This window comes from Psychrobacter sp. ER1 (assembly GCF_048631835.1).
Lineage (GTDB): Bacteria > Pseudomonadota > Gammaproteobacteria > Pseudomonadales > Moraxellaceae > Psychrobacter.
On sequence record NZ_CP184640.1, the window covers coordinates 403,700 to 461,370 of the forward strand.

General features: G+C 44.1%; 33 protein-coding genes and 12 pseudogenes (2 of these 45 running past the window's edge). 29 read left to right on the forward strand and 16 right to left on the reverse strand.

Going from position 1 to position 57,671, the window contains the following annotated elements:
- The 4 genes and pseudogenes from ACOBWA_RS01880 to ACOBWA_RS01895 all read right to left on the reverse strand — a co-directional run.
- Positions 1 to 1,182 carry the 5' portion of a 5-(carboxyamino)imidazole ribonucleotide synthase gene (locus ACOBWA_RS01880; RefSeq protein ID WP_420230071.1) on the reverse strand. 195 nt of this gene lie to the left of the window's left edge, so 1,182 of the gene's 1,377 nt are visible here — the first part of the coding sequence; it begins with the start codon at positions 1,180 to 1,182; the stop codon falls past the left edge of the window.
- A 197-nt stretch (positions 1,183 to 1,379) separates the two neighbouring features.
- Entirely contained in the window at positions 1,380 to 1,931 is a 552-nt protein-coding gene (purE, locus tag ACOBWA_RS01885; protein WP_082624535.1) for a 5-(carboxyamino)imidazole ribonucleotide mutase, read from the reverse strand.
- 107 nt (positions 1,932 to 2,038) lie between these two features.
- On the reverse strand, positions 2,039 to 2,995 hold the full coding sequence (locus tag ACOBWA_RS01890) for a metallophosphoesterase (RefSeq protein WP_420230072.1): 957 nt from the start codon (positions 2,993 to 2,995) through the stop codon (positions 2,039 to 2,041).
- A gap of 103 nt (positions 2,996 to 3,098) precedes the next feature.
- Positions 3,099 to 3,544: pseudogene (locus ACOBWA_RS01895) on the reverse strand (rhomboid family intramembrane serine protease).
- A gap of 562 nt (positions 3,545 to 4,106) precedes the next feature.
- On the opposite strand from ACOBWA_RS01895, the gene ACOBWA_RS01900 reads away from it, so the two are divergent.
- Positions 4,107 to 5,753 (forward strand): hypothetical protein, encoded by a 1,647-nt coding sequence (locus ACOBWA_RS01900; protein WP_420230073.1) that lies wholly within the window; start codon positions 4,107 to 4,109, stop codon positions 5,751 to 5,753.
- A 294-nt stretch (positions 5,754 to 6,047) separates the two neighbouring features.
- Entirely contained in the window at positions 6,048 to 7,643 is a 1,596-nt protein-coding gene (locus tag ACOBWA_RS01905; protein WP_420230074.1) for an OmpA family protein, read from the forward strand.
- Here ACOBWA_RS01905 and nagZ read toward each other — a convergent pair.
- The gene (gene nagZ, locus ACOBWA_RS01910) at positions 7,590 to 8,831 is read right to left on the reverse strand and encodes a beta-N-acetylhexosaminidase (protein WP_420230075.1); all 1,242 of its coding nucleotides are present in this window, start codon (positions 8,829 to 8,831) and stop codon (positions 7,590 to 7,592) included. The genes ACOBWA_RS01905 and nagZ overlap by 54 nt on opposite strands.
- Positions 8,832 to 9,293: 462 nt before the next feature.
- Between nagZ and ACOBWA_RS01915 the strand changes: the two are divergent.
- Positions 9,294 to 11,502: pseudogene (locus ACOBWA_RS01915) on the forward strand (carboxy terminal-processing peptidase).
- 505 nt (positions 11,503 to 12,007) lie between these two features.
- Here ACOBWA_RS01915 and ACOBWA_RS01920 read toward each other — a convergent pair.
- Entirely contained in the window at positions 12,008 to 12,493 is a 486-nt protein-coding gene (locus ACOBWA_RS01920) for an FKBP-type peptidyl-prolyl cis-trans isomerase (RefSeq protein WP_057758283.1), read from the reverse strand.
- 323 nt (positions 12,494 to 12,816) lie between these two features.
- Between ACOBWA_RS01920 and ACOBWA_RS01925 the strand changes: the two genes are divergently transcribed.
- Positions 12,817 to 14,847 carry a M61 family metallopeptidase gene (locus tag ACOBWA_RS01925; RefSeq protein ID WP_420230076.1) on the forward strand — a complete coding sequence of 677 codons (2,031 nt, stop codon included), beginning with the start codon at positions 12,817 to 12,819 and terminating at the stop codon, positions 14,845 to 14,847.
- A 167-nt stretch (positions 14,848 to 15,014) separates the two neighbouring features.
- Here the strand turns inward: ACOBWA_RS01925 and ACOBWA_RS01930 are convergent, their stop codons facing one another.
- Both ACOBWA_RS01930 and ACOBWA_RS01935 read right to left on the reverse strand, forming a co-directional pair.
- The gene (locus tag ACOBWA_RS01930; RefSeq protein ID WP_420230077.1) at positions 15,015 to 15,878 is read right to left on the reverse strand and encodes a DUF305 domain-containing protein; all 864 of its coding nucleotides are present in this window, start codon (positions 15,876 to 15,878) and stop codon (positions 15,015 to 15,017) included.
- Positions 15,879 to 16,099: 221 nt separating this feature from the next.
- Complete coding sequence (locus ACOBWA_RS01935) at positions 16,100 to 16,714, reverse strand: pseudouridine synthase (protein ID WP_101205551.1); 615 nt, start codon at positions 16,712 to 16,714, stop codon at positions 16,100 to 16,102.
- Between the two features lie 437 nt (positions 16,715 to 17,151).
- On the opposite strand from ACOBWA_RS01935, the gene icd reads away from it, so the two are divergent.
- Positions 17,152 to 18,411: an NADP-dependent isocitrate dehydrogenase gene (gene icd / locus ACOBWA_RS01940; RefSeq protein ID WP_420230078.1), complete on the forward strand. Its 1,260-nt coding sequence runs from the start codon at positions 17,152 to 17,154 to the stop codon at positions 18,409 to 18,411.
- Positions 18,412 to 18,644: 233 nt separating this feature from the next.
- On the opposite strand, the pseudogene ACOBWA_RS01945 reads toward icd, so the two are convergent.
- Positions 18,645 to 20,863: pseudogene (locus tag ACOBWA_RS01945) on the reverse strand (NADP-dependent isocitrate dehydrogenase).
- Between the two features lie 607 nt (positions 20,864 to 21,470).
- Between ACOBWA_RS01945 and ACOBWA_RS01950 the strand changes: the two are divergent.
- The 3 genes and pseudogenes from ACOBWA_RS01950 to glyA form a co-directional block, all read left to right on the forward strand.
- Positions 21,471 to 22,847 (forward strand): GNAT family N-acetyltransferase, encoded by a 1,377-nt coding sequence (locus ACOBWA_RS01950; protein WP_420230079.1) that lies wholly within the window; start codon positions 21,471 to 21,473, stop codon positions 22,845 to 22,847.
- A gap of 99 nt (positions 22,848 to 22,946) precedes the next feature.
- A pseudogene (locus ACOBWA_RS01955) lies at positions 22,947 to 23,446 on the forward strand (chorismate--pyruvate lyase family protein).
- Positions 23,447 to 23,995: 549 nt separating this feature from the next.
- Positions 23,996 to 25,240: pseudogene (glyA, locus tag ACOBWA_RS01960) on the forward strand (serine hydroxymethyltransferase); the annotation flags it as partial.
- A 739-nt stretch (positions 25,241 to 25,979) separates the two neighbouring features.
- Here glyA and ACOBWA_RS01965 read toward each other — a convergent pair.
- The 6 genes and pseudogenes from ACOBWA_RS01965 to ACOBWA_RS01990 all read right to left on the reverse strand — a co-directional run bounded on the left by ACOBWA_RS01965 (position 25,980) and on the right by ACOBWA_RS01990 (position 30,882).
- The gene (locus ACOBWA_RS01965; RefSeq protein WP_420230080.1) at positions 25,980 to 26,219 is read right to left on the reverse strand and encodes a hypothetical protein; all 240 of its coding nucleotides are present in this window, start codon (positions 26,217 to 26,219) and stop codon (positions 25,980 to 25,982) included.
- Positions 26,183 to 26,677 carry a ZIP family metal transporter gene (locus ACOBWA_RS01970; RefSeq protein ID WP_420230081.1) on the reverse strand — a complete coding sequence of 165 codons (495 nt, stop codon included), beginning with the start codon at positions 26,675 to 26,677 and terminating at the stop codon, positions 26,183 to 26,185. Before ACOBWA_RS01970 ends, ACOBWA_RS01965 begins: the two co-directional genes overlap by 37 nt.
- Before the next feature lie 166 nt (positions 26,678 to 26,843).
- Positions 26,844 to 28,118: a sodium/glutamate symporter gene (gltS, locus tag ACOBWA_RS01975; protein ID WP_420230082.1), complete on the reverse strand. Its 1,275-nt coding sequence runs from the start codon at positions 28,116 to 28,118 to the stop codon at positions 26,844 to 26,846.
- A gap of 138 nt (positions 28,119 to 28,256) precedes the next feature.
- A complete protein-coding gene (locus ACOBWA_RS01980; protein WP_228707088.1) occupies positions 28,257 to 28,691 on the reverse strand; it encodes a barstar family protein in 435 nt (144 codons plus the stop codon).
- A gap of 16 nt (positions 28,692 to 28,707) precedes the next feature.
- Positions 28,708 to 29,460 (reverse strand): ribonuclease domain-containing protein, encoded by a 753-nt coding sequence (locus ACOBWA_RS01985; RefSeq protein WP_420230083.1) that lies wholly within the window; start codon positions 29,458 to 29,460, stop codon positions 28,708 to 28,710.
- A gap of 121 nt (positions 29,461 to 29,581) precedes the next feature.
- A pseudogene (locus ACOBWA_RS01990) lies at positions 29,582 to 30,882 on the reverse strand (glutamate-5-semialdehyde dehydrogenase).
- 428 nt (positions 30,883 to 31,310) lie between these two features.
- Between ACOBWA_RS01990 and ACOBWA_RS01995 the strand changes: the two are divergent.
- From ACOBWA_RS01995 to ACOBWA_RS02040, 10 genes and pseudogenes are all read left to right on the forward strand, one after another.
- Positions 31,311 to 31,616, forward strand: a complete 306-nt coding sequence (locus tag ACOBWA_RS01995; protein ID WP_420230084.1) for a hypothetical protein — start codon at positions 31,311 to 31,313, stop codon at positions 31,614 to 31,616.
- Positions 31,617 to 31,963: 347 nt separating this feature from the next.
- Positions 31,964 to 32,760: pseudogene (locus tag ACOBWA_RS02000) on the forward strand (ABC transporter ATP-binding protein).
- Positions 32,761 to 33,090: 330 nt separating this feature from the next.
- On the forward strand, positions 33,091 to 33,891 hold the full coding sequence (locus ACOBWA_RS02005) for a transporter substrate-binding domain-containing protein (RefSeq protein ID WP_179799075.1): 801 nt from the start codon (positions 33,091 to 33,093) through the stop codon (positions 33,889 to 33,891).
- Between the two features lie 151 nt (positions 33,892 to 34,042).
- Entirely contained in the window at positions 34,043 to 34,939 is an 897-nt protein-coding gene (locus tag ACOBWA_RS02010; protein WP_420230085.1) for a transporter substrate-binding domain-containing protein, read from the forward strand.
- 72 nt (positions 34,940 to 35,011) lie between these two features.
- Positions 35,012 to 35,959, forward strand: coding sequence for an ABC transporter substrate-binding protein (locus ACOBWA_RS02015; protein WP_420230086.1), 948 nt, complete (start codon positions 35,012 to 35,014; stop codon positions 35,957 to 35,959).
- 442 nt (positions 35,960 to 36,401) lie between these two features.
- Positions 36,402 to 37,136 carry an ABC transporter permease gene (locus ACOBWA_RS02020; RefSeq protein ID WP_057758316.1) on the forward strand — a complete coding sequence of 245 codons (735 nt, stop codon included), beginning with the start codon at positions 36,402 to 36,404 and terminating at the stop codon, positions 37,134 to 37,136.
- A gap of 12 nt (positions 37,137 to 37,148) precedes the next feature.
- Positions 37,149 to 37,874 carry an ABC transporter permease gene (locus ACOBWA_RS02025; RefSeq protein WP_101205569.1) on the forward strand — a complete coding sequence of 242 codons (726 nt, stop codon included), beginning with the start codon at positions 37,149 to 37,151 and terminating at the stop codon, positions 37,872 to 37,874.
- A 181-nt stretch (positions 37,875 to 38,055) separates the two neighbouring features.
- Positions 38,056 to 38,685 carry a fumarylacetoacetate hydrolase family protein gene (locus tag ACOBWA_RS02030; protein ID WP_420230699.1) on the forward strand — a complete coding sequence of 210 codons (630 nt, stop codon included), beginning with the start codon at positions 38,056 to 38,058 and terminating at the stop codon, positions 38,683 to 38,685.
- A gap of 297 nt (positions 38,686 to 38,982) precedes the next feature.
- A pseudogene (locus ACOBWA_RS02035) lies at positions 38,983 to 41,198 on the forward strand (PhoX family protein).
- A 221-nt stretch (positions 41,199 to 41,419) separates the two neighbouring features.
- The gene (locus tag ACOBWA_RS02040; protein ID WP_420230087.1) at positions 41,420 to 42,913 is read left to right on the forward strand and encodes an alpha/beta fold hydrolase; all 1,494 of its coding nucleotides are present in this window, start codon (positions 41,420 to 41,422) and stop codon (positions 42,911 to 42,913) included.
- Positions 42,914 to 42,997: 84 nt separating this feature from the next.
- On the opposite strand, the gene ACOBWA_RS02045 is transcribed toward ACOBWA_RS02040, so the two are convergent.
- Positions 42,998 to 43,978, reverse strand: coding sequence for an Hsp33 family molecular chaperone HslO (locus ACOBWA_RS02045; protein ID WP_420230088.1), 981 nt, complete (start codon positions 43,976 to 43,978; stop codon positions 42,998 to 43,000).
- 375 nt (positions 43,979 to 44,353) lie between these two features.
- Here ACOBWA_RS02045 and ACOBWA_RS02050 point away from each other — a divergent pair.
- The 11 genes and pseudogenes from ACOBWA_RS02050 to ACOBWA_RS02100 all read left to right on the forward strand — a co-directional run.
- Positions 44,354 to 45,327, forward strand: a pseudogene (locus tag ACOBWA_RS02050) (glutamate/aspartate ABC transporter substrate-binding protein).
- Between the two features lie 96 nt (positions 45,328 to 45,423).
- Positions 45,424 to 46,170, forward strand: coding sequence for an amino acid ABC transporter permease (locus ACOBWA_RS02055; RefSeq protein ID WP_057758328.1), 747 nt, complete (start codon positions 45,424 to 45,426; stop codon positions 46,168 to 46,170).
- Positions 46,167 to 46,835, forward strand: a complete 669-nt coding sequence (locus tag ACOBWA_RS02060; RefSeq protein ID WP_101205580.1) for an ABC transporter permease subunit — start codon at positions 46,167 to 46,169, stop codon at positions 46,833 to 46,835. The genes ACOBWA_RS02055 and ACOBWA_RS02060 overlap by 4 nt, the downstream gene beginning before the upstream one ends.
- Before the next feature lie 185 nt (positions 46,836 to 47,020).
- Positions 47,021 to 47,751: pseudogene (locus ACOBWA_RS02065) on the forward strand (amino acid ABC transporter ATP-binding protein).
- Positions 47,752 to 48,147: 396 nt separating this feature from the next.
- Positions 48,148 to 48,756, forward strand: coding sequence for a DJ-1/PfpI family protein (locus tag ACOBWA_RS02070; protein WP_420230089.1), 609 nt, complete (start codon positions 48,148 to 48,150; stop codon positions 48,754 to 48,756).
- A gap of 99 nt (positions 48,757 to 48,855) precedes the next feature.
- Complete coding sequence (locus ACOBWA_RS02075; protein WP_420230090.1) at positions 48,856 to 50,112, forward strand: FAD-dependent oxidoreductase; 1,257 nt, start codon at positions 48,856 to 48,858, stop codon at positions 50,110 to 50,112.
- A 370-nt stretch (positions 50,113 to 50,482) separates the two neighbouring features.
- Positions 50,483 to 52,258 (forward strand): AMP-binding protein, encoded by a 1,776-nt coding sequence (locus ACOBWA_RS02080; RefSeq protein ID WP_420230091.1) that lies wholly within the window; start codon positions 50,483 to 50,485, stop codon positions 52,256 to 52,258.
- A gap of 239 nt (positions 52,259 to 52,497) precedes the next feature.
- Positions 52,498 to 54,108 (forward strand): carboxyl transferase domain-containing protein, encoded by a 1,611-nt coding sequence (locus tag ACOBWA_RS02085; protein ID WP_420230092.1) that lies wholly within the window; start codon positions 52,498 to 52,500, stop codon positions 54,106 to 54,108.
- Between the two features lie 77 nt (positions 54,109 to 54,185).
- The gene (locus ACOBWA_RS02090) at positions 54,186 to 54,992 is read left to right on the forward strand and encodes an enoyl-CoA hydratase/isomerase family protein (protein ID WP_420230093.1); all 807 of its coding nucleotides are present in this window, start codon (positions 54,186 to 54,188) and stop codon (positions 54,990 to 54,992) included.
- Positions 54,993 to 55,069: 77 nt separating this feature from the next.
- Positions 55,070 to 57,166: pseudogene (locus tag ACOBWA_RS02095) on the forward strand (acetyl/propionyl/methylcrotonyl-CoA carboxylase subunit alpha).
- Positions 57,167 to 57,224: 58 nt separating this feature from the next.
- Positions 57,225 to 57,671: pseudogene (locus ACOBWA_RS02100) on the forward strand (hydroxymethylglutaryl-CoA lyase); it runs 470 nt beyond the window's last position.

Here is a 57,671-nt window from a genome sequence, read left to right on the forward strand (position 1 = left end):
CTTGTTTGGCAAGATAGCAACCAGTTTTGCCATAGCAGGCTCTAAATCAGTCACGTCATTAGGCATCAAAGTGATATGAGCAATCTTACGATCATCACGCTCAGCCTTATGATAGCTATGATAATGAGCACCATCGATGTTTAACACTGCACTGATATCAGGATATTGACCCAACACATTCACCATAATTGCAGGATGCACATTATCTGTATCGCCTAATGGCAAGTTAACCACGGCACGGATATGATTCTCAAACTGACTGGTGATAGCGCCTTCGATACTCCAGTGTCCAGAATTGTGTACACGTGGTGCGATCTCATTAGCCAATATCGCGTTATGACCGCGAGCATCTTTGGTGACGAACAATTCAAGCGCCATAACGCCGACATAATCTAAATGGTTCATGACTTTGGTGATGGCGTCTGTTGCTTGCTGAAACAGGTGACTCGTACCAACAGCAGGTGCTTGAGTTTTGGCCAAAATACCATGGTGATGGTGATTTTCGACCAAATCGTAACAGCGTACCTGACCGTTTTGGGCTCTTGCTGCAATGATAGACACTTCACGGCTAAAGTTAATAAAGCCTTCGGCAATTAACGGCGCAGGTGTTGGCGTGAGTGACCCTTTACCGCTGACAGCGTCTTTTAGGTCTAGCCAAGCAGCTTTAATATCACTGTCTTGCTTGATAACGAACTGTCCCTTACCATCGTAACCACCTCGACTGGTTTTCAGAACGATGGGCAGTCCTAATTCTTTACAAGCGTGCTTGAGCTCAGCTTCAGAATTGACTTCCATAAATGGCACGGTTGCAATATCAAGCGTGTTGAACATCTGCTTTTCTTTGAGACGATCTTGAGCGATATCAAGCGCAATCAATGGTGGAAACATGCCTTGCTTGCTGCCACTTTTTGACAAGCTAACCAGTTGCTCAACAATAGACGTCGGCGTGTTCTCAAACTCTAGTGTAAAGACATCCGCTGCTGCGATAAAGTCTTCTAATTGATCGCTATGAAAGACACGACCGTATAAGCTGGCAGGGCATTCTGGATTGTCTTCTAAGAATACACATTGGTAACCCAATGGCATAGCGGCTTCGGCAAGCATCATACCAAGCTGACCACCGCCTAAAATACCGATGGTACGAATGGTTTGGGTAACAGGATAAGCGTTTGCTGTAGTCATGGCAGGCTCTTTGAATAAAAGTGAATAAGGTGTTTGGTATATTAAAATCTAAAACTCAACGGGTGAAAATAGGAAAAGGTGCACTGTATGCACCTTATCTCTAATCGGAATTGCTTAAAAGTATACAGTGATAGCTTCAATCGTTAAGCTATAAATATAAAAGACTCTGCTATAAAAGCTGATCGATTTATATTTACCTAAGGATTGATAATACCTGGTGTTGGGCTAGCAAGAATAGTCTCAGTCTGAGACTGGCGCATCTGATCGAGCTTAGTAGCAATCGTATCATCATGCAATGCCAATACTTGAATTGCAAGTAGGGCAGCGTTATAAGCACCAGCAGCACCAATTGCCAAAGTACCAACAGCTACGCCTTTTGGCATTTGTACGATAGACAGCAGACTATCCCAACCGCTCAGCATAGATGATTTTACGGGGACACCAAAAACAGGTAGCGGCGTTTGACTGGCACACATACCCGGCAGATGAGCGGCACCGCCTGCACCAGCGATGATCACTTGTAGACCATTATCTTTTGCGCTTTTGGCATAATCAAATAATCTATCAGGCGTACGGTGTGCAGAGACAACTTCACAATCAAAAGCAATGTCAAAGTCTGCAAGCAATTGCGCAGCAGCACTCATAGTTGCCCAGTCAGACTGCGAACCCATGATAATGCCGACTTTTGGCTGACCAGCAGGGGAGGTGATTGGACCGTTCTGGTTAGCAGCAGTATTCGTGGTGCTCATGATTGGATATCCTCAAAAAGACCATCATACAAAAATTTTGCTACAGTCGTAAAGCCAAGTTTGACTTTTAATACTTGTATGGCGCTAATTGCATTGATATCACGATTTTATATTTGTTTTTCATCGTGATAATGCTGAACAAAGTGATTGACCGTCAATGGTAATGGTTGTTCGGTATCCAGTTGATAGCACGTTAGATAGCCGCTATCTACTGCAGCAGAGTAGTCAGTACAGGCAACTTGTGGACTGAGTGGCTCAGGTGTGCCAGTGAGCCAATAGTGCCCGACAAACACAGGTTTATGAGTTTTTAGCGCAAAGTCAATATTTTCAGCCAGCGCATCAGGCGGTATTTGTGCCAATGCGGACGATGGAGCACGAGACACTTCACGAAGTGTGCGTGTATTTAGCTCATCTAGCCACCAGCGTACTCGCACTCGCGTACGCTCGGTACCTTCTTTGTCTACCATCACAATGCCATCAGGCAGGCCTGTTTCAACTCCTTTTAACACTCGCTCTAAAGCGTCAAAGGCGACGGTATCTTCTTTAGCCGTTTCGATTAGACCTGCCGGAGTCAGACAGTTATCGTCAGTCAGAAGGGGTTTTAGTATCGCCATGCTATCTGTATCCCAGCAAGCATGTACAAAACACGCATAGTCGGTCTCGATCCATAATGGGATTTCATATAAACGCTGCAACCAATATTCATGTTGCTCTGAGCCAAATGGTATCTCTGCCAAAAACGCCTCGTGTTGGCGTCTATGGATATCATTGTGCGAGCGTAAATACTGGCTAGTATTATCAGGATCGCGCGTGGCATATGCCAACGCATTATATTCATGGTTGCCCATTACTGCATCGGCCACATCGGCATCTAGCATTGCAAAGACAATCTCTAATGTGGCTAATTGCTGCGAACCACGATCGATCAAATCGCCGATGAACAATGCCCTGTGACCTGTTGGTGGCACGAAATGCTGACCGTTATGCTCATATTCCAACTGATGCAGCAGACCGACCAGTTTGTCTGCATAACCATGTATATCACCGATAATATCTATAATCATAATGTATTACTAAATCTCAAATGTAGAAATATACCCTGCGCAAAATAGAGTTCATAGAATATTGCCGTCTTTAAAGTGCTAGCTTTATTATACGTAAAAATGTCTAAAATCCTGGTGATAGCAAGGCATTGATAAAGTGCGGTAGTACTTTTGGTTCCAAAACAATCGTGGCGATAACGCCAAATGCGCCGCCCCACATATGAGCCATGTGATTGATATTTGAGCCACCGCGTCGATCCGCATAGATACTATAAAATATATAGGCCACGGCAAATAGTATCGCAGGAATAGGAACTACGGCAAAGAGATAAATTCTTTCCCATGGTGCTAGCAAAATAAAAGCAAATAGCACAGCCGATACACCGCCTGATGCGCCTAGACTCAAATAACTGGCGTTGTTCTTATTTTTCACGTAACTTGGAATCATGGCAACGATAATTGCCAACACATAAAAAACCACAAAACCGTAGCCGAATAAAAACGGCTGATATAGTCCTTCGATAGCACGCCCAAAAAATACAAAGTAAACATATTAAAGAGCAAATGCATACTATCAGCATGAATAAAGCCGTGGGTCACAAAGCGATCCCATTGCCCATTGTTGACTGCTGGCGGGTAAAAAATCAATCGATTAAATAGCGTCTTGTTTTGCCAAGCCAATAAGCTGACAATAACGGTAATTATGATAATAAGCGTCGTATGGTTTAACAAAGGAAAATCCTTAGGCCGTGCCTGATATGTGACAATGTTACAAATGACAATATTCAAAGCCTAAGCGTTACGGCTGAGTAAAAAATAAGTTTGACGTCTGATCCGTATTAAGTACTAACCATTAGCAATAGACTAATACTAACAGCAGTTGCGATAACGCGAATACCTATTGTGTGACAAAACGATGCTTTTTTATGCGGTTATAGTGAATAATGTAGCAGTGTACCATGCAACATAAGTGAAACTTTTAAAGCAAGGTTAAAGACGAGAGTAGTGTTCATTCATCCGCGCTGCAATGAATCTTTTAGACAAAGAAGCAAAATACACAAGTGACATGGACAAAAATAAAATAAGTGCTCAATTTTGCACATTCAAATAAGGCTGATAGAGGCAGTGAAATATGAACATTATTGACCAGCTAGAACAAACGGTAACCCCAGCTGTAATGGGTAATGATGACAGCAATAATGTCGCCTATGTCAGTTTACTTGAGCAGTTTTATGCTGTTTTGGCTGCGCGCCTAGCTGTGCCACAGGTTTACTCACAACTGCTGCGTACTGATCAAGTGATTACTAGCATCAATAATGACAGCCCTTTATTTGAACAAATATGGCAAGATAAAAGTCTGCAAAAAACGATCGTCCAAGAGTTGTCAGCCACCCATCATATTGATGAACAGACAACTGAGCAACTACTGATTAGTGCTACCCCGTTGGCGTATCATGAGCTAAAAGTATTGGCCAATGGGCAGTTTTTGCCAGCATTTTTACAAGACAAACAGGCTGCTTTACGTCCATATTTACCTATCTGGTCAGCAGCTGTGATTACGGCTACTCAAGGCGTTAGTCAGCAAATACAAACAAGTTTCAATTCAGATGATGACTATGTGCCAGTACATATGCCAGTAAGTGACGACATATCGAATAGAATTGAGGACGCTACTTTAGCTACTGGCATAGCTGGCATAGACACACCAACAACGAATAATGATGCAGAAAGTATAGAGCAAATATCAACTGCTGAGCGTGCAAACACTGAAGCGTTAGATAACGATACGATGGCCAATAGCGATGCTATTCATGCCAATCCAGCAGCCTACCATTTGGCAGAAAATAGTAATTTAAAGCATGCACAAGTACGCACTCGCAATCAACGAAACGATCTACTAATACGTGTATTTTTATTAATAGTAGCTCTAGCTGCGCTTGCACTAGCAGCATGGGCATTATTAGTGAAACCCAATAATGAAATACCAGTAGAGCCTGTGGCCACGGCACCTGTTGAACCACAGCCAGCACCCGTGCCTCCTGTACCAACAACGACTCCTGTTGAGCTTATTGTCGGTGTAGACAACGGCGGTAACTTGTACACTTGTAGCGCGACCGTTGGCGATGCTGCACTGCAAAGCACGTTGCAACAGGCACTCAATACAAGCTTTGGTGAGCAGGCAAGTATTTGTGAATTAAACATACAGGATGGGGTAGCAACCACAATCGCTAATATGCCTGCCGAAATACTGTCCAATGTCTTGACGATGCTTAGATCAACACCATTTGCACGTTTGCATGTGCAAAATGATCGTCTCACACTGGAGGCGCCAGACAATATGCTGCTGCAAAAACTGGTTACAGAAGTACGCAACTTCGCACCAGCGATGGTGGTCGAGAGTACAGCACCATTACCGTTGCCTGATAATAGCAATATTGGTGATGCTACGAACAACATGGCAAACGCAAATAACCAGTTTGTAGATGATGGGGCGGGGATTAATAATCAACTCAATAATAATGGGGTAAATAGTAACTCTGGCGAATACCAAGCATCAGATGATGATACTGGAGATCGTGTGATACCAACTCCTTTGCCTAACAATAATAACAGTTTTAATAATGCGCCCAACAATCTGCCTACCAATGGCGCGAGTAATATTCCCAACAACTTTCCTTCAAATAATCAAACGACCAGACCGCCAGGCCCTTTTTCACCTTCAGAAGTGGATGAGATGGCAAACACGATTATCGTTGCTGAACCAGCTCAAGTTAGGTAGTTTTTATAAGGCACGCTGTTTTATAGGGCGTGTCTTTTTATATGGCCTATCTTTTCATGTAGCTTGGCTATAGTTACGTGTGCCATCCGAAACATTACTTACTGTATCATTTGCACAACAACGTACAGACTGTGAATAGCAGCTTAAGAATTTTATAATAATCAAAACCAAATAAAGTAGTTTGATGGATTTATCGCCACCATGACTACTATGACGATTGAATACAAAAGAATGAAATAGCTGCTTTTTGAGCAAATGAATCATATAAATAAAAATTAAGGGGAGAGCCATATTATGGATATTATTAGCCACTTGACACGCACCGTCAGCCCAGCCGTATTGGAAGATGACCGTAGCCCAGCTAAGAAAAATCTACTAGAACAGTTTTATGCCATTTTTGCTGCTCGTCTTGCAGACAATGATACTTTTAGCCGCTTTGCCAATGAAAACATTGCCCGTGATGACAATGCTTTTTATGACCGTGTATGGACAGAAGGGGCACACCGCGACCAAATCTCTCGCGAATTAGCAGGCAAACATAATGTCGATGCAACGGCCTCACGTGGTATGATTGCGATGGCAGCGCCATTGGCTTTTCATGAGATCAAAATCTTGGCTGGTACCACGCCCGTTCCGCAATTTTTGAATGACAACCTGAACAGTTATCAGCATCATATCCCTGCATGGGCGGGTACTGTTTTGCCTGCTAGTGCAGTCGCTGCTACTTCTACGGCTGGTGCACCGATTTCTGATACCACCAGTACAGCACCATTGCAAAAAGAAGAAGAGCAAAAAGAGAGCTTTATGAAAGCGCTGCTACCTATTATTGGTTTGATTATCTTGGGTGCATTGGCTTGGGCACTACTCAGAGGCTGCCAAGAAAACCCTGAGCCTGTAGCAACGCCAGCGGCTACAGTACAGCAAGGGGCACAAGGTAATGAGGCATTAGCGGTTGCAGGCGCAATTGAGCCTGCATCACTCAGTATCGCAACTGGTGAAAATAGCGAGCTGTATGCTTGTCGTATGAGCGTGGGTGATGAGACATTACAAACCAATGTTATGAATGCTTTGACTGGTGCATTTGGTGATGAAGCCAATAAATGCCGTGCTGATGTTGATGATAACTTTGCAGTAGATATGCCAGCATCTGCTCAGTTGGCAACGATATTACCAATTATTAAAAATGTACCGAACGCGAGTATGATTATTAAAGGTGATAACATCACTGTCAATGCTCCTGATAAAGCTGCATTGGATAAGTTGGTTGCTGACTTACAAGCAGCTGCTCCTGCCATGACCGTGCAAGCTGAAGGTCCATTAGACTTGCAAGGTGAGATTGATGATAGTCTGGCTGCTGCAGATGTGGCGATGACCAATCTTGGTGAAAACCCAGATCCACGTGATGTTGCCCGCGCTTTGAGTATTCAGGTGATTAACTTCCAAGTAGATGAAGCGGTTATACCTGAAGTCAATAAAGCGCTGTTAGACCGTGCTGCAGAAATCATCAATAACGTACCTGATATGAAGCTGATGATTGTCGGTCATACAGATAGTCAAGCCTCTGATACCTATAATATGGAGCTGTCTCAGGAGCGTGCTGAGTCAGTGAAAGCATATCTAGTGTCTAAGGGAGTTGATACCAGTAAATTAGCTACCAAAGGCATGGGCGAATCAGAGCCAATCGCGGACAATTCAACCGAACAAGGTCGCTTTCGCAATCGCCGTATTGAATTTATGGTCAATGACGAAGTGGTCAGCGCAAACGATGGCATGATGATAAACAGTGATTCGCTAGATCCAGATATGAACCCATTAGATAGTAACAACGATGATTTGTTACCAGATGGCGATGATGCTACCCAAGGTACTGCGGTAGACCCAAGCAATTAATCTATTTGTTCTTATTTTGATTATAGCTACGCAGTAGTAGTTAACCAATAAAAACCGCATCTTATAAAGGTGCGGTTTTTTGTATGCTGCTCGATGACAATTGAACAAGCTATTATTTATATAGAGTAGGATCTGTCGATTTTTTAGTAGTCTGAGTATCTGTTTGACTACCAAAAAAGTCTGAGTAACATTTTGCTTGGCTTGCTGCCAGTATTCAAACTGCTGGCAGGTAGACACAAGATCGCCTTGCCATGTTGGGATGTTGCCGCGCATGGTTTTGATACGTTGCTGGTTAGGGTAAGGCAGATCTTGCGCAGCTTTAGCAGCCTCATGAGCAGCCACACGGTCGTTGCAAACGAGAGCAATATCACAACCAGCATCAATGGCCGCTTTTACGCGAGCACTGACATCACCAGCCGCCTTTGCACCTGCCATCGATAAATCATCAGAGAATAATACCCCATCAAATTTAAGCTCATCTCGAATGATATCTTGTAGCCAAATTTTGGAGAATCCTGCTGGCTTATCGTCTACTTGCGAAAATATCACATGTGCTGGCATAAGAGCGTCCAGACTATGTAGTGTTTGAGCAAAAGGTTGCATATCGCTATTGACGATTTCATCTAAACTACGTGTATCGATGGCTTCTGATACGTGCGAGTCAGGAGCGATGGCACCATGACCAGGAAAGTGTTTACCAGTGGTTGCCATACCAGCCGCTTTCATTCCGCGCATAAACTGTGTTGCAAGCGCAGTGATGGCTTGTGGCTCATGATGAAAGCTGCGATCACCGATGACTTGGCTAATACCATCTCTATCCAGTACGGGTGCAAAGCTCAAATCGATTCCTACAGCCAGTACTTCAGCTGCCATTAGATAACCGCAATCGTAGGCGCAGCTAAGTGCTTTACTTGGGTCTTGATTGAATAGCTCACCCAATCGACCCATAGCAGGTAGGGGCGTGAAACCTTCACGTAGCCTCGCGACTCGTCCACCTTCTTGGTCCACACCGATAAGTATGTCTTGATTGTGATAACGTATATCGTCGCATAGTGCTCTGATTTGGGCCGCATCTGTGACGTTACGACCAAACAGTATTACTCCGCCAACCTGTGCTTGTTTAATCAAGCTGACATCTTCAGCGGTCAAAGCGGTACTATCGATATCTATCATTAAAACGCCGTACATCGCGTATTCCTTATTATTTTATATATGGTTATATTATGTGGGTGACTGATTATCTATCTATGCCTGTCTTATCACTTATCAGTCATTGTTCAGATATCTTATTATGACAGCTATTATTAACTGAGCATAATGTGGCAGATTATTGGGGTCAAATCAATTTGCTAATAGCCAGTAGATTCAGTCATCAAATCGTTGTTGATAGCCCTCAATTGCTATGTATGATAAAAGTGATAGAAAGTTTGGTATGTACAGGTGTAGCGTGTAAGATTGCTTATACAGTTTGAGACAGTTCAGTATTTATGCGCGTGATAATATTGATTGATTTTTGACTATATATCAGTATTTAATGATGCATAAAATATAAGAATAAAACACAGCATTTATAGGTCATAACAGATTCGAGCATTTCTAATTCTGATGAATTACCCAATACTATTAACTTCAAATAACTAGGTACATATGATGAAAAAACAACCAGCACAGTGGTTACTCAGTGCAGCGTCAGTGGGCATCGCCGGTATTATCTTAACCCAAAGCTACGGTACTGCAGTCGCCGAGACCAATACGGGAAGTTTCGTTCAGACCCCTGAGCAAAAGGTCACCACCCGTCAAGTAGCCGCCTTGCTGGATCGCAGTCATTATCTCAATCAGCCTTTAGATAGTAAAACTGGTAGCGAAATCCTATCAATGTATATTGATAGCCTTGACCCAAACCATACGTTGTTTTTGCAATCTGATGTCGATGAGCTGAAGAAAAAACATGCTGAAGATTTTGGCGCTCGCCTAAAACAAGGTGATCTGTCTGCAGGGGTAGAGGTGTTTGATCGTTACCGCAAACGCTCAAATGAGTACTTTGCGATGGCCACCAAGATGCTCAAAACAGACATTGATTTGACAGGTAACGACACAATCATTCTTGATCGCGAAAAACTCGGCCATTTTAAAACCAAAAAGAGCAGCGCGATTACTGGGAACGTCAGCTAAAGTTCCAGTTGATGAGCATTACCCTCGGTCAAGAAGACGAAAAAGCCAAAGAGAAAGTATTTTTAAGCAATCCAGATATCACACGTGGGCAAGACTTGGTACGTAACGATGAGCGTACGCCAAATGAAATTTTGCAAAATCGTTTGTCGCGTCAACAAGAGCAGTTTAAACGTCTCAAAGATGATGAAATCATGGAAACCATCTTAAATACGGCGATGCTGACCTATGATCCGCACAGTAATTACTATGCACCGATTCAAGCGACCGAACTCCAAATCCAGTCTAGTCTTCAGTTAGAAGGCATAGGTGTCTCTATTCGTCCAGATCGCAAAAATCCAGATTATACTCGTATTGTGACTTTGGTCGATGGTGGTCCAGCCGCCAAGTCGGGTCAAATCAAGCCTAATGATTTGATCGTTGGTATCGCAAAAGATGGCGAAACCATGACGGACGTGGTCGGTTGGTCAACGCGTGAAATTGTCAGCTTGATTCGTGGGAAACGCGGTACGTCGGTCACACTGAAATTACGTCAACCTAACACGCCAGATGCTAGCGCCCGTACGGTCACGGTAGTACGTGATATCATCCAGCAAGAGGAGTCAGGCGTCACTCAGCGAGTGGTAGAAGTGCAGCGTCCTAATATTGATAAGACGCCAAAGCGTATTGGCGTACTTGAGATACCAAGCTTTTACTTAAACTATCGGGCTCGTCGTAATGGTGAGGACTACCGTAGCGTCAGTATCGATACTGAAAAAGCACTAAAAGAGTTGAATAAACAAAATATCGATGGCCTAGTGGTTGATTTGCGTAACAATCCTGGTGGCTCATTAGATGAAGTTGCCAAGATGTTAGGTTTCTTTATTAAGAGTGGACCACTAGTACAGATTCGTGATAATCGCGGTAACATTCAAGTATATCGCGACAACGATGGCGGCGAGCAGCTGTATGATGGCAAAATGTCGGTTATTACCAACTTAGCATCGGCATCAGCCAGTGAAATCTTTGCCGCTGCTATTCAAGACTATGGTCGCGGATTGGTAGTTGGTAGTACGACAACTGGTAAAGGCTCTGCGCAGATTCAGCTCGATAGCTTAGCTTTAGGCTCTGCCACCTTAACTCAGCGTAAGTTTTATCGTGTCACTGGCGGTAGTACGCAAAATAAAGGTGTCGTACCAGACGTTGAGTTAGTCAATATCTATGATGATGCTACCTTTGGCGAGCGCGCTCAGAAAAAGCATTACCTTGGGATACGATCAGAACGGCGCCGTATAAGCCTGAAGGGAAGTTTACCAGTGATACGTTGGCGACGCTCAATCAACAGTCTAAGATTCGCCAACAAAAAGACCCGCAATTTACTTATCTGTCGACGCTAAATGATATTCGTAACATGGATGATGAAAAGAAACCTGTTCGTTTAGATATCAATAGCCGCCGAGCTAAAATGCAACTAATTGAGAAACGCTCATTAGAAGCAGAAAACAAACGCCTTATCGCAACTGGTGAGCGTCCATACTCTAACTGGAATACTTATCAAGCAGCGATGGACGCAAAGTTTGAAGAACGTAGCCGTATGAAAGCCGCTGAACGTCCAGAATTACCAGAGGATGAAGCGTTTATCAATGAGGCAGCTTACCTCATGCTCAGCGCTGAACCTAAGACAATGATTAGCCCTGAAGAGAAGCTATAATGTGAAGTTATTATAGCGTTACGTAATCTATGTAAGCATATGCTTACATAGATTGACGTTTAGACCTCTTACCAACGAAGGGTCAATCTGCGACTATAACTGTACGGCACGATTGAACGAAACGGTTCATTGATACTAGGGATTGGTATCTTAAAGATCGCACTAGGGATAAGTAGTTTGCTGATTAAGGATGATAAGGCTGGATGCCTGTCAGTTATGAGATACCCCGGGATTAGGTATCACGTAACGCTAACATGGATGGTTGGTAATAAAAGCCGCATGACGCTTGTCGTTATGCGGCTTTGTTACGTCTGGATGTTAATAATGTTTATAGCGGATTCTTTGAATAGATAGTATTAAAGTTGAGCATATTTATATTAATTCAAAACTTACCATGAGATAAGCATAAAAAAGGCCAGTAACCTTATCGGCTACTGGCCTTTTAGATTAGATGATAAATTTAATAACTTATTATCTAACTATTTTCACTACACTCTAGAAGAGATTAGTGCTCAACGCCACCTGCACCATGTACATGGCCATGGTTTAGTTCGTCTTCAGTTGCTGCACGTACTTCTTGGATTTCAACATCGAATGTCAAACGCTTGCCAGCCAATGGATGGTTTGCATCAACAGTCACTTCTTGATCGTTTACAGCAGTCACAGTAACCAACATTACTTGGCCACCAGCTTCTGACTGGAACTGCATACCAGGCTGAATGTCATCAACGCCTTGGAAGTTGTCACGTGGTACGTGCTGTACTGCTTGCTCTTGGTATTCGCCATAGCCATCAGCAGGTTCAACGACTGCATTAACTTTTTCGCCAGCAGACTTACCTTCTAATTGTGCTTCTAGGCCTGGGATAATGTTGCTGTGACCATGTAGATAAGCAAGTGGCTGACCTTCTGGTGACTGGTCAAGGATATTGCCTTCGTCGTCTTTTAGTGTGTAATTGAATTTGACGGCAGTGTCTTTTGCGATAGTAGTCATAAAATATCCTAAATATATCTATGTAAAAAATTAAATACGGTTGCAATAAACCTAAAAAGCCAATCTGCAAGCCAAAAGGCCACGTCATTAGTCAATTATCATCAGTTTATTAAAGTAACTTTAGCAGTTAGCATCTTTAATTGAGATGGCCCACATAACTTTCAAGGCAAAAAACATAAAAAATGCCAATTAATGCCACAATTTACAATAATAACTGCTATTTTCTATAGTTAATGCATAGCGATTGGCTATTCATGGTTTAGGAGTTGCTTTTTTAGAGCAGGACTTCTAGCATAATTATAAAAATAAGGATGAGAGACACGATGACTGCATTTGCCAATACCACTACTAAACAACCAGCGAGCAATGTTTCAACCAATCATGATGATACTAAGGCTAAAACGATAGTTGATATAAGCTATCAATTTGATTTTGCCCGTTTCTACGAGCATTTGGTCGATGTATCCCTGAGCTTTACAGTAGTATCCGACGCTCCGCAGCTTTGGTTACCAGCGTGGATACCAGGCAGTTATCTGATGCGCGAGTTTGCTCGAAACATCACTGCGGTACATTATCAAATAGTAGAGGCTCAAACAGCGGATAGTGACGAGCAGCCAGAGACTTATCGCGCGCAGAAAATCGACAAAAATACATGGCAGCTGCCAGCGGCGCAAGCAGGGCAGAGGGTCATCGTCGAGTACGAAGTCTATTGCTATGACTTGTCTGTGCGTACAGCCTATGTCGATCAGCAACGACTTTATGGTAATTTCACCTCGCTTGCGCTAGCCGTCGAAGGGCAAGAGCAAGCACCTGCCCACGTTAGCTTAATCGTGCCCGAGACATTTTTTGCAGACAAAGAAAGTAGCAAAGTACTGTTGGCCTGTGGCTTGGACGCTACGCACCTGCAGATTGATCAGCAGCAAAAAGGCCGTCAGCAAGCGAGCCATCAGCACCTTTACAAGTTACAGGCAACGAATTATCACGAGCTGATTGATTATCCATTTGAAATCGCAGAACAAGAAAAGTTCGATTTTATTATTCATGACAATGAGCATCAGACGCTACATCATAGCTTTTATCTGTCAGGTAAGCAGAATGCTAACCTAGGTCGATTGCAGCAGGATATTACTCAGATTTGTCAGACCTACGTAGATTGGTTAGGCGATGCGCCATTTGATGATTATACGTTTATGACCTTTGCTAGCGGTCAAGATTATGGTGGGCTTGAACATATCAACTCTACTAGTCTTATTACCCCGCGCAATGACTTGCCAAATGCCAATGAGCCAAAGCTACCAAGTACAGATTATCAGCGGTTTTTAGGACTATGTAGTCACGAGTATTTTCATTCATGGTGGGTGAAGACGGTACGACCTGATGTCATGATTGATGTCGATTTGCGCCGTGAGGCATTTACACCATTACTTTGGGTGTTCGAAGGGTTTACGTCTTATATCGATGATTTTATGTTGCAAGCGTCAGGTGTGATTGATAAAGCCAATTATCTGCGACTGCTAGCCGAGCAAATCAATCGCTACTACCAGACTCCAGGGCGTGGTAATCAAAGCGTGGCAGAGTCGAGTTTTGATGCTTGGATTAAACTGTATCGTACCGATGAAAATACAGGCAATGCGGGTATCAGCTACTATAATAAAGGCGCGTTGGTAGCCCTATGTCTGGATCTAATCTTACTCGAAAATAGTGATGGTCGTTATCGTTTGTTTGATGTGGTCAAAGCTTTTTATACTCAAGCCAAGCAGAACGACAGTAAGCGGATTGGTATCAGTAGTGCTGACATGGGCTCAGTCATTGAGCAGTTTATGCCGCTAGCAGAATGGGAAGATTTTGAACGCCGTTATGTCAACGGGGTAGAAGAGCTGCCAATTGAAGCGTTGCTAGTTGCAAATGGTGTCAAAATACAGGCGAATACTAAAGAAACGGCTGACAAGCATGTGCCTTGGGGTATGCGATGTAACGAAACGCCAGCTGGGCTCAAAGTCAATCGTGTGATGCGAGATAGTATTGCGGCTAAAGCTGGTATTTCAGCACATGACGTTATTATCGCGATTGACGGCATCAAAGCGGATACGAAACAGCTTACCGCCTTGGTTAATATAGCGCATCCTGTTGAATGTTATTTATTCCGTCGTGATGAGCTGATGTGTGTTCAGGTTCAACCCGAACCGACAACCAAAGTTAAGTCGCGAGATGAGACAATTAGCATGACTGGAGCAGTACCTCCTCATAAAGTAAGCCTACGCTTAGCAAAAGAAGATAAGACGCTAGACAATGATAATGAGCAATTAAAAGGTGATGCAGGTTGGGAGACATGGCTCAATGTTATGAAGCGGTAGCCTCAATGCTATATAAAATACCTTTCTATACGAAAAAACCTTCCATATAAAAAACCCTCTTCCGAGCAATCATGCTTAGAAGAGGGTTTTTTAAATTACTTTTAATATTGTAGATATATCCAAGCAACTTAAATGCTCGATAGGTCAGAGGTTGGAGAGATATACATTTACTGCTCTTTAGCTCTGTTATCTAGATTATCTGAGTTATCTGGATTCTTATTATCGGTAGTTTCAGGCTCAATACTTTCATCTACAGAACTATCGTCTTCGTTGCTACTTGCAGCCTCAAGCGCAGCAATCCAGTTTTTCATCACATCAATTTCAGTTTGCTGGTTATCAATGACGTCTTGCGCCAACTGACGCATCTCCTCATCTGTCCCATATTCGAGCTGAACTTTTGCCATATCAACAGCGGCAATATGATGCGGTAGCATGCCGCGTGCAAACGCCATATCAGGCACGGGATCAGCCACACCCAAAGTCATTTCGCCATGCATATTTTCCATGCTTTTAGCATATGCTTGCTGCATCGCCACAGTATTTGGCTTAGGTTTGGCAGCATCAGGATGGCTAGCCAGCCACTTGTTTAAGACATCGATTTCAGCTTGCTGTGCCGTGATGACGTCTTGAGCAAGTTGGCGCATCGCTTCATCAATGCCATACTTGAGCTCTATTTTTGCCATATCTACCGCGCCGCGATGATGTCCCAACATACCTTTAGCGAAAGCGGTATCAGGATCGTTATACCCCATACCAATCATCATCTCGTCATGCATTCTAGTCATCGATCTCGTATAGTCTCTGAGCATATCGCTCATTTGAGACTCATCGCTGACACTGTTATCGCTGTCATTTGTTAGAGTATCGTCTGCCATATCGTCATGCTCAGCATGTGGTATATCAGTTACTGGCGGTGAGGTTTCTTCTGCAGGATTTGATTGGTTGTCCTCTGTCGTTGGCTGACAGGCACTCAATACAAGCGCTGCAGAAATGCTAGTGACCAACGAAAGAAAACGACGAGAAGCAATCATGACATATCCCTATTGTGAAAAAACCAAACGATAAATGGATAATACTTATTATACATAATCAATTACGTGCTGAATGTTAGCAGATAAACCTTACCCATTCGAGACACTATGTTTAACAGGTCGTAATATATTAGTGTCAGAGCTTTATATTAGGGGCTAAACAGCTAAATAGCCAAACAGTGTGAACTAATCAACAATATATAAACTTAAAACTATCTAAACTAGCTAGAAATACCTAGCTGACGACAGTGTTCGCTAGTTAGATGAACGCGTACAAACTCTCCAACAGCTAACTCACCTAGCTCAAATCCTGCCACTGACCAACGTATCAAACGCAGACAAGGCAGACCGACATGCGCTGTCATACGTCTAACTTGGCGATTTTTACCTTCATATATTGTCAGCATTAGCCATGAGTCCGGTACGCTTTTACGCTCACGTATTGGCGGATTGCGCTGCCAGAGTACCATCGGTAGCTCATTTTCACTGACGTGTTTGACCTCAGCAGGTAGCGTTTTACCATCTTTTAAAACCACGCCACGTTTGAGCTTATTGAGTTGCTCAGCAGTAGGGGTTCCTTCTACTTGCACTAAATAAGTTTTACCTTGTTTGCGCCCTGCATTGGCTTTTGGCGGATGAGTAATTGCTTTATTAACTCGACCATCATCGGTCAAAATCAGCAAGCCCTCTGAAGTAGCATCTAACCGACCAGCAACTCGCAAAGCCTTGTCAGTAAAGTATTGCGATAGGGTGGTGTGATCGTTATTACTGTCATCTCTAAACTGACTTTGCACGCCGTAAGGCTTATTGAATAAGATGAGACTAGAAGTAGACATAAAACGGTGTTTCCTAGTTTTTGAGGGACAATGAATCATTGTAGCGTATGTTTTGTGATGCAGAGCTAGTATTAAGCGACAAGACTACGGGCGATATATTTAACGTGCTGTATGCTACGTGACCTGCTACAAAAGTAGGACAGCGCTTGTATAAATTTGCTGTTATCCTAAATCCGCATTCTGATAGTGGTATTTATATTCTTAATAGAGAAATATCTACTATCTGTAAGCGGCAATCCTTGTTTGGGTCTTTATTTTAATTTTTTAGCTTCGAGCTATTTTTCATATCGTTCAAACCAATGCCGTAAGTGTCGTACTCATCAAAGCTTTGCTTAACCGATAAGCGCCCAGAGCGTTACAACTATAATAAAACGGTTAGCATAACAAAGTGTCTAGTTCGCTTGCGACGTCCAACATACAACCAAGGAGTATCATCGATGTCATATGATAAGGTTATCGTGCCAAGAGACGGCGAAAAAGTGACCGTAAACGCAGATTTAACATTAAATGTTCCCAACCATCCGATCATTCCGTTTGTGGAAGGTGATGGAATCGGTGTAGATATCACGCCTGTCATGATAAAAGTAGTCAATGCTGCGGTTGATAAAGCGTATCACGGCAAGAAGTCTATCATTTGGATGGAGACGTATCTTGGTGAAAAGGCAGCGAAAGTATATGACGGCGATTATTTGCCAAGCAAGACGCTAGAGATTCTAAAAGACTACGTCATTAGTATCAAGGGTCCATTGACCACGCCAGTGGGTGGTGGCTTTAGTTCGTTAAACGTCGCAGTGCGCCAAAACCTCGATCTGTATGTCTGTCAACGCCCCGTACGCTGGTTTGAGGGCGTACCAAGCCCAGTGCAGCATCCAGAGCTGACGGATATGGTTATTTTCCGTGAAAATACAGAAGATATCTACACGGGTATCGAGTGGAAAGCGGGCAGCGATGATGCCAAAAAAGTTATCAATTTCTTAAGAGATGAGATGGGTGTGACCAGTATTCGCTTCCCTGAAGACTGCGGCATCGGTATCAAGCCTGTCTCAAAAGAAGGCTCACAACGTCTGGTACGCAAAGCGATTCAGCATGCCATTGATAATGGTTTGCCAAATGTGACGCTAGTGCATAAAGGTAACATCATGAAGTTCACTGAAGGCGCGTTTAAGGATTGGGGTTATGAGCTAGCGGCAGAGCGTTTTGGTGCAGAGCCATTAGATGGCGGTCCATGGATGACTATGAAAAATCCAAAAACAGGTAATGACATTATTATTAAAGACGTCATCGCTGATGCGTTTTTGCAGCAGATTTTGATGCGTCCTGCAGATTATTCTGTAGTGGCAACGCTCAATCTAAACGGCGACTATATCTCTGATGCATTGGCCGCTGAAGTAGGCGGTATTGGTATCGCGCCTGGCGCAAATAAAGGCGGCGCGATTGCTGTTTATGAAGCGACGCACGGTACTGCGCCTAAGTATGCTGGTCAAAATAAAGTAAATCCAGGTTCATTGATATTGTCTGCTGAGATGATGCTTCGTGATATGGGCTGGACGGAAGCAGCTGATCTTGTTATCAGTGGTATCCAAGGGGCGATTGCCAACAAAACAGTCACGTATGATTTTGAGCGTCTGATGCCGGATGCTACCTTACTGAGTACTTCTGAGTTTGGTAAGGCGATTATTAAGCATATGGAAGCCTAAGACTACTTAAACGCTAAGCATTCTATTTTATTGTTATGTACAAAAAGCCGCCTGATTATATAGGTGGCTTTTTTTATTTCACTTTTTATAAAGATTTTAGAAAACACAAAAAAACACCCCAACGTTCGAAGACGGTTGAGGTGTTTTTTACCAAGACTTAAACCCGCTTAATCGCTTCTGGGTATAAAAACCAAAAGCGATTAGGTTTAATGGTCTAAGAGCAATCGCTTAAATTATAGCGATGCCAAAGTCTCGTTAAACAAAGCGCTTGGACGCATTGCTTTCTTAGCCAACTCTTCATCAGCATAGTAGTAGCCTTTGATATCTACTGGCTTGCCTTGAGCTTGGTTAAGTTCTTTAACGATGGCTTCTTCGTTCTCTTTTAGTTTTTGCGCGAATGGTGTAAATTGCGCTTTTAGCTCGCTATCTTTATCTTGCGCTGCAAGCTCTTCTGCCCAGTACATCGCTAGATAGAAATGGCTACCTCGGTTGTCGAGCTCGCCAGTTTTACGTGATGGCGACTTATCGTTTAGTAGCAGTTTTTCTGTTGCTGTATCTAGCGTGTCTGCCAAGATTTGAGCTTTAGCATTGTTGTCGTTGTTTGCTAGATGTTCCAAAGATACCGTCAATGCCAAGAACTCACCAAGTGAATCCCAACGTAGATGGTTTTCTTCTGTCAGCTGCTCAACATGCTTCGGTGCAGAACCACCAGCACCAGTTTCAAACAAACCGCCGCCTTTCATTAGTGGTACAACTGATAGCATCTTGGCACTGGTGCCTAGTTCTAGGATAGGGAACAAGTCAGTTAGGTAATCGCGTAGGATGTTACCGGTCGCAGAGATAGTATCTAGACCACGAGCAACGCGCTCTAGCGTATAACGCATCGCACGAACCTGAGACATAATCTCGATATGTAAGCCAGTAGTGTCATGATCTTTTAGATATGTTCTAACTTTTTGATTAGCTCGTTCTCATGTGGACGGTAAGGGTCTAACCAGAAGATTACAGGTGTATCTGATTCACGAGCACGGCGTACGGCAAGTTTTACCCAGTCTTGGATAGGCTCATCTTTAACCTGACACATGCGCCAGATATCACCTTTCTCAACACGTTTTTCGAGTAGCACTTCATCAGTATCAATATCGACGATACGTGCAATACCAGCATCGCTAGACTCAAAAGTCTTGTCATGCGAGCCATACTCTTCAGCTTTTTGAGCCATTAGGCCAACGTTAGGAACGGTACCCATGGTTTTTGGATCAAAGTTACCATGCCATTTGCAGAAGTTGATCATTTCTTGGTAAATACGCGCAAAGGTAGACTCTGGCATGACGGCTTTACAGTCATACATTTTGCCATCAGCACCCCACATTTTACCACCTGAACGAATCATCGCTGGCATAGAAGCATCAACGATTACATCACTTGGAGAATGGAAGTTGGTGATACCTTTTGAAGAGTCAACCATGGCCAGACGTGGGCGATGCTCTTGACACGCATGCAAGTCGCGCTCAATCTCTTCACGCTGAGAGGCTGGCAAAGTGGCAATTTTGTCGTACAAGTCAGCCATACCGTTGTTGACGTTGATACCTAGCTCATCAAAGAATGCGCCATGTTTTTCAAAGGCTTCTTTATAGTAGATTCTAACCGCATGACCAAAGACGATAGGATGCGAGACCTTCATCATGGTTGCTTTTACGTGTAATGAGAACAAGATACCAGCTTCGCGGCAATCTTCCATTTCACGCTCATAAAACTCTAATAGTGCTTTTTTGCTCATGACCATCAGGTCGATGACTTCTTTATCAAGCAAAGCAATTTTAGGCTTTAATACTTTTTGAGTACCGTCATCAAGTAACAACTCCATACGTACTGTACGAGCTTTATCTAATGTCATAGATTGCTCGCCATCGTAGAAGTCGCCGCCATGCATGTGTGATACGTGCGTGCTTGACCATTGCTTCCACTCACCCATAGAGTGTGGATGCTTGCGTGCATAGTTTTTGACGGCTTTAGGAGCGCGGCGATCTGAGTTACCTTCACGCAGTACTGGGTTCACTGAACTGCCTAAGCTTTTGCCATAGCGCTTGCGTAGCTCTTTTTCTTCGTCAGTTTGTGGATCTTCTGGGAAGTTAGGGATGGCATAGCCTTTGCTCTGTAGCTCTTTGATAGCAGCTTTTAACTGCTGTACAGAAGCACTGATGTTTGGCAGTTTAATGATGTTAGTATTTGGGTCTTGAGTCAGACGACCTAGCTCAGCTAAGTTGTCAGGAACACGTTGCTCTTCGGTCAAGTATTCAGGGAATTCAGCCAATATACGCGCTGCAACAGAGATGTCGCTGGTTTCAACTTCAACGCCTGCTGTTTTTGTGAATGCTTCGACAATAGGTAAGAACGACAGAGTCGCCAGCGCTGGGGCTTCGTCAGTTTTTGTATAAATAATTTTTGACATTTTAGTTAGATCTTCCTTTAGGCTGTAGTTAATAATAAAGCTCAAATATAGTGTTGAATATGCGTCAATGATACTATGCAATAATCCATGATATGGTTAGAACAAGTACTTCATATGTAGCTTCTTAGAAATTTTTAAGACAGGTCAGACATTTTCTTTTAATAATATTCATGAAAAAAGCATTTAAAGGCAACACGTTAACGGTCGGTGCAAAACTGCCTAAAAGTGAATCACTGACGCTACATTATAATCAATCCACTATAAATCCGATAGGATGTCAATCGTATACCATGAACTAAGTATACTGTTTTAGCTCGTATCCTATGGTTTCGAATTATACTAAGCTAATAACAACCTTATTCTACCAGTCATCGGCTTCGATATCATCTTTTCCATACAACTACTGTTTTTTCATGACGTTTTATATTGATCTTACTGCCCATGAGCGCATTCTTACAAACCACCCGCGTTATCGTTGGTGGTTTTCTATTGGGTGCGGATAAGTTTTTGCAAATTGTGACAGCAATGACGTAAAAATTTGCTAGTCTAGGTCATCAATAGATTGGTTATCGATAAATATATCGCGATTATAATAGTGACGGTGAATATGAGTTTAGAGTATGCGCTGATTAATGATACCAGCTGGCAGAGCCAAACAGAGTGGCAGACGCCAGATACCCCTTTTATGTCATTTGCTTTTTGGCAAGCCTTGACTGACACCGGAGCAATTGGTGAGCAGGCAGGCTGGCTACCGATATTTATTTTGGTACATCGTGTCGCTGATGCTACTAATAGTGCCGATAGTGAAGATAACACCGATACCTTAGTAGATGACGCGGTAGAAAATACATTGCAGCCTGTGGCTGTCATGCCAGTATTTATAAAAGGTCATCATCGCGGTGAGTTTGTATTTGATCATGCATGGGCTGAAGCTTATGCACGGTATGGCGTTGATTATTATCCGCGATTGGTCACTAGCGCACCATATACACCGATTACTGGTCAAAGGATTTGGTTGGCCAAAGGTGAAACCTTGAATGAAGCTATCCTCAAAACGGCCATCGCAGGTATCGATGATATCGCTCAACAAGTGGGCGCCTCAAGCTGGCATGGACTGTTTGTGACACCTGAGCTGGCCTCTATTGCCACTACATCTATGCCAACTGAAATTGATGTAGAGCTTGCCATAGCGGCTCAAGAAAGCGGCGTAGAGTCAGCTGCTATTGAGCTACCGATATTTGAGCGTCAAGGCTGCCAGTTCTTATGGCAAAACAAAGACTTACTTAATGACCGTAAGCCATTTGCAGATTTTGATGCGTTTTTGATGACCTTAAAAGCCAAAAAGCGTAAAACCATTCGGGCTGAGCGCCGTAAAGTTGCCGATCAGGGCATTAGCTGCCAGCGCAAGTGCGGAGATGCTATTAGCGATGCTGACTGGAAGGCCTTTTATCATTGTTATGTGATGACTTATGCAGTACGTGGACAGCAACCTTATTTGACGATAGATTTTTTTATGGCATTGGCAGCGAGCATGCCTGAGCATATAATGCTTGCGCAAGCACTTGATGCCAGTGGTGAGATTATAGCGAGTAGTTTGTTCTTATATGACAGACCTGATAGCGACAATGTTGATAGTGACAGGGCTGATAATAATGCTACCTTATATGGTCGTTACTGGGGTGCGCTAGGTGAGTATGACAGCTTGCATTTTGAGCTATGCTATTACCAAGGTATTGAGTTTGCTATTGAGCAAGGGTTGATGTTTTTTGATCCGGGTACGCAAGGCGAGCATAAGCTGGTACGTGGTTTTATCCCAACGACAACACATTCTATCCACCGTATTTATGATCCGCGTTTTGTACCGGCAATTGGCGATTTTTGTGCTAGAGATCGGCTGCATATGGCGCAGTATCGTCAGCAGGCATTCGAAGCTTTGCCTTTTAATGCAGACAATATGCCTGAATTTGATGGCAGTGACTCATAGCATTGATTCATCACGGTAATCATTTGTGACTAACTTTGCTTCACTTTGCAAGCACCTTTTAACTGTTAAATACTCTCTAAAAAATACTAGCCATAAACTATGACCAGCAATTCTTTTAGTTCTACCAATGATCTACCTCCTACTGAACTCATACCTTGGCTAAATGCTGAAGGCTCTCTCACTGCTATATTAGAAGAGAAGGCAGGGCAGCCGCTGCGTGTAAAACGCAGCTTCGAAGGATATCGTCCGCTGACTTTAGAACAAAAAAGCAGCTGGGTGTACGAGGCATGATGCTAAATCGTCCAATACTGGCATGGATACGGGAAGTGCAGTTATATGGCAATGATGACATGCCATGGGTGCAAGCACAGAGTATCTTTCCTTTAAACAGTTTAAAAGGTCAGTCGCGTCGTCTTCAACATCTGAAAAACACACCTATCGGCTACGTTTTATTTAAGCGTCGGCGTACCTTGCCAAATGAGCGTTTTATCAGTCATACCAGTGACGGTTGGCAACGACAAACGCGTTATGACTGGTATGGTCGCACGCTTATGATCAGTGAAACGTTCTTACCTGCGTTTTTAACTAGCGACCTATAAAAATATTACTAGGTTAACCTCGCTTGAGTTATTTAATATACATCTACACTCGGCTGCCTTGTACTACTTTTAAATTGAATCGATTATATCTAGCCACATTTAAAAATATTTTATGCCTAAAACAGCATAAAAGGGCGGGCAAGAGAAAAAGTTCAACGGGTAAATCCTTTATTTTATTGGCTATTTATCTGTGTTATATAGTCATTTAATTCGCTCATCCTAAGGTGAGGTTTTTTGCGCTCACAGCACAAATTTTCATGTTACACTTAATCTTTCGCGATGATATCGATGCAAATGTACATCGATTTTATTGACGAATCAGTCAAGTTAATAACAGGTCAGTCGCCTGTATTTATTCTTATTTCAATCTTTGCTAATAGACTCCATTCACAATAATGGTCGTACCATAAAACAGACTGCAGAAAAACAACGTGCAGAGGTATCAGCGTACTTCAGCGACGTTGACGCAGTAGTTGTTTTATTGTGGGCAGGCTATAAGCTTCTTTTCAATGACGTTTTTTAATGACAGTCACTACTTAGGACATCACTATGTTTAAAGATATTTCTATCAAAGATTTTGATCCAGTACTTGCTGAAGCGATGGCCGCAGAAAGCGTTCGTCAAGAAAACCACATCGAGCTTATCGCCTCTGAAAACTACTGCTCACAAGCAGTGATGGAAGCACAAGGTACTGACCTTACTAATAAATACGCAGAAGGTTATCCTGGCAAGCGTTATTATGGTGGTTGTGAGCATGTGGATGTGGTTGAGCAATTGGCCATTGACCGCGCTAAAGAGTTGTTCGGTGCAGAGTATGTGAACGTTCAGCCACATTCTGGTAGCCAAGCAAACTCAGCCGTATTTTTAGCATTGTTAGAGGCAAATGACACTGTACTAGGCATGAGCCTAGACGCTGGTGGTCACTTGACGCATGGCGCCCACATCAACTTCTCAGGTTTGAACTACAATGCCGTACAGTACGGATTGGTAGATGGCACTGGCCTTATTGATTATGACCAAGTAGAGAGCTTGGCGCGTGAGCATAAGCCAAAAATGATCATCGCGGGTTTTTCAGCATATTCACAAGTAGTTGATTGGCAGCGTTTCCGTGACATCGCGGACGAAGTAGGCGCGTATCTATTGGTCGATATGGCTCACGTTGCAGGCTTGGTTGCTGGCGGTGTTTATCCAAACCCAGTACCTTTTGCTGATGTGGTTACAACGACGACGCACAAAACTCTACGTGGCCCACGCTCAGGTATGATTTTGGCACGTGATGAGGTACTGGCTAAAAAGCTAAACTCAGCTGTATTCCCAGGCAACCAAGGTGGCCCGTTGATGCATGTCATCGCAGCAAAAGCGGTTTGCTTTAAAGAGGCGTTAGAAGATAACTTCAAAACGTATCAGCAGCAAGTAGTGAAAAACGCGCAAGCGATGGCAAAAGTGGTTCAAGAGCGCGGCTATGAAGTCATCTCTGGCGGTACTGAAAACCATCTAATGCTGATCAGCCTAGTTAAGCAAGAAATGACGGGTAAAGAAGCAGACAAATGGCTTGGTGAAGCACACATCACTGTCAACAAAAATGCTGTACCAAACGATCCAAAATCACCATTCGTGACTTCTGGTATTCGTATCGGTACGCCAGCTATTACTACTCGCGGTTTCAACGAAGCACAAGCGGGTGAGTTGGCAGGTTGGATCTGTGACGTACTAGACAGCCGCGGTGATGAAGCAGTTGCTACTGAAGTACGCGGTAAGGTAGAAGCCATCTGCAAAGAGCTACCAGTGTACGAAAAAACCAGTAAGTATTCACTGACTCTATTTGAGAGTTGTATAACAAAAAACCGCTTAGCACTTGCTAGGCGGTTTTTATTTTTAATAACAGTTAAGGAAGATACGATGTCTATTTCAACAACTATGTCATTTTGCTTTTGTAGTGTTCGCGAGGAAAATTTAACCAGCATACTTGTTGGTGATATGACACTGGATGAGCTAAGAGAAAATCGCGATAACCAATACTTAGATGTGAGACAAGCGTCTCTTGAAAATTATACGGAAGAACTGGTTGAGTTATTGGGAGAGGGGCATTATGCCTTGTGCGATTTGTTGTTTTTGGCAAACAATAGCACCCCGCTGCATGAGCAGCATGACGGTTTATTATACAATGTGGCCGTCGTACCTGAGATCGTCAAAGCGTTTGCCGCGACAGACTTAAAAAAATTGGTACACGATATCGGCTACCACGAAGCAGAGAGCCAAGAAGGTTTGAATACGTTTCGTGAGAATTTAAATCACGTTCACGAGTTATTTAAGTTTGCAGAAGAGAATAAGCTCAACGTGATTGGGTTTACGCTTTAGTGAGTCGATCATGTTGCTGCATGACGCCGCACCTAGACATATTTGAACCGAATGTCAGATAAATAAAAACCGCCCAATATTATTGCTAGGCGGTTTTATTCATTCAAATAATTGTGCGATAAGAGCATGCTCATGCAATAAGGGGCAAATTTAAACCCTACGAATATTTAGAACCTCAGCCACCGAGTTGATTGAGTCCTAATGCCAGCACCAAACCAATAGCAGTGCTGATACCCGCCCAATGGTTGCCATCTTTAAATGCAGACGGAAAAACTTCTGTCGCTAATGAAGCAATAACTGCCCCTGCGGCAAAACAGTCAATTGCACTAATTACTGCATCATCGACATCTTTGAGAAGCGTTTTGCCAATAATAGCTGCTAATGATAATAAAATAGCTGCCCCAATCCATAGCATGAGTATTTTTTGTGACTGCTACCACCATCGCGCATTTGTTTGGCACCGCCTGCGGCTTCTGGGAGATTTGATAATAAAATAGACCCTGCTAGTGCCGCGACTTGTAAAGCGTTACCACCAATCAGCGCGACGCCAAGCGCTAAGTTTTCTGGGATACCATCAAGCGTAATAGCAGCAAGCAAACCTGCCCCGCCTTTGTTTTGCATTTTTTCATCAATCAGATAATCAATACCCGTAAAGACCACTGCGCCTAACACGGTAAAGGCGACAGTCGTCCACAAACCACTCTCGCCAATCGCAGGTTGAATCATCTCAAGTACCACTGAGCTCATGAGCGCACCACCTGCCAGCGCAAGCAGATTGCCTTGTATCCAGTCAGGCATGTAGCCGTATAGACCCCATAATGCACCAATAATGAGTGCGCCTGAAACCACAAGAATAATGGCAAATACCAACATAAAATGCCTCGATACTTTTAATAAGTTTTAATAATTCTGAGTAATGTCTATTGATACGATGAATGGCGGTGAGATCACATCGTATTTGATAATAATGCTATCACACGATGTGACCCATGCAATCTCCTCAAGATTAATCACGGCTTAAATACGCTCAGACGTAGTATTACATAAACGGCAACTTGGTGAATATTTGCAATATCGTGGCATTGACGATATCGACAAAGAACGCACCAACCATTGGCACGATTAAGAAGGCTTTCGGCGAGGGGAGATAGCGATCCGTGACTGCTTGCATATTGGCAATCGCTGTCGGGGTAGCTCCCATACCAAAACCGCAATGTCCTGCTGAGAGTACTGCCGCGTCATAGTCTTTGCCCATGACTTTAAAGGTAATGAGGTAGACGTAGATAATCATGATGATGGTCTGTACGATCAATATGACCAATACAGGCCCTGCCAAATCCGTCAACTGCCACAGCTTCAATGACAGTAACGCCATTGCCAAAAACAGACTCAAAGACGCATTACCAAATACATCAATCGAGCGATCAAACATCTCAAAATTGAAGACCATCGTTAGTACATTGCGAATGATGACGCCGCCTGCCAGTGCCCAGACGAAAGTAGGCAGCTCAAACCATGTACCTTCAGCAACGATGGCCATCACATCGGCAAAAGCCAAAGCACCTGCGAATAGTGCCAAAGTCTCGATAGTAGAAGAAGCGGTGATAAAGCGCATGCTATCAGGTCTTTCAAAGATATCTTTATTACTACCTGCAGACTCCTCATCGTGTTTGGTGCTATATAACGACTGTGCACCAGCAACTTTTTCGATATCGCTAGGATCAGGGTTGGCTGGCGTTGGTTTTAGGCCAAGTCGATTAATCAAGCGACGGGCAACAGGACCGCCAACAATACCACCCGCGACCAAACCATAAGTAGCAACCGCGATACCCAATGTAGTCGCACCGACTACACCGTAGTCTTGTTCTAGCGTGATTCCCCAAGCGCCTGCTGTACCATGACCACCCGTTAGAGCGATAGAACCTGTCACTAGACCGAGCAAAGGATCAAGTCCCAATGCACTTGCCATGGCCACACCAACGACGTCCTGCAATACAATAAACACTGAAACAACGATAGTAAAAATCAATAATGGTGTGCCGCCTGCTTTTAATCGACTAAAATCAGCGCTCAGACCGATGGAGGCAAAGAACATCAACATGGTGGCGGTCTGCAGCCCTTGATGAAAGTTAAAACTATATCCCCAAACCATATTGAGAGCATAGACAACAATCGCCGCTACCAAACCACCAGCAACCGGTTCTGGAATATTAAAGTCTTCTAAAAACTTGACTCTCCGCACCAAAAGCCGCCCAAGTAGCAGCACTAAGGTGGCCAATATCAGGGTGTAATAACCGTTTAAGGTAATCTCCATAGGTTAATCCTTTCTATAAAATAAATTAACCTGAATTCGGGATAAATATGGCTTTATCTCGAATTCAGGTTTCTATGATGACGAATAATTATCGGTGACTATCGGCGGTCAAGCTTGCAATATATAGGCTGTTAACGACTAAATCTCTAACGCATAAGCTTCATCCTCAGATGGCACGATGACCCACAATTGTGGTTTGCCAAATTCTCTAAAGGCATCCTCAATGATGCTTTTAAAGACATTGAAGTCCTCAGTGTTTATCCTTTTGACGTCTGTTAAATCCAGCCTTAAATGAACTGCTTCACTGTCTGTTAGACAATCCCATGCACTGTCCCAGTTGTGCGAAAAATAACTAGGAAAGTCACAGGCCTTGGCCAAACTCGTCAATAGCTCAGTTTTTTCGAGCGTGTCACCGACGGCTATAGTAACAGCCTGCGCAGGAATGCTAGTACCCAGTGCTGTACCGTTTTGGTTAATGTGGTCTTGATTAACATGGCTTTGATTAACGTAGTGGATGGCTTGGTTCACACTTTCTCGATTCATATCGGCTTGGTTCGTATTCGTTTGTTTCATATCAGCTCTTTTCATATTAAGGCACCTGTAGTCTTTGGAAACTATCATAGTGATCGACAGTCAAGTAATAGACAGTAGGTGGGTTGCCACCTGTGACGATACGCCGTGCGCCGCGATGAGAGACACCAGGGGTGGGCACGGTATATTCGCGATAGTAGCCTTGTGACTGGGCGGGTAGTCTGCCTTCACGGTTATAAAACGTCGTGCCATCTTTATTTGGATACGGAAACGGGCCGCCTTGCTGAATAAGCGCAATCGTATTATCGACCTGTGCGTCACCCGTTATACCAGCAGTAGTGGTTTGGCTCGTATTATTAGTGACGTCTTGCGATACCGTTGTCGACTCGATGCTATCAGCAAACAATGTCGAATTTAAATCGCCAAAGAAATAGAAAGCGACGGCGATGATAGCGATAAGGCTAAATAGTGTAGAGCCTAAGCTTCTTTTATTGGGTTTGCTATTGTGACTGCTACGATTTGAGTTACGAGTGCGTTGATGGCTATTTCTATTGGCATTAGTAGGTGTATAGCTTGGAATATCTGATGCATTATCTTGGTCAAGGCTCAACGAAGATGAGGTCACTTCAGTGGCTCTCAATTGATTTTTGTCGTTAAGAGCACTATTGAAATAGACGCTTTGACCAACCGTTATAGGCTTCGCCAATCTTGCTTTGCTAATATGAAAGAACACATCTTCACTTTGATTATCTACATCGATAAAGCCGTAGCCTTTATCTTCATTCCAGTGCTTAATCTTGCCACTTTGCATGGTCGTACCGCTCCCTATAATTTAAATGCCTTAACTAAAATACTTATGATTTAAACGAAGAAACGCCAGCGTAATTGCTGACGTTTCTGATTACTCGTTTCGATAGTCGATTCTAGTATGATTAAGCACGGGTTTCGCCATGACCATAAACGATCCATTTTTGCGAAGTCAGACCTTCGAGACCGACAGGGCCACGTGCATGGATTTTGTCCGTTGAGATACCAATCTCAGCACCGAGACCGTATTCAAAACCATCAGCAAAACGGCTAGAAGCGTTAATCATCACGCTGGCTGAGTCCACTTCACGGATGAAGCGTTGCGATTTGGTATAGTTATCAGTGATGATGACATCGGTATGATGGCTGCCGTGCGTATTGATATGCTCAATCGCCTCATCAATACCTGAGACCACTTTTACCGCTAGGATAGGGGCTAGGTATTCAGTATCCCAATCCTCAGAGGTGGCAGCTGATAGATGACCTTCAAGCTTAGCATTTTTATTTAAGATAGCTTGTGACTTGTCATCAAGGCGTAGTTGCATTGCGTCATCAGCAGCGACGATGGCCTCTGCTATTTTAGGCAATAGCTCATTAGCGACTGTTTCATCGACCAGTAGCGTCTCCATCGTATTACAAGTGCCGTAGCGATGTGTTTTGGCATTCACACTGACCTTAATCGCAATCTCAGGATCCGCATCACTATCGATAAAGGTATGGCAGTTACCGTCTAAATGCTTAATTACAGGTACTTTGGCATCGTTGCTGATACGCGCAATCAGACCCTTACCGCCACGTGGCACGATGACATCGACATATTCAGTCATGGTAATCAGCTCACCAACGGCTGCACGATCGGTCGTCTGTAGTACTTGTACACTGTGTTCCGATAGATCAGTATGGCTAAGTCCTTTAATGATACATTTGGCAATCGCTTGGTTAGATTCAAATGCTTCAGAACCACCGCGTAAGATAATGGCGTTGCCTGACTTGAGCGCCAGTGAGGCAGCCTCTAATGTTACATTAGGGCGCGACTCATAAATCATACCGACTACGCCAAGTGGCACACGCATTTTGCCCAAATGAATCCCTGATGGCTGATAGGTCATGTCAGTGACTTCACCGATTGGATCAGGAAGGCCAGCGACATCTTTAAGACCTTGTAGCATACCGTTAAATCGTGCTTCATTTAGCTCTAAGCGGTCGAGGAGTGCGCTATCAAGATTGTTTTTTGACCGTTGTCCATATCGATTTTATTGGCTGCCAAGATGTCTTGTTTGGCATTGACCAGCTCATCATGAATGGCCAAGAGTGCTGAATTTTTATCGCCAGTGTTGGCGGCAGCCAGCGCGCGAGAAGCAGCTCTTGCTTGCTTGCCGACAGACTGCATATAGGTCGTAATATCCGTAGTATTCGATTGACTCATAAATTATTTTCCTTATGTGATACAGGTTTTTTATAACTAAAAGCGCCCAATTTATATAGGTAAAAGTACCTAAAAAGGCGAAAAATGTCGCAAAAAAGAAGTTTTGAATGCCTACTTAGATAGCGGTAGGTCATTATGCTATTTAACATAGAGCAGATTGAGACGATAGTAAAGATGATTTTGTGAACAGAATCCGCTTTGCAGCGCTCTTGTAGGGGCCTATTTAAAGTAATATTGCTCATGCTAAGTGGTGTTTATTTAAGATAATCGCGTTATCAGTACTACACTATATCTTTACGTTTTTTAACAGAATTGCGCTGTAAATACTAAGGTAGCTGCGAGATATCCTCAGTATAGTAAGCATTAAAACAGCAAGGCTATCAGTAGATAGTACTTAATCTTATTATGATAAGTGATGGAGAACGAACATGGCTACGAAAAATACAACTTATAAAAATTGGTTAACGGTTGGCTTGGTCGCAGGTGCTCTAGCATTAGGCGCTTGTAGTAAAAAAGACGACACACCGATGGAAACTGAAGCTGATACTACTGTAGATGCTCAAACCTCTGTAGAAGAAAGTGCAACAGCGAGTGACAATGACGATGTGGCCGTTGCTAGTGCCGATGATGAGGGTATGGACGTTACCAATAACGATGATGTGGCAGTGGCGACAGCAGAAGATGAGGATATGATGGACGGTACTGAAGACTCAGAGCATGTATCGACGTACTAATCGCATATTATAGAATGCACTAGCTACATATTAGATGTACTAAGCACATACTATAAATAGGCAGTTATCAGATAACACAACGTCTCGTATTCTAAAGTGATAAAATAAAGCCCAGAGCGATAAATGCAGTCTGGGCTTTTTTGTACTCCGGTTTATTAGAAGCTGATTAACCCGTTGGTTAAATACAATATTTGCCTTTTTACTGCGTAATAAGAGACAATATGGCATTTTTCTCTTTGCCTCATCAGGCATATTACGATAATGCCTCTAGATGCTTGTACTATATATAGATATAGCTCTTATTTTATTCGTGTTTTCACTCATATTTATTGGAAGTCTGCTGAACCATGCTTGATACTGCAAAAAACCCGACTCGGCCTATCGCCCTAGACTTACAAGACATCCATAAAAGCTACGGCTCATTAGAGGTATTAAAAGGGGTATCCCTGACTGCCTATGATGGCGATGTCATCTCTATTTTGGGCTCATCTGGCTCAGGTAAGTCGACGTTGCTGCGTTGTATTAATCTTCTAGAAAACCCCAATCATGGTCGTATCTTGATCGGTAATGAAGAGCTGATGCTAAAACCTGCCAAATCAGGTGAGCTACAAGCAGCAGACGTAAAGCAGCTAGAAAGCCTGCGCGCACGCGTCGGGTTTGTCTTTCAGAACTTTAATCTGTGGCCACATAAAACCATTCTACAAAACATCATCGAAGGACCAACGCAGGTCTTAAAGATTAAAAAAGACCAAGCAATTAGCGATGCAGAAAAGCTGCTCGATAAAGTCGGCCTGCTCGACAAAAAGACGCTTATCCTGCCAACTTATCTGGTGGTCAGCGTCAGCGTGTCGCAATCGCCCGTGCGCTTGCTATGCAACCACAAGTCCTATTGTTTGATGAACCAACCTCTGCGCTAGATCCTGAACTGGTCAACGAAGTGCTTGCTGTAATGCGCGAGCTAGCAGAAGAAGGACGTACGATGCTTATCGTTACTCACGAAATGCGCTTTGCCCGTGAAGTATCAAGCAAAGTCGTCTTTTTACATCAAGGTGTGGTTGAAGAAATTGGCACACCTGAGCAAGTCTTTGATAACCCTACCTCTGAGCGTGTTAAAGACTTTATGGCGTCACACCGTCCTACTTAGTTATTAGTTTTTTGCCTAGTATCATGTCCAATACAAATGGTGGCAACACTCTTGTCACCATTTATCTTGCCAAACGTAAAATCACTGTAATGTAAGCATTGTTGACTGTTTATTGCCCGATGATAACTATGAGTATGCAAAACGTTTGTTTTTGATATTTTACTCAGGTATTATCAAAAGGTTTATAGGCCGTCACGTCTCGCGGCTGTCTGTTATTCTGCTATCTATATTGCTTGTCTGGCAGGGACGTCAGAGAACAAAATATCAGAACCCTAAGTCAGAAAATCCTGTCAAAAACTTATGTAAAACCCATCAGAATTTAAGGAACGTATGATGTCGAATTCTCGCCTATTGTGGTCATCAATGACCGTTACTGCTGCATTGATGTTGAGCGCTTGTAGCCAACCTGCCGATGAAACAACCGATACCAACGCTGACGCCCCTGCAGCAGAAACCACTGGTAAAACCATTCGTATCGCTACCGAAGGCGCTTACCCTCCATTCAACTACACCAACGCCGACGGCAGCTTGGCAGGTTTCGATATTGATGTTGCCAATGCTTTGTGTGATCAAATGCAAGCCAAGTGTGAAATCGTTGCACAGGATTGGGACGGTATTATCCCAGGTCTATTGGCACAAAAATATGATGCGGTGATTGCAGGTATGTCTATCACTGCTGAGCGTCAAGAAAAAGTTGATTTCAGCGAGCCGTACTTTGCCAATACGATGGTATGGTTGACCAATACGGATGGTGGTTTTGATCCTATGGCGATTAAAGATGCAACGCTTGGTGGTCAACGTTCTACTACGCCAGGTGCTTATCTACAGGATAACTACGAAGGCAAAGAAGGCAACACAGTTCAGTTGTATGACAACTATGACAATGCCTATCTAGATCTAAAATCTGGTCGTAGCGATGCCGTATTGGCCGAAAAAGTTTCTGCCAAATCATGGTTAGCAGAAAACGCAGCGGGCTTCGGTATCGTTGGTGATGAAATTGATAACGATGACAATATTGCCATTGCTGTACGTAAAGGTGACTCACTCAAAGCTGACTTTGACAAAGCATTGAGCGAAATCCGTAGTAACGGTGAGCTTGCACGTCTTGAGCAGATGAACTTTGGTCAATAATGACTCACTGAAGATTTATGCTTAGAACACATAACGTTTGATACAAGTAATCTTAAAACTGGGCATGTTTCAAATAAACAGTGTTTATAAGCATAAATCAGCAAGCAGTGATTGACGATACAGTTGGTAAATATATTAAGGGATAAAACTTATGACAATTTCAATGACATCATCAATGAGCAAAAAAGCACTGTGGCTAGCACCGCTTAGCGCAGCAATGCTAATGCTGGTAGGTTGTAACAATAGCTCAGCACCAGCAGAAAATGCTGAAACTGATACCGCTACTGAAGCGCCTTTAAATATCAAAATTGCGACAGAATCAAGCTATAAGCCTTTTAGTTATACCGATGCAGATGGCAAGCTGATTGGTTACGAGATTGAGCTGGTTGACGCACTATGTGCACAGATGAAAGCTGAATGTGAAGTCATCTCTCAAGATTGGGATGGTTTGATTCCAGGGCTTAACGCGCAGAAATTTGACGCAGCTATCGCAGGTATGTCTATCACGCCTGAGCGTAAAGAAGTGGTTGATTTCAGTGACCCTTACTTCCATAGCGGTATCATCTTGATCGGCAAAAAAGGTGATGACTTAAGCGTAGAGTCACTAACAGGTCTACCAATTGCCTCACAGCGCTCAACTGTTGCCTCGCAATACCTACAAGACGAGCATGCAGATGCTGATATCAAGTTATATGATACGCAAGACAATGCTTATCTAGATCTGACCTCAGGCCGTGTGCGCGGTATGATGTCTGACAAAGTAACGGGTATCGACTGGTTAAAAACAGACGCAGGCAAAGGCTACGAAGTTAAAGGTGAAGAAATCAGCACCAATGATGACGCAATGGGTATTGCTTTCCGTAAAGGCGATCCGTTAATTGCTAAGTTCAATGCAGCATTGGCTGAGCTAAAAGACAACGGTACCTATGATCAAATCACGGGTAGCTATTTCGGTACTAGCTCAACGGCTGCAGTACAAAAAGCGGTGGCAACAACTGATAGTGTCGAAGAAGTAATGGTCGCTGAAGAAGAAGCGCCAGCTAACTAATACGATATCTAGCAGTTTGACTGCTGTTGTTTGAAGACGTGTTGTTTACTCAAGAAAAAACCAAGGATGATCATGAGCAACCATTGTGCCCCAATCTGTACCACGACTGGCAAATCTAACATTAATGTAGCCAGTCGTCTGTCTATGTCATTGCTTGCACTAGCGACGGCCTTTACCGTTGCTGGCTGTAGCAATAGCCAAGAGAGTGCTGCTGATACCAATCCAGAGGCTACCGAAACAACGGCAGTATCTACAGGTGATGTATTACGCATCGGTACAGAAGGGGCCTATGCGCCTTTTAACTATACCAATGCTGATGGGACACTGGGTGGTTTTGATGTTGAGATAGCAAATGCACTTTGTGCGGATATGCATGTGACCTGTGAGATTGTGGCGCAGGACTGGGACGGTATTATCCCCGGCCTAAAAGCAGGTAAGTATGATGCAATCGTGGCCGCGATGTCCGTTACTCCAGAGCGTTCGCAGCAGGTGAGCTTTACCGATCCGTACTTTAGCAATGCCTTGGTCTTTTTGGCCAAAAAAGACAGCAGCTTTGACCCTAGTAACAACAGCGATATCGACTCGCATTCTATTGCTGCACAGCGTTCAACCATTTCATCGCAGTGGCTAGAAGACACGTATCCAAAAGCCGATATGAAGCTTTATGATACGTTGAGCAATGCGTTTTTGGATCTCGGTTCAAACCGTGTCGATGCGATGATCTCTGATAAGCTGCCTGCCATAGAATGGCTGAGCTCAAATGCTGGTAGCAAATATGCGCTTAAAGGTGATGAGATCGATATTAATGATAACTTTGCCATAGCAGTACGCCCAGGCGATCCGCTACAAGCAAAGATCAATCAGTCTCTTGCTAATATAAAAGCTAATGGTACTTACGATAAAATCAATCAAAAGTACTTTGCGGTGCCAGCGTCTGCAACGAGTACAGTTGATGAAGACGCAAATACAGGCACAGATACAAATACTGCCGACCAACCAGCGACAGAAAACGTTAGTTAATAGCGAATAGCTAATAGTAGTCAAAGACAGCAGTCAAAAAATCGTGTTTTGATCAATAAAAGGATATCGCCTTCATGGTGATGTCCTTTTTATTTGTCGTTATAGCAACGAATATACATAATAGCCGCCTATCAATTTTGCTCAAATTTAGTCGGCTGATTGTATGTCTCTAGAGGCAAGTGTCTGTTTAAGTACGGTTTAGGCGCAGCTTTTACGCGTCAGTATTAACATCACGGCGAGTGAATATGATAAAATCAGCGCTCATTTCTACTGTGTCAATTATCGCAGCGTTAATCGTATTCTTCTGACGTCATTTTTTGACGCCGACCATCCCTATTGATTTGGTATAAAATACGGTGTTTTGCCGCGTTCAGCTATTGATGCTGATTCTTTTAACTCATATTTTGCAAATTGCTAATATAAAGAGACTGAGTGGATAATCGTGTTTGACTTACAAGGATTTGGCGCGCTTTTATTAAGCGGCGCTACCGTCACCATACAGCTAGCTGTGACCAGTTTAATCATTGGTTTGGCTTTAGGCTTGCTCGGCGCAACCGCAAAGATGTCCAATATCTGGTTGCTGCGTAAACTTGCGACTGTCTATACTGCGACGATGCGCGGTATTCCTGAGCTGCTATTGGTGCTCTTTATCTATTATGGCGGCTCTATCTTATTGATGAGCATCCTCAAAAAGTTCGGCTATAACGACTATGTCGAGATTAGTGCTTTTTGGGGCGGTGTCATGGCGCTGTCTATTGCTTTTGGTGCCTATGCGACTGAGATTTTTCGCATGTCCATCCAAGAGATTCCAGTAGGGCAGCGAGAGGCTGCGCAAGCGATTGGTATGCGTCCTTTTCAGACTTTTTATCGCATCACTTTGCCGCAAGTGTGGCAGATTGCTTTGCCAGGTTTGGGTAATCTGTTTCTGGTACTGCTCAAAGATACCGCATTGGTATCGGTCGTGGGTCTCAAAGACATCATGTATCAGTCATCGCGTGCGGCACAGTCTACACAGCAGCCATTTACCTTTTATATGGCAGCAGCGATTATTTATTTGGGTCTGACCATGTTGATTACTGGCTTTATGATGTGGCTTGAGTGGCGCGCCAATCCTGCGGCACGCTATGCCAAAAAGATAAGCCGTCAATCCACTCACAGTCAATCGACCATAGGGTAGAGGAGAGATACTATGGATTGGAATTGGCAGGTCATTTTTGACCATATCCCTGATTTACTAGGCGGCGCGGTATTGACCGTACAGCTGGTTTTGTTTTCAGGTGTGATTGGATTGCTGTTTGGTTTGGTTTTGGCGTTGTTACGACTGTCTAAGAATTGGGTGGTACAGATACTACCGTTTCTGTATATTTTCTTTTTCCGTGGTACGCCGCTATTGGTACAGATATTCCTGATTTATTACGGTTTAGGTCAATTTGAGGCCGTACGCGAGTCGTTCTTGTGGGAGCCGGTACTTAGCCAAGCATATTGGTGTGCCATCATCGCCTTTACCCTGAATACCAGTGCTTATCTGGCAGAGATTATACGCGGTGCGATTCAGACGATTCCGATTGGAGAGCTTGAAGCTGCTGATGCGCTTGGCATGTCAAAATGGCAAAAGCTAACACGCGTTACGCTGCCGCGCGCATTTGGTATTGTGATTCCAGCGTACAGTAACGAAGTTATCTTTATGCTAAAAGGTAGTGCGCTAGCTTCAACTATTGCATTGATGGATATCACAGGTGTTGCTCGTACGATTAGTGCGCGTACCTATACCTTGATGGAGTTATTCTTTGCCGCTGGTATCGTCTATTTATTGCTGTCGTGGGTTATCTTGTTTAGCTTTAGAATGTTTGAAAAGCGTATGAACCGCCACGCCAGTTATGTACCACCAGATGTCGTGACCAACACGATTCCATAGTGAGCAGTTAGCAACTAAAAATCGTCAAAGTCACTGTAGACAACATAGTATGGACTGCTGATAAAATAGCCGTCATTTACAGGGAGAGTTTAGTATGAGCCAATCGCCACATGAATCATTAGCGAACGCCATTGCAGCTGGTGTCAATGCCGAGCAGGGCGCTATCAATCATAATGAAAGATTGCGTACTTCTATTGGTAAAGTCGTCTGTATCGGTCGCAACTATGCGGCCCATGCTGCAGAGTTGGGCAATGAAGTGCCAACCACACCAATACTGTTTATGAAGCCTGCATCTTCAGTGGTCTCTATCCGTGGTGATGTGGTTCGCCCAAGTCCAGAGTTATTTGGCGAGACTCACTACGAGGCCGAACTATGTATTCAGCTATCAGCTGACTTATCTATGGCGACGATTGAGCAAGCTCAGCAAGCGATTGGTGGCGTGACATTGGGACTGGATTTGACCTTGCGTGATTTGCAAAGCAAGCTAAAAGAAAAAGGTCATCCGTGGGAGCGTGCTAAGTGTTTTGACGGAGCTTGCGTCCTTGCTGATTGGGTCGACCCACAAGCGTTTGGCAATCTGCAGAATGTACAGTATCAGCTATCTATCAATGATAAATTAACGCAAGATGGCGATAGTGCCTTAATGCTATTTCCTGTCTATGAATTGCTGGTCAATATTAGCCATGCCTTTAGCTTGCAAGCAGGGGATGTAATTATGACTGGTACGCCAAGCGGCGTTGGTGTGTTGCAAGCAGGCGATCAGCTTAAACTAAAACTGGGTGCTCATGAGTGGGTATCACAAGTACAGTAAGCTTGATTGCAATAACAAACGCATATTAAAAACCCCGAGCTATTGCTTGGGGTTTTTGCTTTTAAGCCTTTATATTTATTTTTTAAACTTGCTAACTGCCAAACAACTCTAACTATCTAATCATTCTATTTTTTAAGAATCATCAGTACACTCGATTGTCATCAGTTTGTCACCTATTGTTCAGCGTGCTGTCATAAAGGTTGAGTAGACTTAAGCGGAATTCGTATTTTTGTGGTCGTAATTATAAAGCCGCGATCAACTCTCTGCCAATCTAGCCTAATAGCAAGGTGACTGATAATGACATTATTGAACAATGAGCGAACGCTTGCCCACGAAGTGGTTGAAGACTCAAATCCTACTAATAATACTGACTTTCAGACGATTATCAATCGTCGATTGAACCGCCGTAGTATCCTAAAAGGTGGCGCAGGGTTGACGGCTGCTGCGTTTTTTGGCGCATTACCTTTGGTCGGTTGTAGTGACGACGACGATAGCAGTATTGTTGGTGATGACGATAATGCCGCTATCCCTGCACAAGGTGATTTAAAGCGTCCTAATACCTTAAAGTTTGAAGCAGTCGCGCATTCAACGGCAGAGACAATGACCGTAGCAGCAGGCTACAAGGCAGAGATGATATTACCGCTTGGTACACCGCTGAACTCTGGTATCGAGGATTGGAAAGACAATCGCGAGCAATCAGCAGAGTCATTTGAATGGCGTATGGGTGACAATCATGATGGGATGTGGTTCTTTGGCAAAAACGGTAACGCTTACGATGCCAAAGCGTCAGAAAACAGCTTGTTAGTCATGAATCATGAATACGTTAATAGCAATGAGCTTAGCCCATTTGGCTATTACGTCACTCAAGATAACGAAGCTGCGCCTATCTTTCAAAACCGCCGTCTCGCAAGCGACGTCCGCCGTGAAGTCAACTGTCATGGCGTCTCAGTGGTCGAGTTAACTCGCCGTGCAGATGGTATGGGTTATGAGATGGTACCTGACTCTAAATACAATCGTCGTATCACCAGTAGTACAACAGCACAATTGGCTGGCCCTGTGGCAGGCTCTGCTCTGGTCAAGACCAAGTTTGATCCGACAGGCTATCAGACTCGCGGCATCAATAATAACTGCGGCGCAGGTCTGTCACCGTGGGGTACTTATCTGACTACCGAAGAGAACTTCTTGGGGTGTTTGCCCGTGGACAAGATGCCAGCCAATTGAGCGCTGGTGATAACTATGCGCGCGAGCGCTACGGTGCGGTGGAGGACTTCCCAGGTTGGGAGTATCTATGGCATACCCCAGAGGCAAAGGATGCCAAAATAGCAGACGAGTTCTCACGCTGGGATATGACCGCAGTCGGTGCCAGTGCTGCGGAAGATTATCGCTACGGCTTCAACACTTTCGGTTATATTACTGAGATTGACCCATTTGACCAAAACTCTATACCGCAAAAACGTACTGCACTGGGCCGATTCGCTCATGAAAACTGCGCGTATGCTCCGGTTGAGCAAGGTAAGCCAGTAGTCTTCTATATGGGTGATGACGCCCGAGGTGAGTACATTTATAAGTTTGTCTCCAAAGCAATGTGGTCCAACTCGGACATCGGCGGCGGACTAAAAGCAGGTGACAAGTATCTAAATGACGGCACGCTATACGTGGCGGTATTTAACGAAGATGGTAGCGGGGAGTGGAAAGCTCTCGTCCATGGTCAAAATGGACTGGATGCTTTCAATAGTGTATTGCCATTCAATGGACAAGATGAAGTATTGGTCTTTGCTCGTGCAGCTGCCGATACTGCTGGTGCTACCAAAATGGATCGACCTGAATGGGTATCGGTCAGTCCTATGACAGGCGATGTCTATGTGACATTGACCAATAATAAATATCGCGGCGTACGTGACGACCAGCCTGTCTCAGCTTCCAATCCGCGTAGCTATCAGTCAAGCGGAAAGTCGCTTGGTAATGACAATGGCCATATCATTCGCTGGGCAGAAGCAGGCGGCGACCATGCTGCAACGAGCTTCGAATGGGATATTTATCTGTTTGGTGCGCCAAGTGATTTATCAGCAGAAAACCTTTCTCAATTAAATGACAATAATGACTTTTCTTCACCTGATGGACTGTATTTTGACCCGCGTGGTGTCTTATGGATTCAGACAGATGACGGCGCTTATACCGATACCAGTAGCTGCATGTTGCTCGCGGCACTACCTGGCAAAGTCAATGATGGAACGATGACTACCACATCGGCAAGGCAGTCAACCCCAGTCGGCACATCTGCTAGCAATGACAATATTAAACGATTCTTTGTCGGTCCTGAAGGATGCGAAGTAACAGGTATTACCATGGCACCAGATTTCAAAACGCTGTTTATCAACATTCAGCATCCTGGTAACACATGGGGCGCTGTCGCTGGCGGTAGTATTCCTCGCTCAGCGACTGTGATGATTACTCGCGAGGATGGTGATGTCATACTGGCAGAATCATTTGATACGGCTGATAGCACGATATAGATAGATAAGCTATAAGCACTTATTAGACACAACCATAAAAATCCCAAGTTAAGACTTGGGATTTTTTATTGTCATATTGATTTGATGGCTAAAGAGACCGTCTATCAGTAATCTGGCTCTGCTAGTCGTCATCCCGCTCTAAAGTCAAACCATTTACTTCTATTTGCTGCCGTTACAGGATAATATAGACCATTACTTTTTTCGCTGAATGTGCAAATATTATGAGCAGTCCAAAGGTGTTTTATAACGACAGTGTTAGTGACAGCGACGCTCAAAATGATAGCAGCTATACTCGTACTCATCATGAGCTCGATGCGCATTTTGTCCCAGATGCGAGTGTACCGCTACATAGTCATCTATATGAACAAATCGACCAACTCGAAGCCATCGATATGGATGAACTGGTTAAGCTATTAGCAGATGCGGATGACAGTGATGGAATCAACAAAACACCTGTGTCTTTGGCTGATTTTTTTGAAGGATTGGCTCAGCTTGCCACCATGGGTGTGGTTGAGATTACAGAAATCGTAGAAGCCATTCACCGTGAAGTTATTTTGCGTCCGCTAGGCCGCTTCAATGACAAACATTTAAATAAATGGTCGCGCGGATTTACTGGACGTATCTATGGCACGATACGTCATGTCATGCAAATGGTCGGTAATAATCTAGCGTCTGTACTACGCATATACAAAAACCTGATTCTCCAAAAGTCAGTGCAGCCACTACCAGATTCACTAAAAAAGCTGGTCAATGTGCTCAATGGTGTCATGGGTGATCATCTTGTCAATAATCAAAATGCGCTCGCCATTCCGATGATGCTATACACTCAAGATGGCAAACCACAAAGTGAGGTACTATCAGGTCGCATTGCTATTTTGTGTCATGGTCTATGCATGAGTCATTTGAGCTGGCAAGCACAAGCAGATAACGATTTAGGTGAGGCCATTCATATCAGCCAGCCTGATACCACAGTGTTGTATTTGGATTACAATACAGGCCGACGCATCTCTCGTAGCGGTCGCAAGTTCTCTCAATTGCTACAAGCGCTGGTCGATGACAACCCAAATATCAGTCAGATAGATCTGGTCGGACATAGTATGGGCGGTTTGGTCTCTCGCAGCGCACTGTTTTATGGCGAGCAAGACCGCCTAGACTGGATAAAACGCGTGGGCAATCTTATCACGCTAGGTTCGCCGCATCATGGGGCAGTGCTTGAGCGTATCGGTAATTACGTGCAAGACATCATTGCCAAGCTGCCATTTGCAGGCTCACTGGCCAAGCTCGGTGATATGCGCAGTGCCGGTATTATCGATCTACGTCATGGCAGTATTCGTGATGCAGATTGGAAAGCATTAGAAAGACGTAGTGTCCTACCACAGGATTTTCGTCATCCTGCACGGCTGCCAAGTGGTATCAAAACCTATTTTGTTGCCAGTGCGTTGCTTGAGACGCATTATGATTCTAAGGTAACGGACCTGCTAGGGGACAGCTTGGTATCGGTGGCTTCAGCGTTAGGCGAGGATGACGCTGAGCATGCTTTGTTTGTGCCAGATGGTCACAAAGCAGTGTTTTATGGTGTTAATCATATGAACTTGATTCATAGTAGGCGAGTGCGCGAACAGGTTGTTGAATGGCTGCTAGATAATGGTCGCAGTGACTATGCTGGACGTCCGCGCATACACTCTTATCCTAGAAGTTTGGATGTGGCGGTGTAGTGATTTAATGATAAAAACAAAAACCCTCAAGTATGACGCTTGAGGGTTTTTTTATAAACATTGACTTATAGTAAGTAAGAAAACTTACTCAGCAAATATTGCTGCTACATCATCTTTATTGAACTTATAGACTTCACCGCAGAATCCACAATCCATCTCAAATGTACCACCTTGCTCTTCGACGATATCTAACGCTTCCGCTTCGCCGATTTGCTCGATTGCCATCTCGCACTTCTCGCGTGAGCAAGTACAGCCAAATGATAGGGGCGCAGGCTCAGGGGCAACGATGTTTTCTTCGTGATACAAGCGATAAAGGATTTCGTTAGCATCCAGTGTCGTTAGCTCTTCTGCTTTTACCGTACGCGTCAATACAGACAAGCGCGTCCATAAATCATCATCGATACCTGCATCTTGGTTTTGCTCAACTTCAGACGTTTCTTCAGCAGTACGCGGTAGCATTTGTACCAAGATACCACCAGCTTGCAGGCCGTCAGATGCCAAGTTAATCAACGTTGGAATCTGGGCTGACTGCTTTTGATAATGTGCTAAGCAGTCCGCTAGATTGTCGTGGCTACGCTCAACGATACCTTGGTATGGCTCACCGCCATCAGGCTGAATATTGATAAACAATACGCCTTGTCCCATCGCACCAAGTTCAGCAAATGCTTCTTTGGCATGGGTCATATTGTCCCACGCTTGTACCTGCTCATCCGTCTCGCCTTTCCAGCTAGCAAGCGCACGAATGATACCGTCTTGATCGCATTCTGCCATCGCCCAGTTTAGTAAGCTGTCACTGTCTGATGATTGCAACTGAATAGATAGGCGGCCGTTGATTTTTACCGTACTGATTAGCAAACTCGCTGCCGTCAGCATTTCACCCAATAAGCGTTTAATGGCTTCAGGATAGGGCTTTTGTGCAATCGTGCTCGCGTAGCTACGTGATAGGCGTACCACATCACCGCGCACGGGTGAGTCTTCAACAAAGAAACGTTGGCGAATGTCGTTGCTGCCATGGTTGCCAGTAGTTTGGCTGTCCGTATGTGGGACTTGGATATCTTGAGTCATAAGTCATTTGTAGTATAGAGAAGTTGTTTGCTTTATGGGGATTACTGCCAATTTATCAATCTCACTTAGTAGACTGTTTTGACGATTATAAGCAGCAAAGGTTAATAACGAGCTTAAAAAACCAAGCAGCTGTTTGTACAAAGCTCTGAGTAGATAGCCGCTATGAGCCATCAATTTATAGTTAGAATATAAATATATTCATAAATATGTACTCTCTCAAAAAAAATCACCCTCTACTGCAAATTTGTTGTACAGTAACATTAAGTTGCATTGTGATAAACAACAGCAACAACCGTACGGATGCGGGGCAGTCGGGTCAATCAGACCTATGTCGTCCAAGCACTCACTCAATCTTGCGATAAAAGGATGTATTTCATGACATACTCATTTTCCAAACCGTTGACTTTAGCTGCTGTTATGGCATTAGGCTTAGCGGGATGTAACAACAGTAGCCAAACCAGCACTGATGCGCCAGCAGATGATGCAACGACGACAGAAACCACGACCAACGGTACGCTACAGAAAATCAAAGACTCTGGTACTATTGTCGTCGGTCACCGTGATTCCTCTATTCCTTTCTCTTATATCGCTGATGATCCTAACCAACCGATTGGCTATGCACACGACTTGGAAATGAAAGTGGTTGAAGCAGTTAAGCAAAAGCTAAACATGCCAGACCTCAACGTTCGCTATAATCTAATTACTTCGCAAACTCGTATCCCATTGGTACAAAACGGCACGGTAGATTTTGAGTGTGGCTCAACCACCAATAACGAAGAACGTCAAAAGCAAGTTGCATTCTCTAATGGCTTCTTTGAAATTGGTACGCGTCTATTGACCAAAAAAGACTCTGGTATTCAAGATTTTGAAGACCTAAAAGGTAAAACTCTGGTAACGACAGCAGGCACGACTTCAGAGCGTTATATCCGTCAGTATAACGATGATAATAAAATGGATACCAATATCATCTCAGCAAAAGATCATGGCGAAGGCTTCCTAATGCTAGAAAATGGTCGCGCTGATGCCTTTATGATGGATGATGTACTGCTCGCAGGCGAAAAAGCCAAAGCAAAAATCCTGATGAGTGGGTCATCGTCGGTACGCCGCAGTCGTTTGAAATCTATGGTTGTATGATGCGTAAGGATGATCCTGAGTTCAAAGCTGTGGTCGATGAAGCACTTGCTAATGTGTTTAGTTCAGGCGAAATCAATAGCATTTATGACAAGTGGTTCTTGAACCCAATCCCACCAAAGAACGTCAATCTAAACTTTGAGATGTCAGACAACTTAAAGGCCTTGATTGCCAGTCCGCATGACAGCGCTCAGCCTAAAGAAGCAGCAGCGCAGTAACGCTCATTGTCCCTCAACATAGCTTGCCTATACGTTCAGATAGCCAGTATTTTATTTGACGTATAGGCTTATCAATCGTTGCTCGGAGAGACAACCATGAATTATAGCTGGAACTGGGGTGTGCTCTTTGAGCAGACTGGTATTGGCAACGAGCTCTATATCCATTGGATGATCACTGGTCTTGGCTGGCTGCTATTGATTGGCAGTATCGCCTGGGCCATTGCGATGGTCGTGGGTACCATCTTCGGTATCATGCGTACCTTGCCCAACAAGACTGCTCGTGCAATCGGTACGGCTTATGTGACATTTTTTCGTAATATTCCACTGCTTGTTCAACTGTTCTTTTGGTTTTATATCGCCCCTGGCTGGCTCACGCCGACGATACAAGAATGGTGGTATAAGGACTTGTCTCCGAATACTTCAGCCATGTTATCAGCCAGTATCGGTTTGGGCTTATTTACCGCTGCTCGTATTGTTGAACAGGTACGGACAGGTATCGAGTCATTACCAGATGGACAGATCAATGCGGCCTATGCATTAGGGTTTAGCATTCCACAAGTCTATAAAGAAGTACTGCTACCGCAGGCATTTCGTATTATCTTGCCACCGCTCAGCTCTGAGCTAACTAACTGCTTCAAAAACGCCTCTGTGGCCTCGCTAGTGGGGGTAATGGAGCTGATTAGCCAAACCAAAACCATCAGCGAATATACTCAAAATAGTATCGAGATATATACTTACGCGACGATTATTTATTTGGTTTTCAATTTATCCTTGATCGCTATTATGGGATTGATTGAACGTAAATTGCGTGTGCCTGGGCTTATTGCGGGAGGTCAGAAATGAATATGACCGAATTGGCAACAGCCTATCCTGGTTTGATGGGTGGCATGCTTACCACCTTAAAAGTGCTGTTTTTGGCTATTTTAGGCGGTATCAGCTTAGGAACTGTACTGGCATTGATGCGCTTGTCAGGTATCAAAGCGCTTGAGATTCCAGCAAAGCTATACGTTAATTACTTTCGCTCCGTGCCGCTGTTATTGGTACTACTATGGTTTTATTTTGCCGTACCGATGATTTATCTTTGGGTAGCGGGCAAGTACCTGCAACTCGATGCTGCATTTGCCTCTTGTGTAGTCGCATTTATGATGTTTGAGGCCGCTTATTTCTCAGAAGTGGTACGTGCTGGTATTCAATCGATTGGTAGCGGGCAGGTCAATGCAGCCAAAGCGCTCGGTATGACTTATGGGCAGACCATGCGTCTGGTCATCTTGCCACAAGCCTTTCGTAAGATGCTGCCACTGATTTTGCAGCAATGTATTATTTTATTCCAAGATACGACATTGGTATTTGCCATTGGTTTGACAGACTTTTTCCGCGCAGCCTACGTGCGCGGTGAGCTAATGGGACTACTCACGCCGTATATTCTAGGTGCTGGTGCTGTCTACTTTGTGATTAGCTTAAGTGCTTCTATTGGTGTGCAACAATTACAGAAGCGTTTGCGGTTTTAATATAGCTATTTTGATATGCCTATCGCTTGCGCTTTTGAATGTTGAAAGTTTGAGCGTTTGATTTACCTTTTTTAAATAATGACTATCGAAAATAATGTGGTTAGGAGCCAGTGATGAGCAATGCTGATACGTACGTAAATGCCTTTGGCGGGCTGGTTACCAATAGTGGTCATGCTAGTGATGAGATGGTCATTGAGATATCTAATGTCAGTAAATGGTATGGAGACTTTCAAGTACTGACTGACTGTACAGCGCATGTACATAAAGGTGATGTCGTTGTTGTTTGTGGTCCATCGGGTAGTGGTAAATCAACTTTGATTAAGACAGTGAATGGACTTGAGCCTTTTCAAAAGGGTGGCATCATGGTCAATGGCATCTCTGTCGGTGACCCAAAGACTAATTTACCTAAGTTACGTAGCCGTGTCGGCATGGTGTTTCAGCATTTTGAGTTGTTTCCACATTTGACTATTATTGATAATTTGACCGTGGCACAAATCAAAGTGTTGGGCCGTAAAGAGTCTGAGGCCAAACAAAAAGCGATGGACTATCTAGACCGTGTTGGTCTGACGGTACAAGCGGCGAAATATCCAGCGGAGCTCTCTGGTGGTCAGCAGCAGCGTGTTGCAATTGCACGAGCGTTGGCCATGGATCCCGTCGCAATGCTGTTTGATGAGCCAACCTCTGCGCTTGATCCTGAGATGATTCAAGAAGTGCTAGACGTAATGGTCGAGCTAACTCGTGATGGTATGACCATGATGTGTGTGACGCATGAAATGGGCTTTGCCAGTCAGGTGGCCAATCGTATTATCTTTATGGATGAAGGTCATATCGTAGAAAACTGTAGTAAGGATGAGTTTTTGAAGGCGCGAAAAGTGACCGTGCGCAGATGTTTTTATCGAAGATTTTAAATCATTAAATACACTTTAATTTACGATTGTTTATAGCAGTATTTCTAAGATAAAGACATGTTCTAAAGCTTACTTTTCTTTCCACTGCTAATAATTATCTAAAGCGCCTTATTAAAGACAGTTAAACGCTATCTTTAATAGGGCGCTTTGTATTGAGCTTTTTTGTATATCTATTTGAAAAACGATTTAGAGCCTATGATTTTTACACACAAGGAATTTGAATAAGATAGCTTTGAGACTATAAAGCCGCTGAAAATAGAGCGGGAGTAGTCGTAGGATTAGAGAGGTTGCAAACGGCAAATGAAATAGCTCATCTGATTAATCAAACAAGTTTGAAAAGATAGTAGTCATAATATAGATGAGTTTAATTTTATTTAATGCGATCAACTGAATTAGGATTGAATATGACGCTAAAACGAACCGTCGGCATACTACTGTTCAATGAAGTAGAAGTATTGGATTTTGCAGGACCTTTTGAGGTGTTTTCGTTGGCTGAAAATGCTGCCAGTTCTAGTGATGATAAGCACTTTAAGGTTATTACCATTGCCGAGAACCAAGCAACGATATCCGCTAGGAACGGTCTACAAGTCATTCCTGACTATAGTTTTGTCAATCATCCAGACATTGATGTCTTAATCGTCCCTGGTGGTTACGGTGCCGAAAAAACAGAAATATATAATAAGGTGGTAATTGATTGGATTATCACTCAAGCAAGTTTGGTAGATCTGACGCTTTCAGTGTGTACAGGAGCATTGCTATTGGCTAAGGCAGGTTTATTAACTGGTAAGTCAGCAACCACGCACTGGATGGATTTAGATAATTTAGCATCCTATCCTGATATCGATGTGACCTCGCATACGAGTTTTGTAGATGCCAGTGATGATACTGGTAATATTGTCACATCAGCGGGGATAAGTGCAGGCATCCATGCAAGTCTATACTGTATAGAAAAATTAATAGATAGTGAAACCATGCGTGCAACAGCACATCGCATGGAGTTCGATATTGACTAAGTGAATTGCTAGATAGGTGAGTGAATGGCTGTTTACTGATACAATAGCGGTCAATATTTTTGATAATTAAAATAATTCATAAACCATCTTGGAGTTTATATGAGCGTAGAAAATCCATCTGTAGCAAAGAGCACAGCATCAAAAAAAGGTGTGGTCATTATTGGTGCAGGACTGGCAGGCTGGCATGTCATTGATGCCATTCGTGCCAAAGACACAGAGATTCCAATTACCCTAATCACGGCTGATAGTGCCGACCGTTATCATAAGCCAATGCTGACAATGGCAATCAGCCAAAACAAACGCGCATCAGATTTGGTACGGGCATCTGGTAGCGAAGCGGCTAAGACAGCAGAAGTGACGTTGCTAGCCAATACGCAAGTGACAGATATTGATCCAGTGAGCCAAACCGTACAGGTGCGCTCTACTACGCAGTCAGATGACACACTGACGACTATCGGCTATGAGAAAATGGTACTAGCGATGGGCGCGCATCCTATCTTCCCTAAAAGTCTGCCACAAGATTTGGTTTGGCATGTCAATCATATTGAGCGTTTTAGTCAGCTACAAGAAAAGCTAGCAGCAGGTAGTCAGCATGTTGCGATCGTTGGTGCTGGTATGGTGGGTACAGAAATCGCAGAAGACCTACTTAAAGCTGGTCATAAAGTAACGCTCATTGATTTAAATGATGCACCGCTTTCGCAGATGCTACCAGCAAAAGCGACTGCACGTATAGCCAAAGCGATCGAGTCGCAAGGTATTCAATTCTTAGGTGGTTATCAAGTATCAGCTGTCACTCGTGTTAATGACGATGACAATAGCAATGACAGCGAAGATGCCGAGAAGCTACAGGTAGACTATGCCCCATTATCATTGGATGCAGACAATGCTGATACTCAGCCGCTCGAACCACTAATTGTAGATCATGTGATTGCCAGTACAGGTCTGACAGTCGATGAGCAATTACCTGCTGCGGCTGGTGTGGAATTCGATCGCCGTACGGGTATCGTGGTGGATGCAGCGACGTTGCGTACCAATGCAGCGAATATCTATGCCATCGGCGACTGTATGTCTATCAATGGTGTCGCTTGTCGTTATGTTGCGCCATTACGCGCGCAGGCTGCGACTATCGCTGATGATATCTTAGGTCACGAGCATAGTGGTTATGATCATAAGCCACCAATGATTCGCCTAAAAAATAAAGCCATCTCTGTGATGGTGACGGGTGTACCGCAAGCAGCAGGTAATTGGCAAGTGAAGACTGAGAGTGATGATGAGCTAATCATGGATTTGCTTGATGATAATGAAGTGGTTAGCGCAACGGTAACGATTAAAGCGCCTGCAGTTCCTAAGGCATAATGATTGAAATACCGTCTTTTGAAAAACTAATAAAAGCACATCATTTATAAGTGATGTCCTTTATTAGATGCTTTCCAGAGGACTTAGTTAAAAGACAATATTGATGATCGAGCCAGCCCATTCCTTATGATGTGGCTGGCTTTCTTATGTCAAAAGTTTGCCATGATTCTATGCTACCTTTTACTAAGTAGAAAGGCAGACAGTCTAATTAAATGATACATACTGTATTGATATTGTTGACAGGCTTTCATTGATGGCGTTATAGTAGCTGAATGCTATGTAAGACCTGCCCAAGGAAGAAGGTTTGCACGCAGGCTATTAATAAGCGCTATTTATAAATAATATAAAAAGTAAAACGAAAGGACTCGTTATGACTCAAACTCCTGATTTCGATTCGATTCACGTTGACTTCGACACTATTTTAAACAACATTCCTAGTATCAATATGGGCGCACGCTCAGCCAATGCACCACTTACTCAAAGCTATGACAAAGGTCCTGATGTACCGCTGATTGAAGCGACAATCGGTGACTTTTTTGATGCTATTGTTTCTAAATATCCTGAGCGCGAAGCACTGGTCGTCCGCCATCAAAATATCCGCTGGACATATCGTGAGCTACAGCAGCAAGTGAATCAGCTAGCCAGTAGCATGATTGAGATGGGACTAGAGATTGGCGATCGTATCGGTATTTGGTCACACAACAATGCCGAGTGGTTACTCATGCAATTGGCTACGACAAAAGTCGGCGTTATCCTCGTTAATATCAATCCTGCCTACCGCACCTTTGAGCTGCAGTATGCTTTAAATAAACTGGGCTGCTCAGCGCTCGTACTGATGCGTCATTTCAAAACCAGTGACTATGCCAGTTTAATCCGTGAGCTGTGTCCTGAGATTTACCACAAAGATTATACTCAGCTTGATTTGGTTGAGATTCCGACGATTGAACGTATCATCTGGATTGATGAGCCAGAGTCGGACGAGACATTTGGCTTTATGCAAAAATTCTCTGCGTGGATGAGCGAGGGCGATGCCAATGATCCCCGTGTTGCTGAGCGCCAGGCGCAGCTTAAAAACACCGATGCCATCAATGTACAGTTCACCAGTGGCACGACTGGTACACCAAAAGGTGCAACCTTAAGCCATCGTAATATCTTAAATAATGGCTACTTTATCGGTGAGGCCATGAACCTTACCGAAGAGGATAGGCTGTGTATTCCAGTACCTCTGTACCATTGTTTTGGTATGGTGCTTGGTAATCTAGCGATTCTCACACATGGCGGCTGTATCGTATATCCAAACGACGGCTTTGAGCCATTGACCGTATTGCAGGCAGTCGAAGAAGAAAAGTGTACAGGTCTGCACGGCGTGCCAACGATGTTTATCGCAGAGCTTGACCATCCTGAATTTGAAAACTTTGATTTGTCTACCTTACGTACTGGCATAATGGCTGGCTCTAGTTGTCCGATTGAGGTTATGCGCCGTGTCATCGATAAGATGCATATGAGCGAAGTCACCATTGCCTATGGCATGACAGAGACCAGTCCCGTATCTTGCCAGACCAATGAGCACACGCCACTTGATAAACAAGTCTCGACGGTAGGACTGGTACAGCCTGCGCTTGAGGTGAAAGTCGTTGATACAGAAACAGGTGAAATTGTCCCGCTGGGTGAGACGGGTGAGTTGCTTACACGAGGCTATTCAGTAATGAAAGGCTATTGGGGCAGCCGCTTTAAAACGCGTGAGGCGATCCAAGATGGTTGGATGCATACGGGTGACTTGGCCACAATGGATGAAGACGGCTACGTAAAAATCGTCGGCCGTAGTAAAGACATGGTGATTCGCGGCGGCGAAAATATCTATCCAGTAGAAATTGAAAATTATCTCTATCGTCATCCAAAGATTCGCGATGTGCAAATCGTGGGGATACCCGACGAGCGTTACGGTGAAGTGCTGGCGGCGTGGATTATTCCTAAAGAGCCGGGCTGCTTGACGGAAGAGGAAGTCCGTGAGTTCTGTAGTGAGCATATTGCTCATTATAAAGTGCCTGCTTACTATCGCTTCGTCACTGAGTATCCAATGACCATCACGGGCAAGATTCAAAAGTATAAAATTATTGAGCAAATGAAAGAAGAGTTGGGTTTGTAGTAAGCTGACTTATCTGCTCTAAAAAACAAAAGACTAACCATATTCATTTCACTATAAAAGTATTACAGCGTTAACCTCGCTTGAAGTATCACACATACATCTGCACTCGGTTGCCTTGTACTACTTTTAAATTGAATCGACTATATGTGAGCAACGCTTAAAAATAGCAGTTAGTATCATTTATATAAAAAGCTACTCACATCTACGTATCTATCTATGTATAAGAAAAAAGGGATATCATGAGCGCTATCATAACCAGTAAACTGAGTCCAAACTCAAGCGATTTTCAGCAAAACAGTGCCGCGATGCAAGAGATAGTCGATGACCTGTATGTACACTTGCGTAAAGTTGCCCAAGGTGGCTCAGAGCGCGCACGTGCCAAGCATCTAGCGCGTGGTAAGCTGTTACCACGTGAACGCGTCGAGCGTTTGTTGGATGTAGGTACGCCGTTCCTAGAAGTGGCACCGATGGCTGCACATGATATGTATGGCGAAGAGATTCCGGCGGCTGGCGTGATTGCGGGTATCGGCCGTATCAATGGCATCGAGTGTATGATTGTCTGTAATGATGCCACGGTAAAAGGCGGCACGTACTACCCAATGACGGTCAAAAAGCACCTGCGAGCACAAGAAATTGCGCAAGAAAATCATCTGCCGTGCGTTTATCTGGTTGATTCAGGTGGGGCTAATTTACCGAACCAAGATGATGTGTTCCCTGATAAAGAACATTTCGGCCGTATCTTCTTTAATCAAGCCAATCTCAGTGCGGCAGGTATTCCACAGATTGCTGTGGTTATGGGCAGCTGTACGGCTGGCGGTGCTTATGTGCCTGCCATGAGCGATGAATCTATTATCGTCAAAGAGCAAGGTACGATCTTTTTGGGTGGTCCGCCACTGGTAAAAGCAGCGACGGGCGAAGAGGTCACGGCAGAAGACTTGGGCGGTGGTGATGTACATACCCGACTTTCAGGCGTGGTTGATCATCTAGCGCAGAATGATACTCATGCGTTATCGATCGCGCGTAATATCGTTAGTCATCTAAATCGCCCTGCGAAAAATATCCCTAATCAAATCACACCGTGTCCGCCACGTTACGATGCCAAAGAACTCTATGGTGTGATTCCAACGGACAAGCGCAAGCCATTTGATATCAGAGAAATCATTGCACGTATCGTTGATGATAGTGCCTTTGATGAGTTTAAAGCACGCTTTGGTACGACGTTGGTCTGTGGATTTGCTCATATCGAAGGGATGCCTGTTGGTATCATTGCCAATAACGGCATTCTGTTCAGTGAGTCAGCGCAAAAAGGCACGCACTTCATTGAGCTGTGCTGTAAGCGCAAAATCCCATTAGTATTCCTGCAGAACATTACTGGCTTTATGGTTGGCCGCAAATACGAAAACGAAGGTATCGCTCGTCATGGTGCCAAGATGGTAATGGCGGTGGCTAATGCCAAAGTACCAAAATTCACGGTCATCGTCGGCGGCTCGTTCGGCGCTGGTAACTACGGTATGTGTGGCCGTGCTTACAGCCCGCGTTTCTTATGGATGTGGCCAAATGCGCGTATCTCTGTCATGGGCGGTGAGCAAGCAGCATCAGTACTGGCAACGGTCAAACGTGATAATTTTGATCGTAAGGGTGAAGCGTGGAGTGATGAGGACGAAGCAGCATTTAAAGCGCCAATACGTGAGATGTATGAAGAGCAAGGTCATCCATATTATGCCACCGCGCGCATGTGGGATGATGGCGTGATTGACCCTGCTGATACTCGTCATGTGCTGGCATTGGGGCTGAGCGCCGCTTATAACGCTCCGATTGAAGAGACGACTTTTGGTGTCTTTAGAATGTAACCAGTTTTTAATATTTAACGATACTCAATAAATATCATTAGTAAAGATAGTAGATAGTGACTAAAAAAGAGAAGACAATGCAACAAAATATAAATAATTATAAAAGCCTACTGGTTAACGTCGAGCAGCACGTGGCGACAGTGACGTTGAATCGTCCTGAGATACGTAATGCCTTTAACGACGAAATGATTGCTGAGCTAACCGATGTGTTCAGTACGCTTGGTGCTGATGATGAGGTACGTGTCATTGTGCTAGCAGCTGCTGGCAAAGCGTTCTGTGCAGGTGCTGATTTGAATTGGATGCGTGCCATGGCAGATTATAGCTATGAAGAGAATCTAGCGGATGCTGATAAATTGGCGCAAATGCTTAAGACTATTTATGAATGTCCTAAGCCAACAGTCGCGGCTATTCAAGGCGATGTATACGCAGGTGGCATGGGTCTGGTCGCTGCTTGCGACGTAGCCATTGCGGTCAAAATTGCTAATTTCTGCCTCAGTGAAGTCCGTTTAGGGTTGGCACCTGCCACTATCAGTCCTTATGTTATCCGCGCGCTAGGCGCTAGAGCATCGCAGCGTTATTTCTTAAGTGCTGAAGTGTTTGATGCCAAAAAGGCGCGTCAGCTTGGCTTTATCCATGAGCGTGTTAGCGAAGATTGGCTAGGCGATGAAGTGGCTGCGTTCTGTAACAAGGTCGTCAAAAACAGCCCTGATGCAGTCAAGACCTGCAAACAGCTATTACACGATGTTGCTGGTGCGCCTATTACAGATGAGCTGATTGCTGACACGGTCAAAGGTATCGCTGATATTCGCTCATCAGAGCAAGGCCGCGAGGGTGTGCAAGCATTTTTGCAAAAGCGTAAACCTGATTGGCTAATGGCAGACTAACTAGTAGCAGAACAATGATAGGCAAATGAGCAAATAGACAAGACGTCAAATAATAACGACAAGACACAGGGATAGTTATGTTTTCTAAAATTCTAATCGCCAATCGTGGTGAAATTGCTTGCCAGTGGCTGCGACTGCTAAGCGTCTTGGCGTCAGTACCGTTGCTGTTTACTCCGATGCGGATCGTGAGGCCAAGCATGTGGCTGTCTGTGATGAAGCTATCTATTTAGGCGGCTCGGCACCGAAAGACAGTTATCTCAAAGGCGATGCTATTATTGCTATCGCTAAGCAAACGGGCGCCCAAGCGATTCATCCAGGATATGGGTTTTTGAGTGAAAATGCTGATTTTGCACAGGCTTGCCAAGATGCTGGCTTGGTATTTATTGGCCCATCGGCAGATGCTATTCGCGCTATGGGCGGTAAGTCTGAGTCTAAGCGCTTGATGGAGTCAGCTGGTGTACCGCTGATCCCCGGTTATCATGGTGACAACCAAAATGCACAGTTTTTGCAGCAGCAGGCCGATAGTATTGGCTATCCTGTCTTGATTAAAGCGAGTGCAGGTGGTGGCGGTAAAGGTATGCGTATCGTTGAAAAAAGCAGCGATTTTATTGACCTGTTAGATTCATGTCGCCGTGAAGCGATTACCAGTTTTGGCAATGATCAAGTATTGGTCGAAAAATACGCGCTAAAACCACGTCATATTGAAATTCAAGTATTCGGTGATACGCATGGTAATTATGTGCACCTGTTTGAGCGTGATTGCTCAGTACAGCGTCGCCATCAAAAAGTACTAGAAGAAGCACCCGCACCGGGTGTCGATACTGCCATGCGTGAAGCAATGGGCACAGCGGCAATCGAAGCAGCACGGGCGGTCGATTACGTGGGTGCGGGTACGGTTGAATTCATCGTTGAGCAGCGTGAAGACTCTATGAATTTTTATTTCATGGAAATGAATACGCGTTTGCAGGTTGAGCATCCAGTTAGTGAAGCTATTACGGGTGTCGATTTGGTCGAGTGGCAGCTGTTGGTTGCTGCGGGTCGGCCATTGCCAAAAACGCAAGACGATCTGGCTATCAATGGTCATGCAATTGAAGCGCGTATCTGTGCTGAAAACCCTGACAATAATTTCTTACCAGCGACAGGAACTTTATTCACTTATCAGAAGCCTGAGCATAGTACCTTTAACATTACCGATGTGCGTATCGATGATGGCGTACGTGAGGGTGATGTGATCAGTCCTTTTACGACTCTATGATTGCCAAGCTTATCGTGCATGCTCCTACGCGCGAGCAAGCGTTGGCGAGACTAGATCGTGCATTGGCACAGACGCGTATCGTTGGTCTGCCAAACAACGTGGCATTTTTGCGTTATATCTTAAATACCGATTCATTTAGCAAAGCCAATCTCGATACCGCATTGATAGAGCGTGAGCAGGATAAGCTTTTGATCAGCATCCTCTTGAATTATCGACGCTTGTGGTGACTGCTATTGCCCAGCAGCTTGCGAGCGAAGCGACTACTCAGGGCTCAGATCCATTTAGCAAGCCAACGGGTTTCCGTGCTTATAGTGATTATACTCGTTCATTTAGCTTGGTTTATGATGAGCAAGCCTACAGCGCTCGCATCAGTAATTGGCATAATGCGAGTTGTGCTGATAGCAAAAAAGGCGGCGATAATCTCAGTAGCTTTACGATTGTCATTGGTAAAGAAATCGCGAATATGCAGGATGATAGCAATATCAATGTGGCTGCTCAGACCGAAACGGTTTATGAAGGTCAGATCAGCTATGATAGCAGTGACACGCACAATCATACCTTATGGTTAGAGGGTGCACGTATCAGTGCCCAAAGCTGGGTAAATAACGAGACAGTCTACGTATTCACAGATAGCGGACGTGATGAAATTACGCTTATTGATATCATGGCACATGTGGGCGAAGACACAGCAGCAGTTGGCAGTTTGAAATCACCAATGCCAGGACAAGTGGTTGCATTCAAAGTAGCTGTTGGCGATACTGTGAAAAAAGGCGAACCACTTGCCGTCATCGAAGCTATGAAAATTGAACACACGATTACCGCACCGACAGATGGTGTGGTAGCAGAGCTATTATTTGCAGCAGGTGACTTGGTCGCTGATGGTGATGAGCTACTGCGCATCGATAGCGAAAGCGCATAGCTGACGAAGCCTAATAAAAAATCTCATAAAAGGGCAAATAACAAAAAGGACGACAAGTATGAGCCATTCGTATCCAAGCCATGTCAGCATCGTTGATGTCAGTCCGCGTGATGGCCTACAAAACGAATCCATGACGGTGCCGACTGAGGTTAAGCAAACGCTCATTAATGATTTAATTTCGGCGGGTGTCAAAAAACTAGAAGCGACCAGTTTTGTCTCGCCAAAGTGGGTGCCACAAATGGGCGATAACAGCGCGTTGCTCGACGCACTAGCACCGACGCGGCAGACGGACGTTTGCTACTCGGTACTGGTGCCCAATATGCGCGGATTTGAAAATGCCATCGTACATCGCCCTGATGAAATCGTCATCTTTGGCTCAGCCAGTGAAACCTTTAGTCAAAAAACATCAACTGTAGTATTGATGAGAGTATCGAACGTTTTGCACCAGTGGCTGCTGCGGCAAAAGCGCAAGGCATCAAAGTACGTGGCGTGATTTCTTGTACGG

Excerpts from the sequence above, each read along its gene's own strand:
- ACOBWA_RS02060 (WP_101205580.1), top strand. The coding sequence starts at position 46,167 with ATGAATATGACCGAATTGGCAACAGCCTATCCTGGTTTGATGGGTGGC.
- ACOBWA_RS01900 (WP_420230073.1), top strand. The coding sequence starts at position 4,107 with ATGAACATTATTGACCAGCTAGAACAAACGGTAACCCCAGCTGTAATG.
- gltS (WP_420230082.1), bottom strand. The coding sequence starts at position 28,118 with ATGGAGATTACCTTAAACGGTTATTACACCCTGATATTGGCCACCTTA.
- ACOBWA_RS02055 (WP_057758328.1), top strand. The coding sequence starts at position 45,424 with ATGAATTATAGCTGGAACTGGGGTGTGCTCTTTGAGCAGACTGGTATT.
- ACOBWA_RS01935 (WP_101205551.1), bottom strand. The coding sequence starts at position 16,714 with ATGTCTACTTCTAGTCTCATCTTATTCAATAAGCCTTACGGCGTGCAA.
- ACOBWA_RS01890 (WP_420230072.1), bottom strand. The coding sequence starts at position 2,995 with ATGATTATAGATATTATCGGTGATATACATGGTTATGCAGACAAACTG.
- ACOBWA_RS01980 (WP_228707088.1), bottom strand. The coding sequence starts at position 28,691 with ATGAAACAAACGAATACGAACCAAGCCGATATGAATCGAGAAAGTGTG.
- purE (WP_082624535.1), bottom strand. The coding sequence starts at position 1,931 with ATGAGCACCACGAATACTGCTGCTAACCAGAACGGTCCAATCACCTCC.
- ACOBWA_RS02015 (WP_420230086.1), top strand. The coding sequence starts at position 35,012 with ATGAGCAACCATTGTGCCCCAATCTGTACCACGACTGGCAAATCTAAC.
- ACOBWA_RS02070 (WP_420230089.1), top strand. The coding sequence starts at position 48,148 with ATGACGCTAAAACGAACCGTCGGCATACTACTGTTCAATGAAGTAGAA.
- ACOBWA_RS02040 (WP_420230087.1), top strand. The coding sequence starts at position 41,420 with ATGAGCAGTCCAAAGGTGTTTTATAACGACAGTGTTAGTGACAGCGAC.
- ACOBWA_RS01925 (WP_420230076.1), top strand. The coding sequence starts at position 12,817 with ATGACTGCATTTGCCAATACCACTACTAAACAACCAGCGAGCAATGTT.
- ACOBWA_RS01970 (WP_420230081.1), bottom strand. The coding sequence starts at position 26,677 with ATGTTGGTATTTGCCATTATTCTTGTGGTTTCAGGCGCACTCATTATT.
- ACOBWA_RS01985 (WP_420230083.1), bottom strand. The coding sequence starts at position 29,460 with ATGCAAAGTGGCAAGATTAAGCACTGGAATGAAGATAAAGGCTACGGC.
- ACOBWA_RS01920 (WP_057758283.1), bottom strand. The coding sequence starts at position 12,493 with ATGACTACTATCGCAAAAGACACTGCCGTCAAATTCAATTACACACTA.
- ACOBWA_RS02025 (WP_101205569.1), top strand. The coding sequence starts at position 37,149 with ATGGATTGGAATTGGCAGGTCATTTTTGACCATATCCCTGATTTACTA.
- ACOBWA_RS02045 (WP_420230088.1), bottom strand. The coding sequence starts at position 43,978 with ATGACTCAAGATATCCAAGTCCCACATACGGACAGCCAAACTACTGGC.
- nagZ (WP_420230075.1), bottom strand. The coding sequence starts at position 8,831 with ATGTACGGCGTTTTAATGATAGATATCGATAGTACCGCTTTGACCGCT.
- ACOBWA_RS02085 (WP_420230092.1), top strand. The coding sequence starts at position 52,498 with ATGAGCGCTATCATAACCAGTAAACTGAGTCCAAACTCAAGCGATTTT.
- ACOBWA_RS02090 (WP_420230093.1), top strand. The coding sequence starts at position 54,186 with ATGCAACAAAATATAAATAATTATAAAAGCCTACTGGTTAACGTCGAG.
- ACOBWA_RS02005 (WP_179799075.1), top strand. The coding sequence starts at position 33,091 with ATGATGTCGAATTCTCGCCTATTGTGGTCATCAATGACCGTTACTGCT.
- ACOBWA_RS01930 (WP_420230077.1), bottom strand. The coding sequence starts at position 15,878 with ATGATTGCTTCTCGTCGTTTTCTTTCGTTGGTCACTAGCATTTCTGCA.
- icd (WP_420230078.1), top strand. The coding sequence starts at position 17,152 with ATGTCATATGATAAGGTTATCGTGCCAAGAGACGGCGAAAAAGTGACC.
- ACOBWA_RS01965 (WP_420230080.1), bottom strand. The coding sequence starts at position 26,219 with ATGCTATGGATTGGGGCAGCTATTTTATTATCATTAGCAGCTATTATT.
- ACOBWA_RS02080 (WP_420230091.1), top strand. The coding sequence starts at position 50,483 with ATGACTCAAACTCCTGATTTCGATTCGATTCACGTTGACTTCGACACT.
- ACOBWA_RS02075 (WP_420230090.1), top strand. The coding sequence starts at position 48,856 with ATGAGCGTAGAAAATCCATCTGTAGCAAAGAGCACAGCATCAAAAAAA.
- ACOBWA_RS01995 (WP_420230084.1), top strand. The coding sequence starts at position 31,311 with ATGGCTACGAAAAATACAACTTATAAAAATTGGTTAACGGTTGGCTTG.
- ACOBWA_RS02010 (WP_420230085.1), top strand. The coding sequence starts at position 34,043 with ATGACAATTTCAATGACATCATCAATGAGCAAAAAAGCACTGTGGCTA.
- ACOBWA_RS01905 (WP_420230074.1), top strand. The coding sequence starts at position 6,048 with ATGGATATTATTAGCCACTTGACACGCACCGTCAGCCCAGCCGTATTG.
- ACOBWA_RS01950 (WP_420230079.1), top strand. The coding sequence starts at position 21,471 with ATGAGTTTAGAGTATGCGCTGATTAATGATACCAGCTGGCAGAGCCAA.